A 56613-nucleotide genomic window follows, 5' to 3' on the forward strand; every position below is an offset into this window, starting at 1 on the left:
ATGTCGGCGACGCCGGGGTGGGCCGAGTGGCCCTTGACCACGACGGGGCAGCCCGCTGCCAGCGCCGCCGCCGTGTCGCCACCGGCCGAGGAGAAGGCGAGCGGGAAGTTCGAGGCGCCGAAGACGGCGACGGGGCCGATCGGGCGCTGCATCATCCGCAGCTCGGGGCGCGGCAGCGGCTGGCGCTCGGGCAGCGCCGGATCGTGGCGCAGGTCGAGATGCTTTCCCGCCTCGACATGATCGGCAAAGAGGCCCAGCTGCGCCACGGTGCGGCCGCGCTCGCCGTTGAGCCGCGCCTCGGGCAGGCCGGTCTCGCGCATGCCGATCTCGGTGATCTCGGCCCCGCGCGCCTCGATCTCCTGTCCGATGCGGCGCAAAAACGCCGCGCGCTGCGCGCCGCTGGTGGCGGCATAGCTGGCAAAGGCGGCTTCGGCGGCCCGGCAGGCGCGCTCCACCAGATCGGGGTTGCCGGCCTGAAAACTCTGGGGCGCGCCGTCGATCGGCTGGTTGTCGAAGGTCGCGGTGCCGTCGAGCCAGTCTCCGGCGATCAGGTGCTGTCGTTTGAGCATGAAGTGCTCCTTGTCAGTTGGCGTCGGCGGGCCGTCGCGGGCGCAGTGCGCGGGCGGACGGTATGAGATCGGAGGGGCGAGCGGGCCGCCTTCATGGTTGGTGGCGGCGCTTCGAGCCATGAGAGGAATGGACGGGGCCGCCCTTGAAAGGCGGCCCCGGGGGAGGATCACGAAAACAGCATGCCGCCGTTGATGTCGACATTGGCCCCGGTGATGAAGGCCGCCGCGGGCGAGGCGAGGAACACCGCGAGATCGGCCACCTCCTCGGAGGTGCCTTCGCGCTTCAGCGGCGTGTTGCCCGCCACCATCTTGCGCACCTCGGGCTTGGTGAAGATGTTGTGGAAATCGGTGTCGATCATGCCGGGGCACAGCGCGTTGACGCGGATGTCGGGGGCCAGCTCCTTGGCCATGCCACGGGTCATGGTCATGATCGCGCCCTTGGCCGCGCCATAAGCCAGCGCGCCGCCGCCGCCGCCGTCGCGGCCCGCCTGGGAGGCCATGTTCACGATCGCGCCGCCCTCGGTCATGTGCGGCAGCGCCGCCTGCACCAGCAGCAGCGCCGAGGTGACATTGACGTCCATCACCGCCTGCCAATGCTCGACCGTCAGCTCGGGGATGGTCTTGCGCGCGATGAGCCCGCCGGTGATCGGCATGACCACGTGGATCGCACCGTAAGCCTCGGCAGCGGCGGCGACGAAGGCCTTGACCTGCTCGGGCTCGGTCATGTCGCCCTGCATAGCGAAGGCGCGGCCGCCCATCTCCTCGATCTCGCGGACGGCGGATTGCGCGCCGTCGCCGCTCTTGTAGTAGTTGATCGCCACGTTAGCCCCCGCCTTGGCGAGGCGGATGGCGCAGGCGCGGCCGATGTCGCGGCCCGCGCCGGTGACGATGGCGGTTTTTCCGGTGAGATCCATGTCGTGTTCCTTGGATATGAGTGGGAGGCTACCGCCCGGCGCGCGGGCTAGGCGGCAAGGATGTCAGGTGCGCGCGAGCTTCTTCACCACGCGCTTGAAGGTGCGCTCCTCGGCGTCGGTGAAGTAGAGATCGCAGTCGTAGCCCTGATCGTCGAGGAAGTGGAAGATCCGGCGCGGCGCGTCGAGCCGGTAGGGCACGAGCAGCGTCGCGATCCGGTGGCGCGTGGCCTTGGGAAAGCGCGCCGTCAGGCAGGTGCTCTCGGGCAGGCCCTCGTATTCCTTGGGATCGACGCCCTCGAAGCCGGTCTTCTGCTCCAGCCGCGGCATCCCCGCCTCGGACCAGACGACCTGCCCGTAGAAGCCCGCCTTCTGGCCGGTGTAGCGGAACGAGGCCTGGCCCAGGTCGAAGGGGCCGTTGGCGTGCAAGAGCCAGTCGATCGAGACGGGCGTCTCGGCATCGATGCTGTCGACGATGACGAAATAGCTGTCATGGACGAAATGCACCTCGCGGCTGACGCTGGTCACCTCGGGGCTGAGCGAGCGGTAAGCGGCGGTCGCGTCGCCGTGGATGTAGATATCATCGCCGCGGTCCTCGGCAGTGATGATCCGGCCCGTGGCGGCCATGGCGCGGGCCTTGTCCTTGTCGGCATACTGCCCCTTGCCGTCGATCAGGATCGCGTTCTTGGAGCGCGTCTGCCGCCGCCAGCCCTGATGCATGGTCGAATTGAAGGCGACGTAATGCCCCGACTGGATCGCCAGATCCTCGCCAAAGGCCGAAAGGCAAAAGGCGTTCTGGTCGCCGTGGCTGTGGCTGATCGAGCCGAAGGGCGAGGATTTCATCACGAACTGCAGGTGCCGGTCGGGGTCGTCCATCCGGCTCTGGATCGCGGCCCAGCCGATCCCCTCGAACCAGCGCAGCCGGTCGTTCGGCCCCGGTGCGGCCCCCTCGACCTGCGGCCAGTCGTGGCGATACATCAGGTCGTCGAAGTTGAGATCCCACCAGCCGTAGTTGTAGAACGCTCCCTCGGTGCCCGGATCGTTGCGGCAGATCTCGTCGAAATACCACTGGTAGGCCGGGTTGCCGGTGACACCGGCGTATTGGCGCAGGTTGTAGCCGATCTTGAGGCAGGGCAGATCGCCCATGGTGCTGTCGTCGCCGAAGGTGGCGCGGCGGGTGTCGGGCGCCTTGGTGTAGAGCGGGAAATCCCCGGTCTTCTGGAAGAAGGGCCGCTCGTAGAGGTTCAGCCCCGTGAAGGACTTCAGCAGGTTGGCCGCCTCGACCAGATAGGCCATGCCGGTCATCCAGTAATGCGGCCCTTCGGCCCAGCCGCCCTCCTTGTCGCCCCAGGGCGAATAGACGGTCCAGAGGAACTCGATCGAGTAGTCGAGCCACTCGCGCGCCTCGGGCTCTTCGTCCAAGAGCGCGATGCAGGCGGGCACGAGCACGGCGGAGACCGAGCGCACCGCGTGGCTGTCATAGGGAAAGAGGTGGATATGCGCGTGGCGGATCACGTGATGCGCCACCTCGCGGGTGCGGATCAGCAGCGCCTCGCGCACCCGCGCCTCCTCGTCCTCGTCGAGCACGTCGCGCAGCCAGTCATAGCCCCAGGCCAGTGCCACGGCGACGCGGAAGGCCCATTCGTCGGTATAGCCGCGCGAGGTGGTCCCCGAAGGGTCCCAATCGGCCGCCGAGAGCAGCCATTCCTTGGCGCGGGCGACCATCGCCTCGTCTTCGAGCACCTTGCCCGCGATGGCGAGGTGGCGGATCGCGTAGATCAGCTCCTGGCAGTCGATATAGGTCTGCCGCCAGATCGGCGCGGTGCGGGTGTTGTTCGGATATGGCGCGGGCTCGGCCATGATCTCGCGGTCGAGCCAGGGCTTGACCGACTTGTCGAAGAACTTTTGCCAGTTGCAATGCTCGGGATCGGCGGCGACCGCCTTGCGGAAGGCCTTCAGCTCCTCGGGCCCGAGCCAGAGGCGCGGATGCGCCATGTCGGCGTTCGCGTAGCGCTCGGCCCGGCCCGGCAGCGGCGTCTCGGGCAGCCCCTCGGGCAGATCGAAGCTGCGCGACGCGCTCCAGCGGGTGGCCGGGCGCTTGGCGCCTTCGTCCCACACCGCGTAGGACCAGTGGTAGCGCCCGGGCGCGAGGGCCTTGTCGGGCGTCAGGAAATTGAGCGGCAGATCGGTGAAGAGCTGCGTCGCGCCGTCGGAATATTCCGCATCGGTCGAGAGGCGCAGCACGTAGCGCGCGGCCTCGTCGACCACCGGCAGCCAGGTGAAGCGCGGCGGGTTCTCGGTCAGCGCCGCGCCCTCCTCGGGGGCGTAACGGATGTTGAGCCGGCCGGCGGCGGGTTCGTCGAGATAGGCGGTCTTGGGGTCGGCGGTCATGGTGGCCATGCGCTTGCATCCTTGGTCGAATGTGTCGGGCGGGGCCGCGGGGAGCGATCGTCGCCCCCCGCGGCCGCTTGGCGTCAGCTGTCGTACTGGCGCTCGTAGGCGGTGTTCATCACCTCGAGCACCTCGTTCAGCCCGCGCTTGTCGAGCTGGGCCATGTAGCTGTCCCAGTCTTCCTCGACGTCGCCGGTGCCGAGGATCCAGGCCTGCTGGCGCTCGAGCATGTAGGTCAGGATCGAGGGCCAGTAGCGGTCGTAGACGGCCTGCTCCTCCTCGTTGAGCGTCACGCCGAGGAATTGGTCGATCAGCAGGTCGTTGGCCTCGTAGAGCTCGATCCCCTCGCGGGCGGCCTCCGAGGTCCACTGCCACTCATAGGCATAGTCCATGTAGAAGCCGCGCGGGATCTGCGCGCCGATCTCCCACATCTGGCTGTTGACCGGCTGGTCGTTGTTCAGCACCGCGTCGGTATAGACCGGCTCGCCGTCGACCATCTCGTAGTGCTGGCCCTCGACGCCGAAGTTCGACAGGCGGCGGCCCGCTTCGGTGAACCAGAAGTCGAAATACTTGATCGTCTCGACGGGGTGCTCGTTGGCGTAGCTGATCGCCCAGCCATCGGGCTTGAGCGGCGTGCGGCGATGCTCCTCGATGCGCTGGCCCGAGACGCTCTCTGGCGGTAGCATCGGCGCGAATTCGAAGCCCGGCACCTTCTCCTGCAGCGCGTCGTTGTAACCCGAGGTCGAGGCGAACCAGTCATGCGTCACGCCGCCCAGGTTCTCCGACAGCAGGTATTCGCGCGCGCTGGAGCCACGGGTGAAGATCTCGGGGTCGATCAGCCCTTCGGCATACCACTTGGCGAGGTTGCGGATCCCCTCGCGGTAGCCTTCGGTGGCGTAGGGATGCCTGATCTCGCCATCTTCGACGAAGAAGTCGTGATAGGTGTCCGAGCCCGAGGAGCGGCCGTCCCACAGGGTGACGAAGCGGATGAGCTCCTCCCACTGGCGCTCGAAGATCGGGATCTCATCCTTGACACCGTTGCCGTTGGGGTCCTGATCGCGGAAGGCCACCAGCACCTGGTAGAGCTCCTCGACATTGTCGGGCCGCTCCAGCCCCAGCGCGTCGAGCCAGTCCTGGCGGATGAACCAGGCGCGGCCGAACTTGCCGTCGGGCAGGTAGGGCACGTAGTAGATATTGCCGTCCCACGACGCCATCGCGTCGCGCAGCTCGGGGCGCTCGTCGAGCACGGCCTGAATGTGGGGCGCGTGCTCGGCGATCAGGTCGCCCAGCGGAAGGAAGGCGCCCTCGGGGCCGTACTGGTTGACCTTGTCCTTGATGCGGTTGCCGCCGACGATGTCGGGCAGGTCGCCCTGCGCCAGAAGCAGGTTCATCGCCTCGTTGTGGTCGGGCGTGTTGCGGCCCGCGGTCTCGTCGACGAGGTGGATGCCGGTCATCTCGCGCGCCGCCTGCTCGACGGGGTAGTCCTCCTCGTAGCCCTGGTTGCGCGGCCAGTGGAAGTGGACGCTGAGTTCGAGCGGCTCCTCGACGATCCGGTGATGCTCCTCCGCAAAGCCCGGCTGGGCCAGCATGGTGGTCGCCAGAAGCGCGGCGGACAGTGTCGTTTTACGCATGGTTTTCCTCCCAAATCGCATGTCTGTCTTGCGGGTCATTCCTTCACGCCTCCCAGCAGGATGCCCTTGTTGAAGTACTTCTGGACCCACGGGTAGATCAGCAGGACCGGAATGATGGAGCAGACGATGATCGCCGCCGTAACCGTCTCGACCGAATAGGCGGCGTCGATCAGCGTGCTGGTGAATTCCTCGTCGTCCGACAGCTCGGCGATGAGCTGGCGCAGGTAGACCTGCAGCGGGATCTTGTCCTCGCTCTGCAAGAGCACCATCGCCCAGAAGAAGCCGTTCCAGCGCGCCACGATGCAAAACAGGGTGATCGTGGCGATCGCGGGCTTGGACAGCGGCACATAGACCTTCCACAGCACCTGAAACTCGTTGGCGCCGTCCATCCGCGCCGCCTCCTCGAACGACGACGGAATGGATTCGAAGAAGTTGCGCAGCAGGATGATGTTGAAGGCATTCAGCGCGAAGCCGATGATGATGCCGAAGTAGCTGTCGAGCAGCCCCAGATCGCGCATGTTGAGGAAGAACGGGATGAGCCCTGCGTTGAACCACATGGTGAAGGCCACGAAGAGGTTCCAGAACCGCCGTCCGATCAGCTGCGGACGCGACAGCGCATAGGCGCCGGGGATGATGATCAACAGGCTCACCGCCGTGCCGCCGAAGGTGTAGATGAAGGTGTTGCCGTAGGAGCGCCAGAACTCCGGCTCGCTCAACACCCGCTCATAGGCGGCAAGGGTGAACTCCACCGGGGTCAGCACCACCGTGCCGGCGGCCGCCGCGAAGCCCGAGCTGAAGGAGACCCCGGCGATGTAGAGGAACGGGTAGAGCGTCGCGATCGTGAACAGCCCCACCAGGACCATGTTGGCGATCACGAACCACTTGTCGCCGCGTGAATAGAGATTCATCTTCATGGCTTTGCCCTCCTCACCACAGCGACGTGCGCGACACGCGCTTGGAGATGGTGTTGGCGGTCATCACCAGGACGAAGGCGACGACGGCGTTGAACAGGCCGGCCGCGGCGGCGAGGTCGTATTGCCCCTGCTGCAGGCCCTGGCGGTAGATGAAGGTGTTGATCACATCCGCCGTCTCGTAGGTCGCGGGCTGGTAGAGCAGGATGATCAGCTCGAAGCCCACTTCGAGCAGGTTGCCGATGCGGATGATCAGCATGATGATGATCGTGGGAAGGATCGACGGCAGCGTCACCTTCCACATCATCTGCCAGCGGCTGGCGCCATCGACCACAGCACTCTCGTAGAGCGAGGGGTTCACGCCCGCGATCGCCGCGAGATAGACGATCGACTGGAAGCCCGCCTCCTGCCAGATGCCCGAGCCCACGAAGATCGGCCGGAACCATTCGGGCTTGGTCAGGAAGTAGACCGGGTCCATCCCGAACCATTCGAGCACGGCGTTGACGATGCCCGCCGATGGCGAAAAGGCCGTCATCACGATGCCCGCGATGATCACCGTGGAGATGAAGTGCGGCAGGTAGACGATGGTCTGCGCGGTGCGCTTGTAGGTCTGGTTGAGGATCTCGTTGAACATCAACGCAAGGATGATCGGCGCGGGAAAGCCGAACAGCAGCGTGAAGAAGCTGATGATGACGGTGTTCTTGATCGCCCGCAGGAACTGGTCGTTGCCGAACAGCGTCTGAAAATGCTCGAAGCCGATCCAGGGGCTGCCGTCGATGCCGCGGAAGATCGAGTAATCCTTGAAGGCGATCTGCAGCCCGTACATCGGCTTGTAAAGGAACAGCCCGAACCACAGGATCGTCGGCAGCAGCAGCACGTAGATCTGCCATTCGCGCTTGAAATGATCGCCAAGCCCCGTGGCCCGGCGGCGGACCCGGTCGCGCAGCGCCTCTCGCGCCTCGACGACCAGTTCCTCGGTCGAGGGACCGATATGCTCTTGCTGGCTCATGCCGCCACCCCCATCCGGGCGGCTCCCAGCACCCGGCCGGTCTCGTGGTCAAAGACCTTGATCCGCTCGGGCGCCACGTGAAAGGCATCGACGTCTGCAAGATGCGCGGTGTCGCCGCCGGTCTCGGCCTTGATGACAAAGGGGGTCTCGCCGATCGAGCTGTGCAAGAGCGCCTCGGAGCCCAGCGTCTCGATCAGGTCGAGCTCGACCGGCACGGCGGAGGCGCCGGGCATCGGCTCGATCGAGGCGTGCTCGGGGCGGATGCCGATGATGACGCGGCGGCCTTGCGCGTTGCGCAGGCTGTCGAGCGCCGGCAGCGCGATCCGCGCGCCATTGGCGACGGCGACGGGGCCGCGCTCGCCCATCTCGACCACCGCCTCGAACTGGTTCATCGGCGGCGAGCCGATGAAGCCCGCGACGAAGGTGTTCACGGGGTCGTTGAACAGCTCCATCGGCGTGCCGATCTGCTCGATCCGCCCGTCGCGCATCACCACGATGCGGTCCGCGAGGGTCATCGCCTCGACCTGATCGTGGGTGACATAGACCGAGGTGACGCCGAGCCGCTTGTGCAGCCGCTTGATCTCGGCGCGCATCTGGGTGCGCAGCTTGGCGTCGAGGTTCGACAAGGGCTCGTCGAAGAGGAACACCTCCGGGTGGCGCACGATGGCGCGGCCCATGGCGACGCGCTGGCGCTGGCCGCCCGACAGGTCGGCGGGGCGACGGTCGAGATAGGGGGTCAGCCCGAGGATGCCCGCGACCTCCTCGACCGAGGAGGCGATCTCGGCTTTCGGCGTGCGGCGGATGCGCAGGCCGAAGGCGATGTTGTCGGCGACGCTCAGATGAGGGTAGAGCGCGTAGTTCTGGAACACCATCGCTACGTCGCGGTCCTTCGGGGCCACGCGGTTCACGACCCGGTCGCCGATCCGGCAGGTCCCGTCCGAGATCTCCTCGAGCCCCGCGATCATGCGCAGGGTCGTGGACTTGCCACAGCCCGACGGCCCGACCAGCACGACGAATTCCTTCGGCGCGATCTTGAGGTCGATCCCGTGGACGACTTCGAGCGCGCCGTAGCGTTTGACGATTTTATCGAGACTTACGCCTGACATGGTCCCCTCCCTTTGCACCCCGACGTGGAAGCACTGTCCGATGGGATAGAGGATTCGTAACGACCGATCAATACAAATATTGACAACTAGCGCGTAAACCGGCAATCAACTCTTCACAAGATCGCCTTGGCGGCGGCGGAAACGCTTCGCTGAAGCGCTGCCAGTAGTATGATTTTGATGCGCTTTATTCACCCGAAAGCCCGGCGAGGGCCCTACTGAAACCGGATTTACAACCAGCCACTTCGAACCGGCGACAAGTTCGCAAGATTTGTTCGCCGCCCACCGAAACGTCAGAGGAGACGATGATGCAAGTGAACAGCGACACCCCCGACGCCTGGATGACCTCCGGCCCCGGCGCGCAGCGGCGCATCCTGTGCGAGGACGCCGATCTGATGATGGTCGAATTCCGCTTCGAAAAGGACGGCCGCGGCTTGCCGCACCATCACCTGCATGTGCAGACGACCTATGTGACCTCGGGGCTGTTTCGCTTCACCGTGGCCGGCGTCACCCGCGATCTCGGCCCCGGCGACGCGATGCTGATCCCCTCGAACGCAGAGCATTCCTGCCTGTGCCTCGAAGAGGGCGTGCTGATCGACGCCTTCACCCCGCGCCGCGACGATTTCATGGAAGCGCACGGCCTGCCCAAGGGCTGAACGCGAAAGGCCCCCGCACTGCGGGGGCCATCGGGGCCGCTCTGCAAGGGCGTATCAGGCCTGCCCGATGTCGCCGTCGAAGACCCGCCTGCGGGCGCTTTCGATATGGTTGCGCATCGCGCGGCGCGCCGCCTCGCCGTCACGCGCGGTGATCGCGGCGAAGATCGCGTCATGCTCGGCCTGCACCATCGCAAGCCGCTCCTGCGACTTGGTGAGCGACAGGTTGCGGGTGAGGTTGAGGCCGGTGAGGATGTTGGCCTTCATCGAGTTGCGCGCCGACATGAAGTAATGGTTGTCCGAGGCCGCGCAGACGGCGGCGTGGAACGCCTCGTCGGCATCGACGCCAAGCTCGCCGGTGCGCACGCAGCGGTCGAGCTCCTCCAGCGCCGTCTGGATCTGGCGCAGCTCGCGCTCCGAGCGGCGCTGCGCGGCCAGAAACGCCGCTTCGCCCTCGATCGCGGCGCGGAACTCGAAGGTGCGCTGGATGTCGGCGATCGAGCCGATGGGGGCGAAGTCGAGCACCGCCTCCTCGGGCTTGCGCCGCACGAAGGAGCCCGAGCCCTGCCGCGAGACCACGACCCCGTCCTCGCGCAGCTGCTTGAGCGCCTGGCGCAGCACCGGACGCGACACGCCCATCTCCACGCTCAGCTCGTGTTCGGTGGGAAGCTTCTCGCCCACGGGGAAATCGCCGCGCACGATCCGGGCCAGCACGTTCTCATAGACCGTGTCGGCCAGCGTCCGGTCGCGCGTGTCGCGCGCCGCTCGCGCGGGGGTGGGCGGCGCCGCGCCGTCGGGGCCGCCCGTGGAGGAAAGCTCTATCGCCCGTTTGCCTGTCGCCATGCGCTGTACTTCCCCTTGGTGGCCGGATCGGTCGGCGGATAGAGACCGAAGGTCGAGGCGCCCTTCTGGACCTCCTCCATCACGAAATCCTCGAAGGAGGTCATCTCGACGGCCTCTTCCGCGACTTCATCGGCAATATGCCTCGGAATGCATACAACGCCCTCGTTGTCCCCGACAATGACGTCGCCGGGAAAAACCGACACGCCGCCGCAGGCGATCGCATCGTTGACCGCCACCGCGTGGTGCTTGGTGAGGTTGGTCGGCGCGCTGGGGCGCGAATGATAGGCGGGCATCTCGAGCTGCGCGATCTCGGGCGTGTCGCGAAAGCCGCCGTCGGTGACGATGCCGCGGCAGCCGAGCTGCTGCAGCCGCGTGGCGAGGATGCAGCCCGCCGAGGCCGCCGTCGCGTCGCCGCGCGAGTCGATCACGAAGATCGCGCCCTCGGGGCATTCCTCGACACCCTTGCGCTGCGCGTTGTCGCGGTCGGCAAAGCTTTCGAGCACGTCGAGATCCTCGCGCGCCGGGATGTAGCGCAGCGTATAGGCCAGCCCGACCATGTTGCGCCCCGCCCGAAGCCGCTGCGGCCCCTGCAGGTAGATGTTGCGAAAGCCGCGCTTGAACAGCGCCGTGGTCAGTGTCGCGGTGCTGACCTGCATCAGCCTCGCATGGGTCTGTTCCCCAAGCGCCGTCATCTCCATCGTCTCCTCCTGCCGCCACCGGGCGAACCTCTGCATTGCCCCGTCACCCTAGCCGCCCGGCCTCCATATTGTCAACATTTGTAATTCATGATTTGACAAGATATCGCCGCCCGCTGCCGGCCCCTGCGACTGATTAGCCTGATTTACGGGGATTCACAAGGTCTCCCTGCGTCACGGCAAAGTCCGTTGCAATTTTTTGTAAAAGTCATGACGGGTAATAATTACAACTTCGAGGCAGGACACGAACATGTCCATAAGCCTGTCCTGACCGGCGCCAGTGCCGCAAAGGAATGGCGCAGCTGGAACAGCCCTGTCGAGGATCACCCGCTGAGCCACGGCATGGAGCGCGTCGGCGAGGGCCCGATCGAGACCCCCGAGGACGTCGCCGGCATGAAGCTGCGGTGATGAGCAACGACCTCTTCGTCGGCATGATCGAGGCAATGAGCGACAACGCCAACCCGATGGCCTTCGCAGAGGTCTCGGCCAGTCCCACCCGGCGGTCAACGCGCCGCGCGCCGGCCCATCCGGGCCGCGCGAGGAGTCGCCTCCGGGTGTTTCAGGCTCGCCTCCCTTCGTGCTAGGGGAGGCGAGCCGATTTGTTTGAGTGGGAACGGGGCAGGGCGAGATGGCCGATGAGCGCGAGGCGGAGGGCAGGCAGCCGCCAAAGCAGGAGACCGAGCAGGAAACCGAACAGGGCGCCGAGACCCCATCGCGCCGCGGCTACGCGCTCGACGCGCAGATCGGCTACTTGCTGCGCCGCGCCCAGCAAAGGCATCTGAGCATCTTTCACACCCACATGGCCGAAGGTCTGACCTCGCAGCAATTCGCCGTGCTCGCCAAGCTCAGCGAGGTGGGGGAGATCTCGCAGAACGCCCTCGGCCGCCAGACCTCGATGGACCAGTCGACGATCAACGGCGTGGTGCAGCGCATGGTCAAGCGCGAGCTGGTCAGCAAGAAGAAATCCGCCACCGATGCGCGGATGATCACGCTGGAGCTGACGCGGGAGGGGCGGCGCGTGCTGGCCCGCGTGCTGCCGCTCGCCGCCGAGATCACCCAGCTCACCCTCGCGCCGCTCTCCGACAAGGATCAGGCAAGGCTGCTGAAGCTGCTGCGCAAGATCTGCTGAACGCGCTGCCCCTTTCTCAATGACAAAGGCCCGGCCATATCGTGACCGGGCCCTCGTCCTGCGTGCGCCAGGACCTAGAGCAGCGCCAGGCTGAGCTGCGGGAAGATCGCCAGCAGCACCAGCGCGAGGCCGGTCACGCAGAAGAAGGGCAAGGAGACCTTGATCACCGAAACCGGGCTGATATTGGCCGCGTTGGCCGCGACGTAGAGCCCGATCCCCACCGGCGGCGAAAGCAGGCCGAGGATCAGGTTGACCGAGACCACCACCCCGAAATGCACCGGGTCGATGCCGTAGACGTCGGTGGCGATCGGCAGAAGGATCGGCACCACCATGATCAGCGCCGGGATGCCGTCGATGATCGTGCCGACGAGCAGCAGGACCAGCATCACCAGCAGCATGAAGCTGACCGGGCTCGTCGCCACCGACTGGATCCAGGCCGCCACCGTCTGCGGCACCTGGCCAAAGACCAGCACCCAGGAGAACACCCCCGCCGCCGCGACCAGGAACAGCACCAGCGCCGAGTTGATGCCGGTCCGAAGCAGGATCGGCCCCATGTCAGAAAGCTTCAGCGTCCTGGTGACGAAAAGCCCCAGCAGCGCCGCGCAGAAGGCGCCGAGCGCCGCCGCCTCGGTCGGCGAGCCAAAGCCGCCGGTGATGGTGCCGATGATGATCGCCGGGATCGTCAGCATCGGCAGCGCGCCGCGCACAGCCCGGCCCCGCTCGGCCCAGCTGGGGCTCTTCGAGGGCGGATAGGCATAGCGGCGCCCCAGAAGGGCGATGGTGCCGAGAAACAGCGAGGTCAGGATCAGCCCCGGGATGATCCCCGCGACCAGCATGTCGCGCACCGCCAGCTGCGCCAGCACCGCATAGACCACGAAGACGATCGAGGGCGGGATGATCGGGCCCAGAAGCCCGCCGAAGGCGGTGACGGCGGTGGAGAAGTCGCGCCGATAGCCCTCGCGCTCCATCTCGGGCACCATGACCTGCGTCATCATCGCGATCTGCGCCGTGGCCGAGCCGAGGATCGAGGCGACCATCATGTTGGCCAGCAGGTTCACATAGGCCAGCCCGCCGCGGATGTTGCCGATGAACACCGCCGCGAGGCGGATCAGCCGCTGCGTGATGCCCGAGCCGTTCATCAGCTCGCCGATCAGCACGAAAAGCGGGATCGCCAGCAGGCCGAAGTTGTTGAGCGCGTTGAACATCTGCAACGCGAAGCTGTCGAGCAGGATCGTGTTGCCCGAGGAGACGATGAAGGTCAGCGCGGCCCAGCACAGGATCAGCCCGATCGGCATGCCGACGAAAAGCAGCGAGGCAAGGACGAGCATGGTCATGGCGGGGCCTCCGAAAGCGCCAGTCCGGCAGGGTCGGCGCGGCGTCCGACCAGCCCGAAATCCTCGGCCAGATTGGTCAGCGCATGCACGCTCAGCGTCAGCGCGAACCACGGCATCACGAGGTAGAACCAGTAGGAGGGCACGGCCATGACCGGCGTGGTGTCGGTATAGATGAAGTTGAAGCTCTGCATCTCGAACTCGGCCACGTCGAAGCCTGCCTCCATGAGCCCGGCCGGGTCGAACCAGCGCAGGCAGAGCCAGAAGAGCACCATGCCGAAGGCCGCGGAGCCGGTCGAAACCAGGATGCGCAGCACCCGCGCCACATTTTCGGGCACGACCTCATGCGCCAGCAGCACCGCCGGGTCGATCCGGGCGCGCAGCATGAGAGAGGCGCCGATGAAGCCCGACAGGATCATCGCATGGACCGCCAGCTCGTCGGCCCAGGCGATGGTGATCCCGAAGACGCGCAGGCCGACGTTGAGCAGCACGAAGGTCGCGATGATCAGCACGAGCAGACGCAAGAGCCCGCGCTCGACCCAGGCAAGGCCCGAGGACAGGCGATGGAGAAGAGATCCGATGGTCATCCGATGTCCGATGCGGCGCGAAGAGGCGATGCGGCGGGACCGGCCTCGGGCCGCCCCGCCGCGCGGTTCAGAACGTGGCGACGAGGTCGCGCATCTTCTGCACATAGGGCGTCTGCTCGGCCCATTCGGCGTCCCAGCGCTCGACCACGTCGCCGAAGAAGGCGGGGTCCACATCCTCGGTGATGGTCAGCCCCTCGACCGCCTTGAGCGTCTCGAGCTTGTCGGCCTCCTTGGCGACGAAGCGGTCGATCGTCTGGTCGCAATGCGTCTGCGAGGCCTCCTGCAGCAGCGCCTTGTCCTCGTCCGACAGCTGCGCCCAGACCCGGCCCGAGACCAGCGCGACCATGCCGAACAGGTGGTGGTTGGTCTCCAGCATGTGGCTGGCGTGATCGTGGTAGCCGAAGTTGATGATCGACTCGTAATCCATGTCGATCGCGTCGATCTGGCCGTTGGCGAGCCCGTCATAGACCTGCGTCAGCGGCATCGGCGCGGGCGCGGCCCCGAGCATCTCGAAGAAGGTCTTGATCGGCGGGGCGGGCGTGATCCGGAACCGCATCCCGGCCAGGTCCTCGGCCGTCTCGACCGGCTCCTTGGTCATCAGCTGGCGCATGCCGGTCATGGCGTAGCACAGCCCCACCGTGCCGGTGGCGCGGGGCAGCTTGCCCAGGATCTCGCGCGCCTCGTCCGAGCGCAGCACCTTCGCGGCATCCGCGATGTTGTCGACCAGAAAGGGCGCGTGCAGCGCGCTCATGTCGGGCACGCGGGTGGTCAGTTCGGCCGTGGTCAACCAGGCCATGTCGAGCGCGCCGGTCTGCAGCTGCTGGAGCATCGCGCTTTCCGAGCCGAGCTGGCCCGAGGGAAAGGTCGTCACCGAAAGCCGCCCGTCGGACATCTCCGACAGCGTCTCGCCAAGCCCGCGGGCCTCTTCGTTCCACACGTGAACGGGCGGCGTGATGAGGCCGATGCGAAACGCGCGCTCCTGGGCAATGAGCGTGGCGGGCAGCGCCGCGCAGGCTGCCAGGGTGGTAAGGGCAAGCGCCTTCAAAGACATGTGTGAGCCTCGTTTCCAGTCGGGGACCGCGGTGATCGATCGGGAATACCGTGCATAATTTTGTTCGTATACAAATGAAACAAGCAGTTCCCTTCCAAGTCAATGGCTTTGATGCCCGCACGGCGCGGCCGCGCCCAAGCCGCGTGGATATCATGGCAACTTCACAGCCTCTCCCACCAACCGGAAAGGCAACTTGCCGCGAATCCGGGCAAGCTGCGAACACCATCCCTCCGTCCCGGCCCCTTCAAGCATGACCGGCAATGCCGCATGGGGCGTGACATCTGGCGCGGAAACGTGAATTCCTCTTGCAAGACTCGGCCCGCCCCGTCAATAGTCACGAAGCCGTGTCGCAAAACGTCCGAATCCGTGAGCAATTTCGAGACGGCAGGGCCAAAGACCAATGAATCAAGGTGATGGACGCGACTCGTGCAGCTTCAGAATACCAGAGACGAAGATGAGCTGAACGCCGTCATCCGCGATCATTCCGAGCGGCTGACCGCGCAGCTCCACGCCCAGGCCGAAAGCCTGTTTCCGCCCGACGCCTCCAAGGAAATGCGCCGCTTCACCTCCGGCGAGGCCGCGGTGCTGCTCGGGGTCAACGATTCCTACCTGCGCAAGCTGCATCTCGACGGCAAGGGCCCCTCGCCCATGGTCACGCCCGGCCATCGCAGGCTCTATTCCGCGCAGGACCTGCGCGAACTGCGCGTGCTTCTGGAAAAGACCGCGCGCAAGCGGCGCGGCGATTACCTGCCCGGCCGCCGCGAGGGCGACCATCTTCAGGTCATCGGCGTGATGAACTTCAAGGGCGGCTCGGGCAAGACAACGAGCTCGGCCCATCTCGCGCAGCGGCTGGCGCTCAAGGGCTACCGCGTGCTGGCGATCGACCTCGACCCGCAGGCCTCGCTCACCGCGCTGCACGGGGTGCAGCCCGAGTTCGACCTGCTCGAAGGCGGCACGCTCTACGACGCCATCCGCTACCACAACCCGGTGCCGATCGCCGACGTCATCCGCCCCACCTACATCCCCGGCCTCGACCTCATTCCCGGCAATCTCGAACTGATGGAGTTCGAACACGAAACGCCCCGCGCGCTGGCCCAAGGCGAGGCGGGGCTGTTCTTCTTCCGCGTCAAGGAGGCGCTGTCGCAGATCGAGGATCGCTACGACGTGGTGGTGATCGACTGCCCGCCGCAGCTCGGCTTTCTCACCATGTCGGCGCTGTCGGCGGCGACCGGCGTGCTGGTCACCATCCACCCCGAGATGCTCGACGTGATGTCGATGTCGCAATTCCTGCGCATGACCGCCGATCTGATGGATGTGATCGCCGAAAGCGGCGCCGACATGAAGCACGACTGGATGCGCTACCTGCTCACCCGCTACGAGCCGACCGACGCGCCGCAGAACCGGATCGTCGCCTTTCTGCGCATGATGTATGGGGACAAGGTGCTCAACGCGCCGATGCTGAAATCCACCGCCATCTCGGATGCCGGCCTGACCAAGCAGACGCTCTACGAGGTCGAGCGCAGCGCCTTCACCCGCTCGACCTATGACCGCGCGATGGAAAGCGTCAACGCGGTCAACGACGAGATCGCCGCGCTGATCCAGAAGACATGGGGAAGATGAGGGGAACGCAGGAATGAGCGAGAACCGCAAGAAACGCATGTCCATGCTCGACGGCCTCGCCGCCGCGGGCTCCACCTCGCGCAACACGCCGATGATGTCCTCGAACCGCGCCCTGCGCTCGGCCCGCGACGCGGTCGACAGCCACCGCGTCTGGGAAATCGACCCCGCCCTCGTGGATGACATGCGCACCCGCGACCGGCTCGACCCGGCGGATGTGCTCGACCTGCGCGACGCGATCGAGGCCAATGGCCAGACCGTGCCGATCCTCGTGCGCCGCAACCCCGAGAAGGACGGCCGCTACCTGCTGGTCTACGGTCGCCGCCGTCTCGAGGCGATCCGCGGCTCCGACAAGGTCGACAAGGTCCGCGCGCTCATCGCCTCGCTCGACGAGCGCGACGCCATGACCGCGCAGATCTCCGAGAACATGGCCCGGCGCGATCTCTCCTTCATCGAAAAGGCGCTTTTCGCCCAGGGCCTTGTCGAGAACGGCTTCGGCAACCAGAGCCAGGTGGCCGAGGTGCTGACCGTGTCGAAATCCTCGGTCTCCATGGCGATCTCGGTGGCCGAGATCATCGGCCGCGAGCTCGCCACCGCGATCGGCCCCGCCCATGGCATCGGCCGCCCCCGCTGGGAGACGATGGCCCGCGCGATCGAGGCCAGCGGCGCGGACCGCGCCGCCTTGGCCGATCTGGCCGAAGAGGTCCACACCGCCGCGCAGGTCGCCGAAGTGCGCGGCGAGGCAAGCGACGAAGACGCCTCCGTCGCCGCCTTCGAGGCGGTGCTGAAGCGGCTGTCCCCCGCCCCTGCCCCGCGCCGGGCCACGTCGAATGCGCCCAAGCGCCAGACGTTGCAGATCGAAGGCCGCAACGCCGGCACGCTGCGGCGCACCGCGAAGGGGCTGGATCTGCAGCTGAAGGATCCCGGCTTTGCCGACTGGATCGATGCCGAGGCGCAGGCGATCGTCGAAGAGCTTCACGCCCGCTGGAAGGCGCGCGCCGAAGACTGAACCCCGAACCGAAACCGCAAGAGAAGGAGCACGAGCCAGACAAAGAAAGAGCCCCGTAAAGCTAATAAAGCTCCACGAGACCCCAACTTGATCTTTGCACCCTCAAGTTAGTCTCGCGAGATGTTCTGCGCAAGTCGTTATCGATTCGCGTTGCGGGATTTTTTGTCTTCGTGATCGAAACATGGGCTATCATTCCCTCACGCCTTTCGGGCGAACGGAGCGGACTGTCCGCACCGCGCTCGAAAACCATCGCCCCCGCGCTCAGACCCCCGGCACTCAGGCCCCCTGCCCGATCGACAAGTGGCAGATCCTGCGCGACCTCACCGCGGGCCGGACCCGCTTCGGCCTGTCGGACCGCGACATCACCGTGCTTCAGGCGCTGCTGAGCTGTCACCCCGACACCCGGCTCGACGCCTCCGCCCCGCTCATCGTCCACCCCTCCAACGAGACGATCTGCGCCCGTGCGAACGGCATGGCCTGCTCGACCATGCGCCGCCACCTCGCCAAGCTGGTGGCCGAGGGCTTCCTGCTTCGCCGCGACAGCCCCAACGGCAAGCGCTACGCTCGCCGTATCGCCGGGGCCAAGATCGCCTTCGGCTTCGACCTCTCGCCGCTGCTGCACCGCGCCGCCGAGATCGCCGAGGCCGCCGAGAGCTGCCGGGTCGAGGCCGCCGAACTTGCATCGCGGCGTCAGACCGTCAGCCTGCTGCGCCGCGACCTCTCGGCCCTGGTCGAGCTGGCCGGGCTGGAGGGCATCGACGCCCCTGCCCTGCCCCGTCTGTCCGATCTGTCCCAGGCCGTCGCAGCCCAGCTGCGCCGCAAGCTCAACCTCGAAACCCTTGCCGCGATCGAGCTGTCCCTGCGCGACGCCATCCGCGAAACCGCGCGCCTGCTTGACCTCTCATCAACCATTTCGAGCAACACTGACGCCCGAAATGAGCAGCACCAACAGAAGACAAATAAAGATCTTATTGATCTTGAACCGGCGCAGACATCCGAGCGCATCGAAACACCGCCACCGGCCCGAGAGGCAGCCAACCTCGCACCGGATGCAAAGAAGACCAGCCCGAGCCTGCCACCGCTGCGCCTCGTGCTTCGCGCCTGCACCGAGGTCGGCGTTTATGCGCCAGATCCCATCGCCGACTGGCACGGCTTCATGCGCGCGGCCGACAAGATCCGCCCCATGACCGGCATTTCCCCCGCCGTCTGGGACGAAGCGAAAGGGATTCTGGGCAAAGAACAGGCCGCCACCGTGCTAGGCGCCATGCTGCAAAGGTTCTCGGCGATCCGAAACCCCGGCGGCTATCTCAGAAGCCTCGTGACGAAGGCCAGAGGCGGCGCATTTTCACCAATGCGGATGATCATGGCCCTCCTGCCCGACCCGGTCTGAGTTCACAGTTGTGAACGCCGCGGGAGATTTGAACAGGCAAGGTGAGCGCGAAAAGCCGTCAGCTGATCGCAACGAGATGGTTGTCCCAGGCATTCTCGTGCCGCGACAAGGTGACGAGCCCCTTCGCTCCGGCGGCCATGACACCGCCAAGCCCGTCGGTCGCCAGGAAGCCATTCGAAGCCGGGGCAACACCACAGATGTCGGCACGCGAAAGGCTTTCGACGGAGCCCTCTCGGTCGAAGACATGCAGCCGCCCGCCAAGCGGAGAGGTGATGGCCACGCGCTCACCTGCCCCGTCGAAGGCCACGCTGCCGGCATAGCCCTGCATCGCGATCTGCTCGGCGAGATCGGCCGAAAGCAGGCGCGGGACCGCACCGCGACGATGTAGGCCGAGGAGAGGAACCTCCGCCATCGCGTCGCCCTGCCACTGCATCGCGAAGGCCACCTCGCCCGTGCCGCTGACGCCCAGATGCCTGATCGAGTTCCGGTGCAGATCCGGTTCCAGCTCGATCCCCTCCTGCGGGCCATGGTCGAGATCGACATAGGCAAGGTTCGGGCGCATCGTACCGAGATTGAGCTTCTCGCGGCCTCTTGCGGGATCGGTGCGGATGCCGCCATTGGCAACCACGAGGGTCCGCGTACCAAGTTGGCGCAACTCGTGCGGGCCGATGCCACCCGAGGCGATCTCGCCGATCCGGGCATAGCCCTCTGCGCGCGACCACAGCCCGATCCGCCCCTCTCCGGTCGCGATGTCGTTCTCGGTGGTGCAAAGGATTTCACCGTCTTCGAGGAAAGCGCCGTGGCCGTAGAAATGCCGCCCTTGCGGCGATTGCAGCCGGTGCAGCACCCGGCCAGAAGCGCAGTCGATCACCAGCGCAAAGGTGCCCGGCCTGCGGGCGAAGGCCACAGCCTCGGGGGCGACCGGATGGGCGGCGGCGGCGTGGCCCCGGTCCGGCAAGGGGACCCGGAAGACCGCCTGCCCCCCGGCGGAAAGGCCGAACAGCGCGAAACTGCCATCGGGCGTGCGGGCGGCAGCGAGGTAGGCGGGTGCGCCGGCATCGGCCCAGACCGGGCGCGGCAGAGCCGAGGCGGCGAGCATGGAGGCGAGGAAGCGGCGGCGGCTGGTCATCTCAGTCGCCATCCGTGGCGTTGAACCCCGCCGAGATACCGAGCGGCGCGCCGATCTCGTTGGCGACGGGGCCTGAGATGGCAGTGATGCGCTGCTGCAGGATCTCGATCCTGAGCCGTTCCTGCGGATCCTCGACCCCGGCAAAGACCGCGTCGAGCGCTGTGGTGGCATCGAGCGCGGTCTCGAAGGCGGCTTCGGTCTGCGGGATCGACGTGTCCGCCAGCGCACGGGCAAGGTCGCGCAGGGCGACGAGCGATAGCTTCACATTGCGTAAGGAACGTTCGGCGTAGCGGGCTTCGGCGCGCGCGGGGCGCGGGCGGTCGAAGCTGCCCAGAGGCTGGCCGAGGCGCTGGTCGGCGTTGAAGGCGAGGCCGGTGGTCAGCGCGGTATAGAGCGCCTGCTGCGCCTCGCGCGGGGCGCGGTAGGTCGCATTGTCGGCTTCGATCATCGCGGGGGCATGGTCGGCGCGCCAGTCCTGGGCCAGCTCATCTGCCATGCGCGCCAGATCGACCGAAATGGCGCGGGCAAGGGCGCAGCGGTAATCGTTCTCGACGTAATCGGCCATGCCCGGCTCGAACAGGAGCCGCTCCAGCGCAAAGAGCCCGCGCGCCGCGACCGAGACCTCGGCGAAGGCCTGCGGATCATCGACCGCCCCGTCGGCATCGGCGATCAGCGCATCGGTGCTGCGCGCCACCATGCCGCGGGTGTCGGGCCAGAAGGCGATGGCCAGCGCGCGACCGTCCTCCTCAAACGGGCCGAAACGGAGGTGACCGACGCCAAGCCAGGCGTCGAAGGCCGCGTGATAGGCAGGGCGCAATGCTGCAGCGCGGCAATCGGCGAGAGCCGTCTCGGACAGTGCGGCACTCGCCTCGGCGAAGCGGTCCATGCCGGGCAGGACGTGGTCCTCCACCGCATCGGGCACGCCCGCCGGGGCGGCCCCGGCGGCGGCGATCAGGGCGAGGGCGGCGGCGAGGCGGCGCGTCATCATAGGCTCTCCAGATATCGGATCAGGGCGTCGCGATCGGCTTTCGGCATTTCGGCGACGCGGGTCTTGGCGGGGTCGGCCTCTCCGCCATGCCATAATATGGCTTCGAGAAGCGAGCGGGCGCGTCCGTCGTGCAGGAACTGGGTATGACCATTGACCAGCTCCGTCCGCCCGATGCCCCACAAGGGCGCGGTGCGCCATTCGCGCCCCGAGGCCAACCCCTCGGGGCGGTGGTCGGCCAGACCTTCGCCCATGTCGTGCAGCAGAAGGTCGGTCATCGGCCAGATCAGCTGAAAACTCTGCTCGGGCTGATCGGTGAGCCTGTGGGTCACGTGCTTGGGCGTGTGGCAGGCGGCACAGCCGGTCTCGTGGAAGATCTGCTTGCCGCGCAGCACCTGCGCGTCACCCACGTCCGGGCGCTCGGGCACGGCGAGGTTGCGGCTGTAGAAGGTGACGAGATCGAGCGCCTCGGCGTCGACTTCCGTCTCGCGCGCGTCGCCATCGCCATGCGGGGCGCTGCGGCAGGCGGGCTGGCCCTCGGTGCAGTCACCGAAGGGCGCGTCGAAGATCGGGCTGGAAATGCCGATGTCGCCCGCGAAGGCCGAGGCCGATTGTTCGCGCAGCGTCGGCGCGCCCGCCTTCCAGCCGAAGCGGCCGAGCATCGGGCGGTCGAACTCGAAGGACCAGACGATCTGCGCGCGCCCCGAGATGCCGTCGCCGTCGCGGTCCTCGGGGTCGGCGAGAGCGAGGATGTCCTCGGCCGGGATCGCCTCGAGCAGGCCGAGCCCGATCATCGGCGGGGCGACGCGGGGGCTGAGCATCAGATCGGGGTGGGGGGCGCCGTAGCCCGGATCTTCGATGGCGTAGCTCGGGCGGCGCAGGCGGGCGGTCTCGCCGTCCGAGAGGGTGACCTCGAACTCCTCGTATTCGACCCGCATCTGCCCCTCGGCGGCGTGGCCCTGCACGGCGAAATCCTGCAGCTGACCGCCATATATGGGGTCTGGTCGGGTGCGCGCGCCATCTTCGCCGATCGACAGCAGGAAGGCCTCGATCTCGCTCATTGCCTCTTCGGGGGCGGCGGGGACCGAGAGGCGCAGGAACATTGAGACAGTGTCGTCGTCTGGCCCCTCGGGCGGATGGCCGCGCCCGTCCTTGAGGTGGCAGCGCTGGCAGGAGCGGGCGTTGTAGAGCGGGCCGAGGCCGTCGGAGGCCAGCGTCGAGGCGGGCGAGGAGACCCAGAGCTTCTTGAACAGCCCGTTGCCGATCTTGAAATCGAGCTCGCGCTCGAAGGGGATATTGCCGGAGGGCTGGGAAAAGGCGTCGGGCGTGGTGCGTGCGCGCACGCTGGCCGCGCCGCCGGGCTTGGCCTCGAAGGGTTCGGGCGCGGCGAAATCCGCGGGGGGAGCGGTGACGGCAATGATGCGCGCGCGCTCTTCCGCGCTGCGCGGCAGCACGTCGAGATGCGGCGCGGTGAGATCGGCGGTGCCGGGCCCCGCCAGCGGCGCGGTCAGGGGGAGCGCGGTGGCGCACAGCAGGGTGAGGGTCTTGCGCAGCACGGAAACGCCCCGGTTTTGTCTCTGAATGCCGCGGGCGCGCGAGCGTGGCCGCGCGCCCGCGGGAGGCGGGCTTACTGGAAGACCGCGTCGGGGCTGTCGAGGCTGTCGGAGCCTGCAAAGCCGATCTGGTCGAGGCCGAGTGCGGCGACCGCGCGCTCGATCGAGCGGGTCTGATCGACCAGCGCGTCGACCGCGCCCATGATCAGCGCCTCGCCCTCGGCATTGCCGCGTGCGAGCATCATGTCGTAGCTGAAGCCTGCCTCGGCGGCGGTCTTGATCCGGCCAAGTTCGATCATGGTGGTGTCGATATCGGCGCTCAGCTCGGCCGCGACATCCGCATCGGCGGCGGCGAGAAGATCGGCCAGCGAGGGGCCGGAGACGAGGCGGCCATCGGTGCGCAGGTATTCGCCGTGATAGACGTTCCGCATGCCCAGACCGTCGTAATAGTGACTGTTGTGGGTGTTGTCGGAGAAGCAGTCGTGCTCTTCCTCGGGGTCGTTGAGCATGACGCCGAGCTTCATGCGTTCGCCCGCCTGCTCGCCATAGGAGAGGCTGCCCATGCCGGTCAGCATCACCGCCACGGCGGCCTCGGGGTCGGCCATGAGGGTTTCGCGCGCGGCGCCCGCTTCGGTCCATTGTTGGGCCATCCAGTCGAGATCCGAGACGAGAAGCTCGGTCGCGGCGGCGAGGTAGTCTGCGCGGCGGTCGCAATTGCCGCCGGTGCAGTCCTCACCCGTGGCGTAATCGGTCCAGGGGCGGGCGCCCGCGCCCGGCGCGGTGCCGTTGAGATCCTGGCCCCAGAGCAGGAATTCGATCGCGTGGTAGCCGGTGGCGACATTGGCCTCGACGGCATCGGCCTCGTGCAGGGTCTGCTCAATCAGGGCGGGGGTGATTTCGGTGGCGTCGATCTCCTCGCCCGAAAGGGTGAAGCGCGGGTTGGCGATCACGTTGAGGCCGGCGAGCTGGTTTTCGGCGGAGGGGGTGTCGCCGTCGACGTAGTCGATCAGCCCCTCGTCAAGCGGCCAGGCGTTCACCCGGCCCTCCCAGTCATCGACGATCGGGTTGCCGAAGCGGAAGACCTCGGTCTGCTGGTAGGGCACACGGGCGGCGAGCCATGCGGCTTTCGCCGCCTCGAGCGCCTCGGCGGAGGGGGTTTCGATCAGCGCGCGGGTGGCGTCCTGCAGCGCGCGGGCCTTGAGCAGGCTGTCCTCGTAGCCCGCGGCGGCGATGTCGGCATAGGTGGCGACGACCTCCGCGCGGTCCTGCGCCACGGCGGGAGCGGCGAAGGCCAGCAGCGCCGGGAGCGCGGTAAAGATGCGTGTCATGATGTCCCTCCGGGGGTGTTTTCCGTGCTTCCCAATTTCCTGACCATAATGGTAAACATTGTCAACCGGAGGCGGGGCGGCTTTTGGGTATATCCGAGATCGTCTGTCGGGAATCGTGTGGGCAAGGTGAACTGATGCGCGGCGCGGCGCGTTTGGTGGGCAAGCGGGGCAGGGGGCAAAGCGCCCCTCGCCCGCATCACCAAGGCGAGGAGCACGACATGAGCGAGAGCGAAGACAAGGCCAAGGGCGCCGCGAACAAGACCGTCGGCGCGGCCAAGGACAAGATCGGCGAGGCCACGGACAACAAGGACCTGCAGGACGAGGGCAAGGCCCAGAAGCTCAAGGGTCATGGCCAGAACCTCAAGGGCGAGGCCAAGGGCGCGCTCGACGATTGAGACGTGATCGGCGCGCCCCCCATGGGGCGCGCCTTGTCAGCTCGGGCCGCCGGTGCTGCGGCGGGCCTGGACCTGCGGCTTGAGATCGATGAGTGCGGGGCCGGGATCGCGGCCATCGAGCCTCGCGCGGATCATCCGCGCCGCCCGCACCCCCATCTCGAAGCGGTTGGTACGCACCGAGGTCAGCGCCGGTTCGGCGGCGTGCATCATCTCCAGATCGTTGAAGCCGCAGATCCCAAGCCGTTCTGGTACGGGGAACCCCATGCGCATCGCCTCGAACAGCGCGCCCATGGCGAGGTCATCGTTGTTGCAGAACACCGCGTCGGTTTCGGGCCGCCGGGTCATGAGGGCCCGCAGCAGGGCCGCGCCACCACCGACGCTCGACGGGACCGGGGTGGTTTCGCAGCGCTCGGGGTCGAAGACGCCGCCCGCCTCGGCCTCGGCGCGGAACCCGGCAAAGCGGCGCTGCGTGCGCGGGTCCATCCGCGCGCCGAGAAAGCCGGGGTTGCGGTAGCCCTGCGCGATCAGGTGCCGCGTCGCGGCGGCGGCGGCGTCGTGATGCGAGAAGCCGACCATCATGTCGACCGGGTCGGGGCCGGTCTCCATGACCTGCACCACCGGGCAATCGGCGCGCTCCAACAGGCGGCGCGCGGCGGGCGTCTGGTCGATGCCGGCGACGATCAGCCCGGCGGGGCGCTGGCGCAAAAAGACGCCGAGCAGCTTTTCCTCGGTCGCGGGCTCGTAGCGGGTGATGCCGTATTGCAGGTCGAAGCGGGTCTCAGAAAGCTCGTCGTAAAGCCCGGTCAGCACGTCGGTGAAGACGGCGTTGGTGGCCGAGGGGATCAGCACGCCGATCACGTCGGCGCGGCCGGTGGCCAGCGCCCGGGCCGCGGGGTCGGGCACGTAGCCGAGGGCTGCCACGGCGGCATCGATGCGGGCGCGCGTGTCGGGCTGCACCGTGTCGGGGCGGCGCAGGGCGCGGCTGACCGTGATCGGCGAAACCCCCGCTTGTGCCGCGACCTCGGCCAATGTCACCCGTTTCGCCATTTCGCTCCCCCTTGACGGATGACAGCGCTGTCATCTAATGATAGCGCTGTCATCGTAGCCGTGGAGGCGGGCTGCGACAAGGGAGGCGGCATGGACGACGGACGCAAACCGGTTCTGGTGATGGGTGTGAGCGGCGCGGGCAAGAGCACCGTGGCGCGCGGCCTGGCCGAGCGCCTGGGCGGCGTCTACATCGATGCCGACGACCTGCACCCCGAGGAAAACGTCGCCGCCATGGCGCGCGGCGAGCCGCTGACCGACGCGCTGCGCTGGGGCTGGCTCGATGCGGTGGCCGAGGCGATGGCCACGACCGAACCCTTTGCCGTCGTCGCCTGCTCGGCGCTCAAGCGGGTCTACCGCGACCGGCTGCGCGCGCGGCTCGGCGATTTTCCCATCGTCTATCTCGAAGGCGATCATGCGCTCTTGCGCGACCGCATGGCGCAGCGCGAGGGGCATTACATGCCCGTCTCGCTGCTCGACAGCCAATTCGCGACGCTGGAGCCGCCCGCCCCCGAGGAGGGGGCGATCTGCGTCTCCGTCGCGCCGCCGCCCGACGAGGTGCTGGAAACGGCGCAGAGCGAGCTTTCATCCCGTCTGCAGGGAGGACCCGGAGGGTCCGGGCAGACACACCACTGAGGAGGACTTCATGACCAAGAGCTTCACCATCACCCTCGCCGCCGCGCTGACCCTGTCGGGCGCCGCCGTCGCGCAGGACTACAGCTTCCGCTTCCAGTCCTCGGACCCGGCGGGCAACCCGAACTTCGAGCTGCAAAAGCAGTGGGCCGAGAGCGTCGGCGAGATGACCGATGGCCGCGTCAGCGTCGAGCTGCTGCCGGTGGATTCGATCGTGGCGCATAACGAGACGCAGGACGCGATCGCGGCCGGCATCCTCGACGGGCACATCACCGACACCTCCTATTTCTCGGGCAAGGACCCGGCCTTTGGCCTGATCGCCAACCCGGTCGGCGCCTGGGGCGATCCGCAGCAGATGTTCGACTTCATCGAGCAGGGCGGCGGTCACGAGCTGATGGACGAGCTGCTCTCGCCCTACGGGCTGGAGTTCATCGGCGTCAGCACGCCGGGGCTCGAAGCCTTCGTGTCGAACGTGCCGCTCGACGGGGTCGATGATCTCAAGGGGCTGAAGCTGCGCGCGCCCGAAGGCCTCGTGCAGCAGGTCTTTGCCGCCGCGGGTGCGGCGCCCGTGAACCTGCCCGGTTCGGAGGTCTTCACCTCGCTCGACAAGGGCGTGATCGACGCGGCCGACTACTCGGTCTTTTCGGTCAACCACGCGCAGGGCATGCATGACGTGGCCTCGCACCCGGTCTATCCGGGCTTCCACTCGATGCCGCTGGTCGAGGTCTCGATGAACGAGAGCAAGTGGGAAGAACTGCCCGAGGATCTCCAGCAGATCATGGAAGAGTCGGTCAAGCAGTTTGCCCAGAACCAGATCTCCTCGCTCAAGGCTGCCGATCAGGAAGCCGTCGAGGAGGCCAAGGCCTCTGGCGAGATCACCGTGCATGACTGGTCCGAGGAGGAGCGCGCCAAGTTCCGCCAGATCGCCATGGGCGAGTGGGAGAAGGTCGCCGAACGCTCCGAGAACGCGCAGAAGGTCTATGACACGCTGACCGGCTACCTGACCGAGAACGGCCTGATCGCCGAGTAAGACCGGCGCGGCCCGACCGTGCTTTTCCAGACGCCCGGACCCGCAGGTCCGGGCGTCTTCGCAAGAACCTTATGACGAGGGACAAGGCCCGTGACAGAAGATCACACCGACATCACGCCGCCCCGGGACGAGGGCGGGCCCATTCCAGAGGCGGGCTGGCTCGGCCGCGCCATCGACCGGGTCGGCATCGTCTTTGCGCTTGGCATCATCATTGCCATGCTGATCCTGATCCAGGAGGTGGTGCTGCGCTATTTCTTCAACCGGCCGACGATCTGGGCGCATGAGACGACCGTGTTCCTTTCGGGCGTGGCCTTCGTCTTCGGCGGGCTCTACTGCACCGCGCGCGACAGCCATATCCGGGTGGTGCTGATCTATGACCAGCTCGGGCCCAAGCTGCGCCGCGGCTTCGACGTGGTGATCTCGATCATCTGCGGGCTGGCGGCGGCGATGTTCACTTGGGCCGCCTGGATCATGGTTTCCCGCGCGGCCTTTACGCCGGCGGGCGATTTCCGGCTGGAGCGCTCGGGCAGCGCCTGGGACCCGGTCTATCCCGGCGCGATCAAGGTGTTTCTCATGCTGGTGCTGGGCATCATGACGGTCCAGTTCGCGATCCTGGCCTTCAACTACGCGCGGGGGCGGCGGTGATGGAAATCTTCGGGTCCATTCAAGGGCTGGGGATCGAGGGGGCCACGGGCCTCATGTTCGCCATGCTGCTGGTGCTGCTCGTCACCGGCATTCCGCTGGCCTATGTCACGCTGCTCGTGGCGCTGGTCTTCGCCCTTGGCTGGTTCGGGCCGATGGCGGTGCCGCTGATCACCTCTCGCGTCTATTCCTTCGTCTCCTCCTTCGTCTTCGTCTCCGTGCCGATGTTCGTGCTGATGGCCGCGATCCTCGACCGGTCCGGCATCGCGCGCGACCTGTTCGACGCGATGCGCCTGTTCGGCGGGCGGCTGCGCGGCGGCATCGCGATCCAGACGATCCTGGTGGCGGTCATCCTCGCCGCGATGTCCGGCATCATCGGCGGCGAGGTGGTGCTCCTGGGCCTGATCGCGCTGCCGCAGATGCTCAGGCTCGGCTATGACAAGAACCTCGCCATCGGCGTGGTCTGCGCGGGCGGGGCGCTTGGCACCATGGTGCCGCCCTCGATCGTGCTGATCATCTATGGCCTGACGGCCAACGTCTCGATCGGTGATCTGTTCACCGCGGCCTTCGTGCCGGGGCTGATGCTGGCGGGCTTTTACGTGGCCTATGTGCTGATCCGCGCCTATCTCAACCCGGCCATGGCGCCGGTGGTCGAGGGGCCGCGCGCGACGACGGCCGAGAAGCTGCGGCTGGCCAAGGGTCTGTTCCTGCCGATCCTCGTGGTGATCGGGGTCCTGGGCTCGATCTATGGCGGCATCGCGTCCGTGACCGAGGCCTCGGCCGTGGGCGTGCTTGGCGTGACGCTTTCGACCATGATCCGGGGCGAGTTCACGCTCGGGCTGATGAAGGCGGCGGCGCTGCAGACGCTTCAGACCGTCGGCATGATCGTCTGGATCGGCATCGGGGCGACGGCGCTGGTGGGGGTGTTCAACCTCATGGGGGGCATCAAGTTCGTCTCGGCAATGATCACGGGCATCTCGGACGAGCCGGTGATCGTGCTGCTGTTCATGATGTCGCTCCTGTTCATCCTCGGCATGTTCCTCGACTGGGTCGGAATCGCGCTGCTGACCATGCCGATCTTCGTGCCGATCATCACCTCGATGGGCTATGATCCGGTCTGGTTTGGCGTGGTGTTCTGCATGAACATGCAGATGAGCTTCCTGTCGCCGCCCTTTGGGCCCGCGGCCTTCTACCTCAAGTCGGTTGCGCCGCCGGATATCTCGCTGGGCGACATCTTCCGCTCGCTGCTGCCCTTCATCGGGATGCAGGCGCTGGCCGTGGCGGTGCTGATCCTGTTTCCGGCGATCGCCATCTACTGACAACGCGCAGGGATGGACGTGACGAGGCCCGCCCCCTTCGCTGGGGGCGGGCTCTTTTTGTGCGATAGGTTCAGCGGGGCGGGGGCGTGGTCTCGCGGAGGATCAGCTCGGGCGGGATCTCGATGCGCCTGCGCGAGGCCCGGGCCTTGCCGCTCAGGAGCCCGCCGACGAGGCGCGCGGCCTCGGCGCCGATCTGCTCGGCATGGACGTCGACGGTGGTCAGCCGCGGCGCGCAGATGGCGCCGATCTCGTAATTGCCGAAGCCCGCCAGCGCCAGCGCGAGGAGCAGCATCGCCGCGAGGTGGCCGACCCAGGCCCGGCCGCCCGCCATGCGCGCGGCCCAATCGTCGACCGGGTTCAGCAGGAGCGCGAGGAAGACGGCGAAGGCGATCGGCAGGAAGACCGGCTGCATGACGTGCAGCGCCCAGCCCACGAGCACCAATGTGGCCACGCCGAGCATGCCGAGGGCGGGGTGGGCGATGCGTTGAGGGGCCGCGATCTGGGCTTCGGGATCAGGCGCCTTGTCCGACATTCAGCGAAAGCCCCCCGTCGATGGTAAAGGTCTGGCCGGTGACGTAATCGGCCTCGGGCGAGGCGAGGTAGACCGCGAGATGCGCCACCTCTTCGGGCTGTCCGGCGCGGCGCCACGGGATGTTGCGGACCTGGCGCTCGCGCGCCTCGGGGTCCTCCTGCGCCTCGGCATTCATCGCCGTCATGATCATCCCCGGCGCGATGTTGTTGACCGCGATCCGGTCGGGGGCCAGCTCAAGGCACAGGGTGCGGGTGAGATTGCGCAGCCCCCCCTTGGCCGCGTCATAGGCCGCCGAGCCGATCCGAGGGATCTCCTCGTGCACCGAAGAGATATTGACGATCCGCCCGCCGCCGCCCGCGGCGCGGCGCGCGCGGATGAAGGCGCGGCAGCACAGGAAGGGGCCGAAGAGATCGACCTTCAGCATCTTGTCCCAAGTCTCGTCCGACATTTCCGCCACCTCCTCGCCCGGCGCGTCGAGACCGGCGGAGTTCAGCAGGATGTCGGGCGGGCCGAAGGCGTCCTGCGCGGCAGCAAAGAGCCGCTCCACGTCTTCGGGGCGGGTATGGTCGCATTGCACGGTAACGGCGGCGCGGCCCGCCTCGCGCACCGAGCGGGCGGTGGTCTCGGCGCCATCGGCATCATCGAGAAAACCGAGCACCAGATCGGCCCCCTCGCGGGCAAAGGCCGTGGCGCAGGCCTGGCCAATTCCCGATTCCGCGCCGGTGACGATGGCAACCCGGTCCTGAAGCCTGCCGCTCATAAGGTGTCCTCTCACGCCCATGCTGCACGCGGAGTTAACGGCAGTTGCGCGCGAGGGTTCCTCGGAGTGTCAGAGACGCAAGTCGGAGCTTTCCGGTGCAAAGACCGATTTCAGGTCGAAGAACACATGCCCCTCGCGGCCATAGGCGCGCAACGGCTCGGGCCCGGCCTCGACGAACTCGCGGTGGGCCACGGCGAGCAGCACCGCATCATAGGCACCGGCCTCCGGGCGTTCGACCAGATCGATGCCGTATTCCTCATGCGCCTGCGCCGGATCGGCCCAGGGGTCGTGCACGTCGACGCGCGCGCCGTATTCGGCCAGATCGGTGATCACGTCGATGATCCGGGTGTTGCGCAGATCGGGGCAGTTTTCCTTGAAGGCGAGGCCGAGCACGAGGATACGGGCGCCCTCGATCTGGACGCGCCGCTTGAGCATCGCCTTGATCAATCGACCGGAGACATAGGCCCCCATGCCGTCGTTGAGCCTGCGACCGGCGAGGATGATCTCGGGGTGATAGCCGAGCGCCTGCGCCTTGTGGGTGAGATAATAGGGGTCGACGCCGATGCAGTGCCCGCCGACGAGGCCGGGGCGGAACGGCAGGAAGTTCCACTTGGTGCCAGCGGCCTTGAGCACCGCCTCGGTGTCGATATCCATGCGGTTGAAGATGACCGCGAGTTCGTTGACGAGAGCGATGTTGAGATCGCGCTGGGTGTTCTCGATCACCTTGGCGGCCTCGGCGACCCGGATGCTTTCGGCCCTGTAGGTGCCGGCGGTAATGATCTCGCCGTAGAGCGCATCGACCTGCTCGGCGATCTCGGGCGTCGAGCCGGAGGTCACCTTGCGGATCGAGGGCAGGCGATGCTCCTTGTCGCCGGGGTTGATCCGTTCGGGGCTGTAGCCGACGAAGAAATCCTCGTTGAAGCGCAGCCCCGAGATCTTTTCGAGCACGGGCACGCAGTCTTCTTCGGTGGCGCCGGGGTAGACGGTACTCTCGTAGATCACGACGTCACCGCGCTTGAGCACGCGACCCACGGTTTCGGAGGCCTTGAGGATCGGGGTCAGGTCGGGCTGGCGATGCCGGTCGATGGGCGTCGGCACGGTGACGATGTAGATCCCGCAGTCAGCGATGCCGTCGAGACTGTCGGTAAAGTCCAGCTCGCCTGCCTGCGCCAACTCCTCGGTCGAAACCTCGCGGGTGCCGTCGCGCCCCTCGCGCAGCTCGGCGATCCGTGCGGCATTGATGTCGAAGCCGGTGACGGGACGTTTGCGGCCGAACTCGACCGCGAGCGGCAGCCCGACGTAACCCAGCCCGATCACGGCTATGCGTTTATCGTTCATTTGTGGCACTCGCATGGAGATGTGACAGGGGAGCCTGCCTGCATCGCTGTTGTGGAAAAGGTGTCGGGCTCAGGCATGGCGCTCGAGCGGCGCAATGATGGCCCATGGGGACCAGCAGCGCGCCGGATGCCTCACCCCTTCCGATACTCGACGAACCAGTCGACGAAACGGGAGATGCCATCGTGGAAGTCGGTCTGCGGCCGATAGCCGGTGAGCCGTTGTAACAGGTCGGCGTCGGCCCAGGTGGCGGGCACGTCGCCGGTCTGCATCGGCATGTAGTTGCGCTTGGCCTCGATGCCGAGCTTTTGCTCGATGGCGTCGATGAAATCGAGCAGGCGCACCTTGTCGGAGTTGCCGATGTTGACCACCCGGTAGGGCGCGACGGGCGAGAGGCTGTCGCCCGGCTCGATCGCTTCGGGCGTCTCGGGCCGCACCGGCGGCACGTCGATCAAGAGCCGGATCGCGCGGACCAGATCATCGACATAGGTGAAGTCGCGGTACATGTCGCCATGGTTGTAGATGTCGATCTCCCGGCCGTCGAGCATGGCATCGACGAACTTGTAGAGCGCGAGGTCGGGGCGGCCCCAGGGGCCATAGACCGTGAAGAAGCGGAACATGGTGGTCGGCAGGTCCCACAGATGCGCGTAGGAATGCGCCATGCTCTCGTTGGCCTTCTTGGTGGCGGCATAGATGGTGAGCTGGGTGTCGGCCTTTTCGGTTTCGGTAAAGGGCATCTCGGTGTTGGCGCCGTAAACCGAGGAGGTCGAGGCCATCAGCAGGTGATCGACCCCCAGACGCCGCGCCGCCTCCATGACGTTGAAGGTGCCGATCACGTTGCTGTCTATATAGGCGCGCGGGTTCTCGAGGCTGTAGCGCACACCGGCCTGCGCCGCGAGGTGCACGATCACATCAGGCGCGAAGTCGTCGGCGACACGGTCGAGCAGCTCACGATCCTCGAGCTGCCCCTCGGTGGCCGCGAAGTTCCCGTTCTGCAGCAGCATCGCGTGGCGACGGCGCTTCAGAGCGACGTCGTAATAATCGCTCATCCCATCGTAGCCATGAACGGTGAAGCCTTCGGCCAGGAGCAGCTTGGCGAGGTGGAAGCCGATGAAGCCCGCCGTGCCCGTGATCAAAATCTTCTTCATGTCCCGTTCACTCCTCGTTAACCACGGCACGACCGGCTTGTGGCGCCGGTCGGGGCCTGCGGCCCCTGGCGTGTTATGGGCGGATCAAGCCTCGGGTGCAACGTATGGGCCGGCGGGAATCGCCGCAAGCCTGCGGTGCTGTCGGCCGGTCCGCGGTGCGGGGCTGGGCGAACGCTGCCGTGCCGCAGCGCGCGAAAAAGGCCGCCCGGTTCGGGGCGGCCTCTGGAAGCGGTTTATCGAAACAAATCATCCAGTCTTGCGAAACCGGCGCAGCCCTGCGGTTCCACCGAGCGCCGCGAGAAGCAGCCAGCCCGCGGCGGGGAGCGGGACCGGGTTCGGTGGCGGAGCGTCGTCGCCGCAATTGGCGATGCACTCGGGTTTCAGATTGTAGTCCTTGGTGCTCCCGCCGCCGCCAGTCGGAGGTGCGCCGACGGTCTGAGCACGGATCCCGACCGCACTAAACGTCGTGGTATCCAGATCTACATCTTTGTTGATATAGAAGGAAAAGTCATTGTTCAGACCACTCGCTGACCCAGTGTCTCCAATACGAAGCATGTAATCGAAGACTTGAGCTGCATCGAATTTGCAACCGCCGCCGTTGCCGGTAGGCCCAGTGCCGCATTTTGAAGTATTGGTGAGGAAGTTGGTCACGCCGTCACCGGTGGGGGACGTGAAACCTTGAATATCCGTCGATGCGATGCCCGGGATCGAGGAGCTGAAGCCGAGACCGAGTACATCGCCGGTCGATGGTGTGGTGGGATCCAGAGCTACCTGAAAAAACAGCCGGGTGGCATCGGTCTCATCGTCGATTTTCACGATCCACTTCGGCTGTTCGGTGGCCGCTGTATTATTATAGACCCAGTCACCAGCGCCGAACTGTATCACCGTAGCGCTGGCAGGCGCGGCGAGGCAGATCGCTGCCAGCGCCGAGAAAAAACTGTGCTTCGTCACAACCAAACTCCAACCTTTTGACGACCTCGTACTGTGGTAGGTCCACGCCGACATACCACATGCCTCAAAATCAAAAAAAAATTTGTGAAAGAGGTTGCCCTCTTTCGGATAGTTCTACCCATCCTGCCGCTCGTGGCTGGAAACAAACTGATATTCGCCGACGAGTTTTGGAACAGAATGTCTCTGGGATCGTTTCATCCCAGAGACAGACTAGAAGGAATAGCAGGGAGGATCAGACCAAGTCGTAGACGCCGTTTTGCGCGGTCATCCAGCCGATCGTCTCGTTCGTGTGGACAAGCTCGGCATCGCCAGACTGTTCCTCGTAGAGACGGATGTGAACGTTTCCGCCACTTTGATCGTAGCGCAGATTGACCGTGTCCTGGCCGTTCGACGTCAGCATGTCGGCGAAGAAGGCGTCGTCCAAAGACTGATCGGACAACACGCGCGTGCCATCGTGGTCGGTATCGAGCGTTCCGGTCCGAAACAGGATGCTGTCCGCCGAGCTATCGAGCGCGGCCCAGTCAAAGTTGCCGGAGGTGGCAGAACTTCCCTGGCCCCTCTGGGCTTCCTCAAGATCGAAAAAGAAATCGAAGCTGTCGTTGTCCGCGTTCTCGATCCGGTGCGTCATCGCCCGGCTTTCGGTGTCGCCGGAGACCTGTCCGAAAACCAAGGGGGCATCGGAGAAGCCTGCAAGGGTCACCTGGCCCCCATCGGTGCTTGATACAGCCTTCGAGCCGAAGCTGATCCGGGTACCATCGGTCAGTTGATGATCGCCCGCCGTGCCTGCCATCCAGCTGATGGTCTCGGTCGCATGGACGCCATCGAGATAATCCCATTCGTCGACCTGGAACGAGAAACCTTCGGAGGTGACGTCGCGAACACGTAGTGTCAGCGCGTCCTTACCGTTCCCGCTAGCGGGCCCCATGACAACGGTCGCGGCATCGATCGCATCATCGAATGTCACATGGTGCCACTGCGACGCGTTGTCCTGTGTCACCTGCAGCGTCCCGATCTGCATGCGGCTGCCGTCGATCACGGTGTCGCTGCTGTCGGCGTCATTTCCGGAGTTCTGATCGCTGCGAAGCGCATAACGCCCTTCCTTGGCGGCAAACCAACCTACGCTTTCCTTGGCATGGATCATTTCGCCGTCCTTGGACTGCTCTTCCATGACGTGGATCTTCAGGCGTCCTGACGAGTCGACCTGATAGCGCAGACCGGCGGTATCCTGTCCATTGAAACTTTGCATGTCTGCAAGAATGGCCCGATTACCGACACCCGTGGCGACAGAGCTGGCACTATGGTCGATATCGGCAGTGCCCCCGCGCAGGACAGTGCTGCCGGAAGCGGCTTCTACACCGGCATAGTAGAAGGTGCCCTTGCCCCCGACGTCGCCACCATGACCTTCCTCGGCCTGAACCTTGAAGCCGAAGCCGTCGCGGCCGCTGTCGACGAACCGATGGACCAATGAGTTGGAGCCGTTGTCAGCGGCAAGCTGGCCGAACATGGTCGGGTTGCTGCTGAACCCGTCGAGCGCCACGGATTTGATGTTGCCACCGTTGGCTTGGGTGGCACCGAAGGTCACCTTGCTACCATCATCCATCACATGGCTGCCAATGCTGCCGGCCATCCAGCTCACTGATTCGCTCAGGTGACGGCCATCGAGGTAATCCCACTCGTCGATCTGGAACTCGAACCCGGTCGAAGTGACGTTGCGAACCCGCGTGACCGCGGATTCCACGCCATTGAAAGAGATAGGGCCCATGACCACTGCGGCGTTTTCGATCGCGGCGGAAAACCCGACCCGCTGCCACGTGCTTCCGTTTTCCTGCGAGATCTGCGTGCTGCCGATCTCCATATGGCCGCCGTCGGTGCTGTCCGGCGCCACAGGTTCCGAGGGGGCCACCGGTGCAGGCGCGACATAGGTGCCATCGATCCGCACGCTGACTTGGGCTGTGTCGCGACCGCCATGACCGTCGTCGACCGTGTAGGTGAAGGTTTCGGTGGCCGACTGGCCCTTTGACAGCCCGTCGAATGCCGTGCCCGGATCATATGTCACGGTACCGTCGGAGTTGACCTTCACACTGCCGCGCAGGCCGGAGCCGTCGACGCCCGTGACGGACAGCTTGTCGCCATCGGGGTCAGTGTCGTTGGCGACGACCTTGATGACCACGGCCTTGCTGTTCTTGGTCGTGGCGGCGTCATTCCGGGCGTCGGGCCCTTGGTTCGTCGAGACGGACTGGTCGAGCGAGGCCTTATGGCTTTGCGAACTGCCGGCGGCGATGGCGCCGTACTTGGCCTTCAGTTGACCAAGCAGCGTCGCCATGTCGATCGATGTGTCTCCGAAGTCGAGCTTTTCGATGCTGCTCAGGGTATCGATTGCGCCATTGCCCTGTTGAATGCGCACCGCACCACCGTTCGCGGCGCTGGCGTCGTAATGGATGGAGTAGTCCGAGGATTTGCCATCGAAGACAGCCCGATCGGTGCCTTCGCCGCCGGAGAGACTGTCGGATCCCGCGCCTCCGACAAGGGTGTCGTTGCCATCATTGCCGATGAGGCTGTCGTTGCCGCCGTTGCCGATCAGGATGTTGTTCGCGCTGTTGCCGATGATCTTGTCGTTGCCCGAACCGGTGATCGCATTCTCGATGACCGTGCCACGCGCGATGGCGAGGTTGCCGACCTTGCCATCGATGTTCGAAAAGCGCTCGGTGTTCAGGTCGAGCTTCTGGCTGGCGCTACGCTTGCCGAAGTTGATCGTATCGGTGCCGCCGCTGTCGACGATGGTCGCCGCACGGTCGCCGCGCAGACCCATGCCGAAATCCGTGGTGTTGGTGTCATCGCCGTAGATCGTGTCACCCGTGCGGGTGGTGGTGGGCTGTCCATAGAGGTTCTGGATCGCCAGCACGTCGGCAAGCTGAGGGGTCTGTACATCGACTTTGCTGGCATTGACGTTCGGGTTGGCGCTTTGGTTGAAGTAGGACATCAGCGACATCTGGTAGCTGTCGTTGGCGTAATGCGCCGTGCTGAAGCTGGCGCTGCCATTGTAATTGCCGCCATGCCCGAGACCGAGCGCGTGGCCGATCTCGTGGATGTAGGTCTGCTGATAGTAGGCGCCGTACCTGGACCAGTCCGCGCTGACGTTGACGACCGAGGAGGTAATCGTGCCGCCGCTGGTGTAAGAGGTCGAGAAAGCGCCGCTGTCGTTCTCACGGAAGGTGATATCCGGCGCGCTGTTGGAGCGGCCTTGGGTCACGGTCATGTCGTAGGAGCCGGTTTTGGAGCCGTATCCGCCAGCAGCGACGTAGTAGACACCGTCCTTTTCGGCCGTGAAGCTCAGCGCCGAGCTGCGATCGTCCGGTGAGCGGTCGTCATTCTGGTTCACGAAGCCGCCCGACGAGTCGAACAGCTGCACCACCGTGTCGCTCAGGGAGCCCGTGCCGCCCGTGCCCTTGAGCGAGACCGAATAGGTTTTGCCCGCCTCGACCTCGACCGCGATCCAGTCCTTGTCGCCGGCGGAGCCGACCTTGCCACGGAAAGTCTGGTTGACGGAAATTTTCTGCGCGCCACCGGTATTGGCCCCGGCGTCGCCCGATTCATGGACGAGCGGGTAGTTGGCGGCCGTGGTGTTCGAGGAGGTTTCTTCGAAATTGAGGCCGGAGGCTGCGCTCCAGGCGTTGAGCGCGTTGCGCACCGCGGCCTGGCCGCCCGAACCCAGCCCGCTGAGATCAACCATCAAGGTGTCGCCGGTCGTGACGTCGAAGGCGCGGGCGCTGCGACCCGTATCCTGCCAGTAGCCATCGGTCAGGTAGCTGGCGATCTGGTCGGTGGTATAGGTCGGCAGGCTCGCGCTGAGGCTTCCGGACGAGCTGCCCGATGTTGCCGCGAGCGCATCACCGGGCGTTTCGAGTCCGTGAAAGTCCAGAGTGGTGATCGAGGGGTTCAGAGCTTGGCAGATGGTGCACATCGAATGGATCTCCGTGAGTGGGCGGAAGGAGTCAGCGGCGCGGGAGCGGGAGGCTGGAGGCCTTCAGAAGTGTGAGGGCGTAGTCGGACAGCAGGCGCGCGTTGAGCCGCGCGTCCATGACTGTCAGCTCGAGGCTCTCGCCGCGTCCGGTGCGGCCTTCGGCCGTCTCCCAAACGAGGTGCCCTGCGATTGCGCTGTCGGTGGCGTGCTCTTCGACAAAACGAAGAGTGAGGTCTGCTTCTTCTGAAGCCGGGCCGTCTTCTCGCAGACGGAGCGTGCGACCATCGGCAATATTCTCGATGGCCTCGACGAGGGCAGGACAGAAATCGGGGTGGACGCTCCGACAAATCAGGTCGATGTCCGAATTGGTTTGCGGTTGCGCGCCACCGGCAAGTCCGGCGGTGCCGGACGCCAGAAGCAGCGCCGCCGCGTGGCCGGCTGCGAGTTTCATTATGGTTGACATAACTGTCCCTTTTCGTCGGCGGGTCTTCTGCCCGCACAACGCTTTTTTCGTATTCAACTTCGGATTTTGTGAGACTGGATTGTGGCGCTTTCCCGCTGATCCAATTCAGACTATGGAGGATCTTAGGCCGCGCCTGACCGCCCGAAGGTCGATTGTGAACATGGTTTTTCATGCCGCGGCCAAGGCTGCGGCGCGTCTTTTTGGGATATCTCCTGAGTCACTGCCCGTTCTGTTTTCCCATGTTTGCTTCATGTGCTGGACTTTGCCCACACGAGAGCTAGCGACTGAGCAGAACCTCGCTCGTCGTCACATAAAATGCTGTAGATTCAGACCTCGCCCCGGCTTCGTTAACGGATCGTTCGCACTACCCCCACAACCTCGAGTCGAACCTTTGGGATTCGCTAGGCCAATATTGGGGTATCGACATTGCAATCGGCTTACCGCACCGAGATCGACGGCCTTCGGGCGCTGGCCGTCCTGCCGGTCATCGCCTACCACGCGGCCCTCGGCCCGTTCTCTGGGGGCTTTGTCGGGGTCGATGTGTTCTTCGTCTTGTCAGGCTATCTGATCACGGGGCTAATCGTCGAAGATCTGGAGCAGGACCGGTTCTCGATCGTACAGTTCTATGAGCGACGCGCGCGGCGGCTTCTGCCCGCGCTCTGTCTCGTGCTCGTGGTCTGCCTTCCCCTTGCCTGGGCCTTGATGATTCCCGAACAGCTCGCGGGGTTCGCGCGCAGCCTGCTGGCAACCGGGCTCTTTGCCTCAAACATCCTGTTCTGGCGAGAGAGCGACTATTTTGGCCCCGCGGCAGAGGAGAAGCCCCTGCTGCATACCTGGAGCCTCGGGGTCGAGGAGCAGTTCTATGTCCTGTTTCCCCTTTTGCTCATGGTGGTATGGCGCCATGGCGGGCGATCATGGATCCGCCCCATCCTCGCCGTGGCGGCGCTGGCCAGCCTGCTGCTGAGCGAATGGGGCGCGCGGCATTACCCGGACGCCAACTTCTACCTGCTGCCCAGCCGGGGCTGGGAGCTTCTTGCCGGGGCTTTGTGCGCTCTCATGCCCCCGATGCGAAGCAGATGGGATGGCATCGCGGCGCTGATCGGTATCGGCCTCGTTCTCGGGGCGATGCTGGCCTATGATTCCACCACGCCGTTTCCGTCGATCCATGCGCTCGTTCCCGTCGGAGGGACCGTTCTGATCCTGCGTTTCGCGGTGACCGGGACCATCGTGGCGAAGTTGCTGTCCCTGCGCCCCTTGGTGCTGATCGGCCTGATCAGCTATTCGGCCTACCTGTGGCATCAGCCGCTCATGGCCTTTGCCCGGCTGCAATGGTGGATCCCGCAAGGGCCGGGGCTGATGGCGGGGATGGCGGCGCTTTCGCTGGCGCTCGCCTACCCGACATGGCTCTTCGTGGAAGCCCCGTTCCGAGGAGCGCGCCCGCGTGCACTGCCAACGCGTCGCGCGCTTTTTGCCGCAAGTGGCGGTGTACTGGCCACGATGATCGCCTTGGGAACACTCGGCCATCTGACCGGTGGTTTCCCCTCTCGCCTGCCGGACGGCTTCGAGGAATTCCATGCCGAGGGGCGCTTCGAAGCGATCCGCGCCGGTCGATGTCACTACAATCGGCAGCCGCCTTATGCGACGCTCGATCTGTTCGTCAGCGAATGGGATTGCCGTCCCGAGCGGCAAGAGGCCGACTTGCCGCGACTTGCGGTCTATGGTGACAGCCACGCGGCCGATGTGGCGATGGCATTGCGCGGTGCCGGGCTGAATCCTCTGCAGGTGGGGGGCATGGGGTGCCCTCTTCTCGAGGGCCGGGGCGGGCCACACTGCGACCCTTTGCTGAAGCTCTTTCTGGACGAGGTTCGCCCCGGGGACTGGATCCTGTTGGCCAACCGCTATTCGCGTGACGAGCTCGAAGCCGGGTCTCTGCGTCGCGTGATCGAATTTTGGAGCCACCGTGGGGCCCGGGTTCTGCTGTTCTCTCCTTTGCCGGAGTTTACCCATTATGAGAGGATCAGAGTGATGCGCCAGGCGGAGGGGCTTGCCGGGATGACGCCTGACTTCGGACCTGCGCTACGGTTTGCCGAACGGATGCAGACCCTGGAGATGGGGGAGAGTTGGGCCGTCCTCGACAGTTGGGCGCTGTTTTGCCCCGAAGGACAGGATTGCGGCGCTTATGGTCCTGCGGGGTTCTTGTATTTCAACGCGGATCATCTCGCCCCGGCGGGCGCGGAGCGGTTTGGGGCGAACCTGCGAGACGCCTTGATCGGCATGGGTTATCACGCCACCGCGATGGCCTCATTGCAGTGAGGAAGGTGGCGGGATAGAGCCGAGGCGAACTCAGGGATATTCGCCGTGCGTCTGATATTGCGCCTGCTTTTGACGATTGGTGTGGTGATGATGATCGCGGTCGTCGCCTTGGGCGTTTCGAGGAGCCCAAGAGCCGCGCCGAATGCTGCACCGTCGGGGCAGGACGTGACGCTGGCTCGTGGCCTGCTCCATCAACTGCGCCGCCTGAGCAACGAGACCGGCGGCGGCACGCTGGAGGTGCCGATCGAGGCGCTGCGAGGCAGTCTGCGGATGGGTGGGCAGATCGTGCCGGGCTTTCGAGGCCAGGCTGAGATCCTGAACGGCGATCTCGTGCTCGACGGGGCCATCCCGGTGCCGGGTACGCAAGAGCGGCTCTGGATCAACCTGCGCGCCGAGGTGCCGCCCTTCGAGGGGGCACCGAAGATCGCGGCTTTGCAAATCGGGCGGATCCACTTGCCAGAAAGCTTCGGTTTGGCTCTGCTGCAGACCGGCGCGCGCGCCGTACTCGGGACAGACGCCAGCAGACGGGCCTTCGACGCGGTGCAGGGCCTGTCCATTTCGGATGACACGATCCTCGCCGAGCTCAAGCTCGACAGCGAGGGGCGCGGCAAGATCACGGGTCAGGCACTGGCCGCCCTGCGAGGGAGCGGCATGCCGGACCCCCGTCGGATTGCCCGTGATTACGTGGCGATTCGAGATGCGATCGAAACGGGCGTGCTACCCACCAGCGGAAGCTTCACCCCCTATCTGAAGTTCGCACTGGATCGCGCTAGGCGAGACACCACCGGGGCGACTTTGGCGGACGGATACACCTCGGCCATCTTTGCCTTGGCGAAGGCTTGCGGCGCGAATGACCTTTCCCTCTTTTCCGGGGGGCTGGTCGACCCGGCCGAGGCGCAAGGGCGGGACTGGGCCCGCAGTTGCGACGGCATCACGCTGCGGGGGCGCACCGATACGCGCCGGCATTTCGTGACGGCGGCCGCGCTGCAAGCGGCGAGCAACAGAGGCGTGTCCGTGTCGATCGGTGAGTTCAAGGAACTCTTCGATTCCGTCGAAGAGGCCAACGGTTTCGATTTCACGGACATCGCCGCCAACAATTCGGGCATCCGTTTCTCGCAGCGGGTGATCGCGACACCGACCGCCGGCTGGGCGCAACTCATCGCGGCCTTGGGCGGAGAGGACGACTTCATCGTGATGATCGACGACCTGCCCGGGCGCCTTCCGGCTGCGGAGTTCGCCGCACGTTTCGGTTCGGTCGGCGAGGAGCGTTATGACCAGCAACTTGCCGTCATCGAACACCGCATAGATGCCTTGAAACTACACAAAATCCCTTAAGGTTTTCTAAACCTATCCTTGATCAACTGCTTGACAGCTCACGTTTGCATTAAACTGGGCCGTCGGTTTTTGCTTCGGGGACTTTCATGATCAGTGTTTTTCACAAGGATGTGCCTGGAAAGTCCACGGCGCGGAGCCTGCTTGATACGACCGATGCTGGTGGCGAGGCGATCCGTGACGGGCTGGCAAGCTTCTACAAGAAATATAGCCAGAATCGCAGTGAGATCCTTGCGCCGGATTTTGCCGCGTCGGCTCGAATCGTCGAGGCGATGGCCAAGGCCCCGGCCGAGCCGGAGAACGAAGTGGTCGGCCTGATTGTGGAGACTCGCAAGCACCCGAACCTCGAGATCGTGGTTCAGGAAGCCTGCGAGATGCTGGATGTGCCGGTGCGGCTCATTTGTGGAGCTTCCAACCATGATTTCATTCTGAAAAGCAGGATTGGGCGACTGATCGAAGAAGGCAAAGTCCGCCTTGATGTGCTTCCCGACCTGCGGTTCGATCGGCATGTATACAACGGTCTATTCCTGACACCGGCTTTCTGGGCGTTGTTCGAGAAAATCGACAAGGTCCTCGTATTCCAGACCGATTGCGTCTTTTGCCGCAACAGCGATTACACGCTTAAAGATTTCATGCATTTTGATTATATCGGCTCCATGTGGCGGGCCGAACGCACGGCACAGATATCGTTTGCCGGTGGCAATGGCGGCTTGAGCTTGCGGGACCCGAGGGCCGCGATCAGATGCTTGGAGACCTTTTCTCCTGCGCAATGGCCAGCCTCGGAGGACAAGTATTTCGCGTTCCACCTTGAGTTGATCGGAGCGAGGGTCGCTTCTCACCGCGAGAGCAGCCGCTTCGGCTCCGAACGCTGGTTTTTGCACCGCAGCTTTGGTGCGCACAACGTTGCGGTGATGTATGCGACGCATCTTGCGGATTTCCTGGAGTACTGCCCCAGCGGAGCGCGCATCATGGGGCAGAAGAAACCCAACCTGAGCTTGCGCAAACGCATGCGGATGCGGGCCAACAAGTTGTTGCTGCGAGCCTACCTTCGATTGCGTTGACCGCGTCGCCTGTCGAGCCACTTCGCGCCGAACCAGCCGCCAACCATGCCTCCGACATGCGCCTCCCAGGCAAGTTCGCCGCCGATCAGCCACCACTGTAGCAGATTGAGCGCCAGCAGCGCGGCGAACAACAAAGCCGCGCCCCTTCGTGAGGTGCGCTCCCAATAGACCCAAGCGGCGGCCAGTCCGTAAACCGCCCCCGAGGCGCCGATCATCGGGCGCACGCTCCCCGACAAAAGAACAAAGCCGAGCGCCCCGGTCAGGGACGAGACCCCGGTGATGACGAGAAGACCTGCCCGACCGGCGTGGTGGCCGCTTCGAGGAGCGAAGATCAGCAGGCCGGCAATGTTCCCCAAGAGGTGCGGCAGGCCGGTGTGAACCAGCGCGTAGCTGAAGAACATCGTCAGGGCCTGGCCGGGAAAGTTCGGCTGCCAGTTGCCCAGCAGGCCCCGCCAAAGCGCCGCATAGCTGTAAGTGAGGGGCCGCCACTGCGGGCTCCCGATCAGCTGGGCATCGGCCAGCTGCAAGACGAGTTCCACCACCGCGATTGGCAGGCAGAGCACGAAAAGCGTGAAACCGATCTGGCAAGGCATCCTGCGCAACCGTGTGACGGCAGGGCGGGGCGGCGCACGGTGCTGCAACAGAAACCTCATCCCGATGCCGCATCTTGGGGCGGTGTTGGCAAGGAGGTCAGAATGCACGATCCGTTCGATAAGCACCAGTCGGGGCTGGAAAGCCCGCCCACCCGCCTGTTCCAGATCCAACCCGATGACGCGGCCGATCTGCCGCAGGCGACGCGCGCGCTCAATGCCGCACAGGGCGGCGCGGTGAGGGTCACCTCGGTCGCGGGTGACGTCGCGACGCTGTATGTCGCCGCCGGATGCGCCTTTCCGGTTCGGGTCCGTCGGGTCTGGGCCACCGGCACCACGGCCACCGGTCTCGTGGGGCTCGGCTGATGCGGCTCACGACCGGGCTGGGGCTCGGGCCGAGCGTGGTCGCAGGCAGCCTGAACCTGCCGCGCGCGACTCACGTCTTCCTCATTGCGGGTCAGTCGAACGCGACGGACCTGGGTGCCTGGGACGAGGGGCCGGATTGGCCCGAGGCGGCGTTCCAGCTGCAGCGCTGGTCACCGCTCGATCCGGTCGACCAGCAGCCGGCTGCGAACCTCGTCGCCGTGGGAGAAGCCCGGATCGTCGCGCCCTCGCGCCCGTTGCATCACCATTTCCGCACCAAGCCGGGGCATTATGGCTGGAGTCTGCAGTTCGCGCTCGATTATCTCGCGGATCGCCCGGACGTCGACCTGCTGCTGGTTCCTGCCGCGCGGGGTGGGACCGGTTTTGTCGATGACCGCTGGAATCCCGGCGACGATCTCTACGTCGATGCGGTCTCGAGGGCGAACCGGGCCATGACGCTTGCGCCCCATGCCGTGTTCGCTGGCATCCTGTGGCATCAGGGCGAGGCCGAGACCGGGAGTGCGACCTCGGCCGATGCGCATGCAGGCAAGCTCGATGCGCTGATCGCCGGTCTTCGGCGCGACATTGCCGCGGCCGGGCCGACGACTCCCTTCTTGCTCGGCGGGATGGTTCCGGAATGGGTCGCCGAGGATGCGCTTCGACAGCAGGTGCAGGCGCAGCTCGAAGCCACGCCGGACCGCGTGGCCCATGCGGCCTATGTCGAGACCTCGGCGACGGCCCCGGACCAGGTCGGCGGGGTGCATTTCGACGCGGCGTCCTTGCGGCTTCTGGGCGCACGATATGCCCAGGCGCTTGGCGTGGCGGCGATCAATGTCGCTGCGGCGCCGGGTCAGGTGACCGATCTGCGCCTGACACCCGGCGACGGGCAGATTGCACTGAACTGGTCGCAACCGCCCATGAACCGCAGCGCGATCACGGATTACCTCGTCGAGGTGACGACGGATGGGGGCGAAACATGGTCGGTGCTGTCGGAGGGGGAGGGCCCCGAGGCGGGCCGGGTCCATACGGGCCTCGTCAACGGAACGCGCTACGGCTACCGGGTCACCGCGGTGAACGCGGTTGGACCGGGTCCGGTCAGCGGGATCGAGAGCGCAACACCGACCGCGGCTGCGCCAGAGGCGGCCGAAGCGGATGCCCGGGGCCATTGGCTTTTCGGGGCCGACAACGTCAATGATGCCGATATGCTGACGGGTCAGGTGCTTACTGCCAATGGCGCGCTGCCGCAGCGGGGTTCGAGTTTCCTGACGATCTCGGGGCAGGGGAATGGCCTGCTGTCGTCGGTTTCGGACAATGCGGCGATCACCATGGTGTTCGTGGTGCGCAAGCCCGGCGACGTCAACGCCATCCTCGGCGGCACGTTGAACCCGGGGTCGAGCCCGTCGCCGTCGGGAGCGAGCCCTTACTTTGCCTCAGCCAGCCTTTCCGTGAACAATCATGGGGGGGCGGGCAATGTCTCGCTCGACGCGAATGCACCGGCCAATGCGTGGCTGTTCATCGCAGTGTCGCTGGATCCGGCGGGCACGCGGGTCTATTTCGAAGGCGGAGCGGTCAACCGGGTCAATACGGGCACGACGTCTCGCGGGCCGGTCTCGCCCCGCGCGGTGGCGCTCGGCGACGTGCACTTCGATTCCGCGGCCTTTACCGGCGCGGTCGATTTCGCCGAAATGGCCGTCTGGCACTCGGCCAAGACCCTGAACGAGATCGAGGCGATCTACGACCGGAGCAAGACCCGTCTCGCGACGCGTGGCATCGATCTCGCCTGAGATCACTCCGGTACGAAACGAGGCAGTTTGGGCAGGACGTCTTGCATGATGCCGCGCAGGCGAGCATCGGCATCGGCTTCGCTCTCCTCTTCGCCAATCGGCGTAACGAACCGTACCAGCGCGCCGTCGGTGCGCTGGCGCACCAGCCCGTCATAAAGCACCATGGCCTTGGCGTAGACATCGTTCGTCATGCGCTCTCCGCGCTGCTCGAACCAGTAGTACACCAGCTGTTTCGACAGGCCCTTCTGGATGATCGCGCGGTTCAGCTCGAAGGTCCCATAGGTGGTGTCGGGGAAGGCGACCTCGTGTTTGTCAAAGCTGTAGACCTCCCAACCGCCCACGGGCAGGCAGACCTCGGGCGAATGGATCCCCTCGCCATGCGTCTGGTCATCGTAGAAAGCGCTGAAGAAGTGCACGTATTCCGGCGCGTCGGGGTCGTAATAGCTGATGTTGGCGTAGTCGTCGGCACCGAGCACCTGCTCGACGGCGGGGTCGAGCGGGGTATGCGCGCCGCTCCAGTCGCCGATGGTACGCGGGAACAGGTCGAAGTTGTCGCGCGGCACCATCACCGCTTCGGGGCGCGGTGCCAGAATGAAGGTGAAGCCGACGGTGATGCACAGCAAGGCGGCGGCCATCAGGCCGAGACCCGAACGCAGGTTAGGCAGGCGCGCGAGCATCGGGCCGAGACCGTTGATGTCCAGATCGATCGCCTCGGTGAGGGGCAGGGGATTGCGCTGCGTGCGCTGTAGCACCACAGCCAGCAGGAACAGGATCCCGACGCAGCCGAGGAAGATCACCCAGCCTTCGAAGAAATGCATGAACCCTTCGGCCTGTTCGATGCCGTAGCGGTTCACGAGCACGCCGACGACGCCGATCCGGAAGGAGTTCATCAGCACGGTGAGCGGCGCGGCCGCGATCAACAAGAGCGCTTTGTGCCACAGCGGACCGCGGTAGAGGATCGCGAAAAGGTAGGAAAAGCTCAGGATCGGGAAGAGATAACGCAAGCCCGAACAGGCCTCGGCCACCTGTAGCTTGTAGACGCCGAGATCGATGATGTTGCCTTCGAGATAGACCGGCACGCCGGCGAGGGCCACGAACCATACGCCCAGCTCGGAGCTGACCCCCTGCAGGAAAATGTTCATCTTCCAGTAGATGATCTGCGGCAGCGGCAGCATGAAGACAAGGTGCAGCACCGGCAGCTGGTGGCGTCGGCCACGACTCCAACCCATGCAGGTCAGAACCACGCCGCCGGTCCAGATGATGAAGCCGTAGGTGATGATGTCGGGGATCCGCGCGAGGTTGCCGAAAATGCCGATCATCAGGCCGAACGCCACGACCACGATACCGGGCCAGCGGTTCATGGAGCTATCCGTCTGATGCGGCGTATCTCGCAACTCTCGCAAGAAGAGATAGAGCGAGATGATCGGGATCAGAGGTCCATGGCTGTATTCCGGCGTGCTCCAGGCATAGGCCAGAGACTCCAGCCCGAGCCAGAACACCGGAACGGCCCCGGCCACCAGCAACAGGAACCAGACGAAGCCAAAGCCCTTGCCGCGACTTGCGGAAAGGGTCGGGGCGGTACTGGCGTCTGTCATGGAAGGATCCTCGGGCGAAACACTGTCATCACTGGCATCGGCCGTATCATAACAGCCGACGCAGCGAGCGCAGCTGGTTTCTGACCTGTCTCACGAGCCGCATTCAGAATGGCAGGTCGAAGGCTCGCCCCAGGCTGATGAAGATGCTGCTGTCGTCATTGTCGGCGCCATCGCTGGCGCGGCTGTCGAAGCGGTATCCGGTGTTCACCGCCAGCTTCTCGGTCAGCGCATAGTTCACGCTTGTCGAGAGGCTGGACCGCGAATCGCCGTCCGAGTCCACATAGGCGCCGTTCAGGCCGATCGACAGCGTTTCGGTCAGGGGCCGCGCGTAGCTTGCCGATAGCTGGTTCACGAGCCTCTCTTCCTGATCGACGCCGATTAGCGTGGCGCTGCGCGAGTAGGTAAGCCCGAGTTGGCCAGTCCCGAGCGGACGATTGAGCCCGAGCGTCGCGACCGTGTCGATCTCGCCGGTGTCCTCGGGGCGGGTCACGCCGATCGTGGCATTGAGGCTACCGCCGTTCGCAAGCGAAAGGCTGCGTCCGATCTGCGCGTTGACGCGGGTGCCACTCAACGTGGTGTCTGCCGCGATCGACGCGGAGATCGCGCCATTGGGCCTGTCGATGCCAAGATCGAGGCTGCCGGTCAAACCTTCGATGCGCTCGGTGCCCGCGATGGTTTCGGTCTCGGTGCTCGAAACGCCGATGGACGCCCCCAGACTCAGATCCTCTCGCAGCTTGCGGGTGAGGCCAAAGCTCAACGATTGCCGCAGCCGCTCGGTCTCTTCGATATCCTCGGCTTCGTAGAGCGAAGCCGAGGCCGCGAGATTGCCTTGCATGACGGGCGAGAACCGCAGCCCCACACCCAGATTCGCGCCAATCGTGCGCGAATCGAACAGCGCGTCCGTGTCGACGCCCACATAGTCTCGTCCCGAGAGGTCGAGCCCGAACGATAGCGTCAGCGGGGCTTGCTTGCGCGCGTTGACCTGCACCGAGGCGCTGTAATCGCGTCGCTCGCCGCTGCCCTGAAGCTGGAAGATGTCGTCGGGCAGGAGCAGGTTGCCCTCTTCATCGACGAATATGTCGAGCAGCCGCAGATAGGTTATGTCGTCGCGCCGGAAGCTGGCCGCGACGGCGATGTCGGCATCGGCGGCCCGGCGCGCGTATCGCAATTGCAGGCGTGGCTGATCGAACTCGCTCTCGGCTCCGCCGGAGCCGTCGCCCGCAATGCGAAGCGCCGTGCCCGTGTCGAAGCTCAGGTCGGTGATCGCCGTCTTGAGGCTTGTCTTGAACCCCAAGCTGGTGGTCGACAGCAGGATCGACTCATCAGTGGTGCCGGAGGTGTCGCCGTAGCTGAGGGTTTGCCCGAGCGAGAAGCGCAGCGACCGCGGCAACTCCTGTTCCTGGGCGAGCAGGGGGCCCACCACGGCAAGCGGCAGGACCGAAAGGGCAAGAAGGCCAGCAACGCGGGATTTCATCTGGATCGACCTCCGGCGCAGCACCGCGTCATTCGAACAAGCGGCGCTGCGGCACGACAAGCACGTCACCGTCGAGGATGGTGAAGTTGCTTAACAGCGCCGCGCCGCGCAGCAGGGCGTCGTAGTCGATCAGAATGATCTGCGTGGTGCCATCGGGGTTGGTGCGGCGCAGCTGCAGACGCTTGGTGGCGGCGAAGGGACCGAAATCACCCGCTAGGGCCAGGAACTGCAGCAGCTTGGTGCCTTCGGGCATCGACCGAACGCCGGGGTTGCCGATCTCGCCGGTCACGAAGGCGGTGATGACCGGGTCTACCCGTTCGGGCAGGGGGGGCTCCTCTTCGGGCGTGGCAAGTGCGGCGACGCCGACAAAGACCGTTGGCGGCACGGCAAAGTTCGGCGCCAGCGCGGTCGAAATGTTTCGCTCGATCTGGCTGAGCGACCGCCCGGCGGCCCGTATCGTGCCTGCGAGCGGGACGTTGATCGTCCCATCGGGCAGAACGAAGGTCTGCCGGTTGATCGAAGGATCTTCGAGCACTTCGATGGTGACAGTATCGCCCGGCTTGAGCTGATAGTTCTGCGCTGAAGCGCTGATGGTGGTCAGCAGCAATGCGGCGACCGCGAATAGGATTCTCATGACTCGACCTCAAGCTTCAACTGGCAGGGTTTAACACCCCCTTTGGTTCTGACTAAGCGATAAATGGGTCAGCGCACAGGACAGCCTTGGCCGGAGGGGTTGGACAGCCGGCCGTGTCGCAGCGCTACAACAGGTGCTCCGTGATCTCTCATTGTGCCGAAGTGTCATCCGAAGGCGCATTCTCCGAGGGAGCGGAAGGCGCGGGCGAGCCGGAGGTCTCGAGCCGCTCACGCGCCTCCTCCACAGCCTTTGCGACCGTGCTATCTGCGGGAGCCAGTTCGTGGGCGCGCTCCAGCACCTCGCGCGCTTCGTCCCGCCTTCCGGCTTCGATATAGGCGAGGCCGAGGTGAAGCTGCGTTTCGGGGTGGTCGGGCATGCCGGCGGCGGCGGGTTCGAGGTAAGCCAGGGCCTCTTCGACATCTCCGCGACGCAACGCGATCCAGCCATAGGTGTCTTGCAGAGGCGGAATCTCGGTATCGCGCAGGCGGCGGGCGATGACCTGTGCGCGCTCGAGAGCCTCCGGGCTTTCATCCGTCGTGGAGAGCAGGCTGGCGAGGTTGTTGGCCACGAGCAGGTTCGAGCTGTCCTCGGCGTAGAGCTCTTCGTAGATCTCGATGGCTCCGGCAAGATCGCCGCGCGCTTCGGCGCGATTGGCCTGCATCAGTCGCAGGCTGGGCTCACCGGTGGCCTCGATCCCCGCAGCGATCACGACGTCCGCCTCGTCATCTTTTCCCTGACCGAGCAAGGCCAGCGCAAGGGCCCGGTGGAAGCGGGGCGTCTTCGGAGACGCCTCGATCAGTTCGCGATAGGTAGCGATCGCGGCGGCGTCATTCCCCGTGGCGAGGTCGAGCCCGGCTTGCAGGAACCGGTATTCCAGGCTCTCGGGCTCCCGTTCGAGCTGCGTCTCGAGATAGGCCTTCGCCTCGTCGACCTTGTTCTCGCGCAGCATGTTCTGGATCACCAGCGCAGCGGCCTGAGGTCCGGCCGCGCCTGTGTCGAGCATCTCTTGCAGATAGGCGTTGGTCTCGTCCAGCCGGTTCTGACCTTGCAGCGCGGCGGTGCGCAGCCCAAGGGCGGTCTGCTGCGCCTCCGGGTTCTGGAACTGGGCGAGGCGCGCCGCGATCTCTTCGACACGGCGCCAATCCTGTTCGCGCAGGAAGAGCTGGCCCATTTCGATCAACAGCGGATGGGCGCCCGGGTTCCGCCGCAGCGACGCAGCGAGCACCTGCTCGGCCTGATCGGGTTGATTGCGCTGAACCAGAAAGCGGGCATAATCGATTGCCGTCTCGGGGGTGTAATTCGACGATTCCACCGCAAGCGACAGGCGTTCCCCCGCGAGTTGATAGTTGCCCTCGCGCTCGTGGGCATCGGCCAGGAGCGCGAGCGTTTCGACGTCTCGCGGTTCCTGATCGAGCGCGACGCGCAGCGCGGCGATGGCCTCGCCGGTCTTGTCGGTCTCGATCAGCCAACCGGCGCGCATCTTCAGCGCCCCGACGTTCGACGGATCCTGTGTCAGCACCTCTTCGATCAGCGCACGCGCGCCCACGCGGTCGCCTTGGCTTTCGAGCACCCGTGCCAAGGTGATCCGGATCCTGTCCGTCTGCGGGGAAGGTTCAGCGGTGTCGATGATTTCGCGCAGCAGGGCCACCGCTTCGTCGGTGCGTCCGTCCTGGAGCATAAGACCGGCGCGCAGGCTGCCGAAGAGGGCCTGATTCTCGCCAGCTTCGATCAGCTTGTCGACCTCGGTCATGGCGGCGTCGGGCCCCTGCGTCACGCGCAGGAACTCGACAACCGTGGCCAGCGCCCCATCGCGGTCGGCCGGGTCCGCGCGTTCGGCCTCACCACGCAGGAATGCCTCGGCCTCGTCGAGCTTTCCAGCTTCCAGATACCAGCGGATGAGACGCTCGCGAATGCGCTCGTTCTCGGGAAATTGACGGAAGATCTCTTCGAGGTGGGCGCCGATGTCGTCCGATCGCCCCATCGCGTCGAGCAATGTCAGCTTCAGCTCATGGTAGCTGAGATCATCGGGCTGCAGGGTGATTGCGCGTTCGACCTCACGCAGTGCCGCTACCTCATCTTCTGCACGCAGCAACGCATCGATCCGCACCTGAAGTGGCGGGATCTGCGTGTCGTCCCGGGCCAGAACGATTTCGGCCTGTTTCAGGGCTTCGGCCCGCAGATCGGCGTCGTCATCCTCGATGCCCCGCTGATAGTCGACAGCTGATTTGAGCCCCATCAGGGTCAGGTCGTCGGGGGCGGCCTCCAAAGCGCGCGGCAGGTATTTGCGGGCGTTCGGCCAATCGGTATTGGCGACGGCCAGCGCGCTGAATTCGCTCAGGGCTTCGATATTGTTCGGGAATTGCTGCACCAGCCGCAGATACTGCTTGTAGGCATCGCCACGAGCGGATGTCTGGTTCAGCAGCCGGGCGTAGAGCAGCCGCGCCTCCTCGTGATCCGGGTCGAGCTTGAACACGTTGCGCAATTCGACCATCGCGCGGCTGGGATCGCCTGCCTCGGCAAGCTCGACCCCGGAGGCGTAGTGTCGCGCCGCGCGCTCTTCCGAACTTTCGCAGGCACCGAGGGCCGCCAACAGGGCAAAGGCCAGCATCGGTTTTCTCAGGGAAGCAGAGATGCGCATGATGTTTCAGTCCGGGCTACGAATGAATGCAGTTTGCGCAATCAATGCCACAGGCTCTCGATCGATGCGAGGGTCAATGGTGCGGGGTCAGCAGCCCGTTCTTTTCAGCACCACGCTACAGGTCGCACCGAGGATCGCGATGTCGGTCGTCAGCGACAGTCGTGCGGCGTAATCATTGTCGAAAACCGCGCGGCTCGAAAAGGACGAAGCATTGCGCTCGGAAATTTGCCAGCTGCCGGTGATGCCGGGGCGCAGCGTGTAGTAGGCCTCTCCGCTATAAAGCGTCTTTTGTTCGGGCAGCATCGGCCGGGGACCCACGAGGGACATATCGCCGGTCAACACGTTCAGCAGCTGCGGCAGTTCGTCGAGCGAGCTGGAGCGCAATACCCGGCCAATCGGGGTGATGCGCGGGTCGTTGGAGAGCTTTTGCTTGCTGTTCCATTCTTCGCGGCTTGCCTGATTTTCCGTCAGATGCGCTTGCAGACGCGCCTCGGCGTCGCGCACCATGCTGCGAAGCTTCCACATCGTGAAGATCCGACCCCCGCGACCGACACGACGCTGGCGATAGAAGGGCTTGCCCCCATCCTGAAGGAAGACCGCAAAGGCCAGCAACAGCACCACGGGAAGCACCGCAGGCAGGCTGAGCAGAACCAGTGTCAGGTCGAGTAAACGCTTGGTATATTGAGAGTAGAACTTGCTGCGCTTGGTCGTGGTGCCGAGGTCCGGACGGGATAGTTCAGGAAAATGGACTGTCATTTGCAAAACTCTCACATGCCTGAGCCTGGTGGCCCACCTAATACACTCGCTTCACCGGACCACTTGACCGTCAAAAAGCCGGGTCTCTTCTGGTGCGCCGATAACGACCAACATCTAGTACGGCATACTTAGCCCACGTGCGCCATGGTGGCAACCAAGTCTCGCCACATTTCTGGCCCAATTAGATGCACAAAACCCAGTGAATCCTAGGGATTGTTCCGATGGCGGCGTCAGTGGGGCCACGTGTTTACGTGGCGAGGGGGACAGCATATTGTCACCAAGGTATCCTACCAGCGCCTTGTTGACTTGAAATCTTGCGGCAGGTGCGAAACACCGTGGCACGGACCCGCTCTCGGGGGCGGTAGACGGTCGCATCGGGCGTCCGGTTTGTGTGAATGGGGCTCTCTGCAGGAGTCGTTGAGGTCAGGAGCGCCATGTCCGAGGTTGCCAAAATCTACATGGAAAAATTCGGCCTCGATCAGAGGCCGTTTTCGCTGGTTCCGGATCCGGATTTCCTGTTCTGGTCCCCGGGTCACCGGCGCGCGTACACCATGCTCGAGTACGGTCTGTACACCGGTGCGCCGATCACCTTGATCTCCGGCGACGTCGGGATCGGCAAGACCACGCTGCTGCACCATCTTCTGAAGCAGGTGGGCGAAGATATCACAATCGGATTGATCGCCAACGCACATGGCGGACGCGGCGACCTGCTACGCTGGGTCCTGATGGCGCTGGATCAGACGACCACGCCGGAATCGTCCTATGTCGATCTGTTCAAGCAGTTCCAGACCTTTCTGATCGAAGAGTACGCGGAAGGCCGCAAGGTCGTGCTCATTTTCGACGAAGCACAGAACCTCGACCGTGAGACGCTCGAAGAGCTGCGCATGTTCACCAACATCAATGCCAACAAGGACGAGCTCCTGCAGCTGATCCTCGTGGGCCAGCCCGAATTGCGCACATTGGTCCGTCGCCCCGACCTGACGCAGTTCGCGCAGCGCATCGCTGCCAGCTTTCACCTCTCGGCGATGGACGAGGCGACCGTGACCGAATATATTCACCACCGGATGGAGCGGGCAGGGGCCGAACGTAGGATCTTTACTCCGGAGGCCACCTCTCGCATCTTCGGCGCGACCCAGGGCATTCCCCGCCTCGTGAACCAGCTTGCCGACTTTGCCCTCATCTACGCAAGCAGCGACGATCTCGATGAGGTTGATGGAACGACGATAGAAAATGTTCTGCGGGACGGCGTCTTCTTCGCCGGCGTGCTGCGCTTAGAAAATGCTGTAATATGAAATTTGACCTTCGGTACTACCTCTCGATCTTCTTCCGCCGCATCCACTACTTCTTGCTGGTGGCGATCATCGTTTCTGCGGCCGGCACCAGCATCGCGGTGATGTTGCCGCCGGTCTTCGTGTCACGTGCGGTGCTGCTGATCGAAGGGCCGCAAATCCCCAACGAATTGGCGGCTTCGACCGTCCGGACCGGCCCGGCAGAGCAGGCTCAGATCATCAAGCAGATGCTGATGACCCGAAACACGCTGCTTGAAATTGCCGACGAGCTGCAGATCTATCCCAACCGCAACGGCGTCAATCCGGATGCGATCGTCAGTGACATGCGCCAAAGGGTCGTGATCCAGCCGTCCTTCGGCCGCAACGGCAGCAACACGCTGACCGTCCAGTTTTCGGGGAGCAACCCTCGCAAGGTCGCCGAAGTCGCCAATGACCTGGTGAGCCGCGTTCTTTCGCAGTCGGTGGAAATGCGTGCCGGTCGCGCAACGCAGACCTCGGAGTTCTTCGAGGATGAGGTGAACCGGTTGAGCGCCGAGATCGATCGCAAGAGCAAAGAGATCCTCGAGTTCAAACTGGCCAACCAGAACGCCCTTCCCGAATCCCTTACATATCTTCGCAGCCAGCAGGCATCGCTTCAGGAGCGGTCCTTGCAGCTTCAGCGCGATCGCAATTCACTCGTCGAGCGGCGTGCCAGTCTCGAGGATCTCTACCAGCGCACCGGACGCGTGGCCCCCGTCAACGAAAACCAGAGCCCTGCGCAGCGCGAATTGGCGCAACTTCAGTCCGAGCTCGACAGCGCGCTGCTGGTTTTTTCGAGCCAGAACCCGAAGGTGAAGGTGCTGCAGGCGCGGGTTGCTGCGCTCGAGTCGCGTGTCGCCTCCGATCAGGGGGCGGTACAGGAAGACGAGGGTCCGAGCCTTTACGAAGTCCAGATGGCCGATATCGCGTCGCAGCTTGAGCGGATCGATGAGGAACTTCAGCGCAACGCGGAGGCGGTGAGCTCGATCCAGGAAACGATCGAATCCACGCCCAGCAATTCCATTGCGCTCGAAGAACTCAATCGCAGCTATTCGGCGACCCAACAGCAATATAACGCGGCCATTACCCGTCTTTCCGAGGCGCGTACGGGTGAGCGGATCGAGGTGCTTTCCAAGGGACAGCGCATCACCTTGCTGGAAGAGGCCCGGGTTGCGAGCCGCCCCGAGCGACCCGACCGGCCAATGATCGCCGCTGCGAGCCTCGGAGGCGGTATCGCGCTTGGACTTGCTTTGGTCGTGCTGCTCGAGCTCCTGAACTCTTCTATTCGCCGCCCGGTGGAGATCACGAACAAGCTCGGAATTACCCCGTTGGGAACACTGCCCTATGTCCGGACGCGCCGCGAGACTGCCGTTCGTCGGGGGCTTATTGGCGGAATCCTGCTTTTGCTCCTCATCGGTATTCCGGCTGCCATCTGGGCACTCGACACCTATTACCTGCCTCTTGATCTCATCCTGGACCGGCTTGTGGAACGGTCGGGCCTGAGCGGGTTGTTGGTGAAGCTTAGCGGAGGACCAGGCGCATGAGCCCGGTCCATATCATGAAGGATGATCTCTGATGGAGCGTATCCAATCCGCGCTGGAGCGCGCCCGATCGAAACGCATTGGGGCCCCCAGCCGGAAGCCAGCCGGATCCCGGGTGAAGAAACTGGCGCGGCCTGACGAGGTTCAGGACCGGTGGAATGCGCTGCAGACCTTTGAACCCAATCCAAAGGTCCTGGCCAAGAACCGGATCCACACCCTGGAACGCGGTGAGCTGTCCGTACCATTGGACATGCTGCGCACCAAGGTGCTGCAGCTGATGCGGAACAACGGCTGGAAGCGGCTGGCCATTACCTCTCCGAACAGCTCATGTGGCAAGACCACGACAAGCCTCAATCTGGCATTCGGTATTGCGCGTCAGCTCGAACACGCGCCGATTCTCATCGAGATGGACCTCCGCCGCCCCAACCTCGCATCAACGCTGGGCATGCCCAAAACGGATTTGCAATTTTCGAAGGTGCTTGAAGGCGAGGCACCGATCGCGTCGCAGCTGCGGCGTATTGGGGCCAACCTGGCCGTGGGTGCAAACGCATCACCTGCGCGACACCCATCCGAGCTGCTGCAAAGCGACACGATGAAAGCTGCCCTGGAAGAGATCGAAGCGTCTTACGCACCGAGCCTGCTGATTTTCGACATGCCGCCGATGCTGGTCAGTGACGACATGATCGGCTTCGCGGACAGTGTCGATTGCGTGCTGCTCGTTGCGGCGGCCGAAAGCACCACGATCAAGGAGCTCGACGACTGTGAGCGCGAGTTGGGCGAGCGGACCAACGTGCTCGGGGTCGTGCTCAACAAGTGTCGCTACATGGGCAAGGAATACGGGTACAACTACTATGGTTGAAGTCGCATGAGAGGGGATATGCCAACCCTTTCAAGCCTTTGCTTGACACAGAAAAAGGGCCGCTTTCGCGGCCCTTTTCATATCAGAGGTCAAACAGGTGGACCGGATCAGGCGGTCTTGCGACGACGCTTCACAAGGCCAAGACCACCGAGCGCGCCCAACAGCAGCAGACCACCGGCCGGCAGCGGAACCGGGTTCGGGGCGCTATCGGGATTGTCGAACGAGTAGTCGATCGCTGCGAGTGCATAGTCCCGCGTGTCCGTCGGATTGTCGAACGTACCACCGGCCTTGAACCTCAGCTTCGACACCTGGACGGCAGGGAGAAGCT

The 56613-nt window shown here is 65.1% G+C and carries 50 protein-coding genes (1 of these 50 only partly in view); 19 read left to right on the plus strand and 31 right to left on the minus strand.

The features are described 5' to 3' along the window. The 7 genes from NHG85_RS07365 to NHG85_RS07395 form a co-directional block, all read right to left on the minus strand. On the minus strand, nucleotides 1-569 hold a 569-nt coding region (locus tag NHG85_RS07365), incomplete at its 3' end, for an aldehyde dehydrogenase family protein (RefSeq protein WP_253331164.1). A 167-nt stretch (nucleotides 570-736) separates the two neighbouring features. Then, nucleotides 737-1483, minus strand: coding sequence for an SDR family NAD(P)-dependent oxidoreductase (locus NHG85_RS07370; protein ID WP_253331166.1), 747 nt, complete (start codon nucleotides 1481-1483; stop codon nucleotides 737-739). Between the two features lie 63 nt (nucleotides 1484-1546). Beyond that, entirely contained in the window at nucleotides 1547-3880 is a 2334-nt protein-coding gene (locus NHG85_RS07375; protein WP_253331169.1) for a DUF4962 domain-containing protein, read from the minus strand. A 74-nt stretch (nucleotides 3881-3954) separates the two neighbouring features. Next, entirely contained in the window at nucleotides 3955-5502 is a 1548-nt protein-coding gene (locus tag NHG85_RS07380; protein ID WP_253331171.1) for an extracellular solute-binding protein, read from the minus strand. A 35-nt stretch (nucleotides 5503-5537) separates the two neighbouring features. Next, nucleotides 5538-6416, minus strand: coding sequence for a carbohydrate ABC transporter permease (locus tag NHG85_RS07385; protein WP_253331173.1), 879 nt, complete (start codon nucleotides 6414-6416; stop codon nucleotides 5538-5540). A 13-nt stretch (nucleotides 6417-6429) separates the two neighbouring features. Then, entirely contained in the window at nucleotides 6430-7422 is a 993-nt protein-coding gene (locus NHG85_RS07390) for an ABC transporter permease (protein ID WP_253331175.1), read from the minus strand. Beyond that, nucleotides 7419-8528, minus strand: coding sequence for an ABC transporter ATP-binding protein (locus NHG85_RS07395; RefSeq protein ID WP_253331177.1), 1110 nt, complete (start codon nucleotides 8526-8528; stop codon nucleotides 7419-7421). The genes NHG85_RS07390 and NHG85_RS07395 overlap by 4 nt, the downstream gene beginning before the upstream one ends. Nucleotides 8529-8833: 305 nt before the next feature. On the opposite strand from NHG85_RS07395, the gene NHG85_RS07400 reads away from it, so the two are divergent. Then, nucleotides 8834-9181 carry a cupin domain-containing protein gene (locus tag NHG85_RS07400; RefSeq protein ID WP_253331179.1) on the plus strand — a complete coding sequence of 116 codons (348 nt, stop codon included), beginning with the start codon at nucleotides 8834-8836 and terminating at the stop codon, nucleotides 9179-9181. A 54-nt stretch (nucleotides 9182-9235) separates the two neighbouring features. On the opposite strand, the gene NHG85_RS07405 is transcribed toward NHG85_RS07400, so the two are convergent. After that, nucleotides 9236-10021 (minus strand): FadR/GntR family transcriptional regulator, encoded by a 786-nt coding sequence (locus NHG85_RS07405; RefSeq protein WP_253331181.1) that lies wholly within the window; start codon nucleotides 10019-10021, stop codon nucleotides 9236-9238. Further along, on the minus strand, nucleotides 9997-10755 hold the full coding sequence (locus NHG85_RS07410; protein WP_370362993.1) for a ribonuclease activity regulator RraA: 759 nt from the start codon (nucleotides 10753-10755) through the stop codon (nucleotides 9997-9999). Before NHG85_RS07410 ends, NHG85_RS07405 begins: the two co-directional genes overlap by 25 nt. 171 nt (nucleotides 10756-10926) lie before the next feature. On the opposite strand from NHG85_RS07410, the gene NHG85_RS07415 reads away from it, so the two are divergent. Then, nucleotides 10927-11124: a hypothetical protein gene (locus tag NHG85_RS07415; protein WP_253331183.1), complete on the plus strand. Its 198-nt coding sequence runs from the start codon at nucleotides 10927-10929 to the stop codon at nucleotides 11122-11124. Nucleotides 11125-11344: 220 nt separating this feature from the next. Beyond that, nucleotides 11345-11845 (plus strand): MarR family winged helix-turn-helix transcriptional regulator, encoded by a 501-nt coding sequence (locus NHG85_RS07420; protein ID WP_253331184.1) that lies wholly within the window; start codon nucleotides 11345-11347, stop codon nucleotides 11843-11845. Nucleotides 11846-11919: 74 nt separating this feature from the next. Here NHG85_RS07420 and NHG85_RS07425 read toward each other — a convergent pair whose 3' ends face one another. From NHG85_RS07425 to NHG85_RS07435, 3 genes are all read right to left on the minus strand, one after another. Beyond that, complete coding sequence (locus NHG85_RS07425) at nucleotides 11920-13179, minus strand: TRAP transporter large permease (protein ID WP_253331186.1); 1260 nt, start codon at nucleotides 13177-13179, stop codon at nucleotides 11920-11922. Continuing rightward, complete coding sequence (locus NHG85_RS07430; protein ID WP_253331188.1) at nucleotides 13176-13763, minus strand: TRAP transporter small permease; 588 nt, start codon at nucleotides 13761-13763, stop codon at nucleotides 13176-13178. Before NHG85_RS07430 ends, NHG85_RS07425 begins: the two co-directional genes overlap by 4 nt. A gap of 67 nt (nucleotides 13764-13830) precedes the next feature. Beyond that, nucleotides 13831-14814, minus strand: coding sequence for a TRAP transporter substrate-binding protein (locus NHG85_RS07435; RefSeq protein WP_253331189.1), 984 nt, complete (start codon nucleotides 14812-14814; stop codon nucleotides 13831-13833). Nucleotides 14815-15240: 426 nt separating this feature from the next. Here NHG85_RS07435 and repA point away from each other — a divergent pair, with 426 nt between their 5' ends. The 3 genes from repA to repC all read left to right on the plus strand — a co-directional run bounded on the left by repA (nucleotide 15241) and on the right by repC (nucleotide 18830). Further along, a complete protein-coding gene (gene repA / locus NHG85_RS07440; RefSeq protein WP_253331191.1) occupies nucleotides 15241-16434 on the plus strand; it encodes a plasmid partitioning protein RepA in 1194 nt (397 codons plus the stop codon). 13 nt (nucleotides 16435-16447) lie between these two features. Beyond that, nucleotides 16448-17440, plus strand: coding sequence for a plasmid partitioning protein RepB (gene repB, locus NHG85_RS07445; protein ID WP_253331193.1), 993 nt, complete (start codon nucleotides 16448-16450; stop codon nucleotides 17438-17440). Between the two features lie 181 nt (nucleotides 17441-17621). After that, entirely contained in the window at nucleotides 17622-18830 is a 1209-nt protein-coding gene (gene repC / locus NHG85_RS07450; protein WP_253331195.1) for a plasmid replication protein RepC, read from the plus strand. 58 nt (nucleotides 18831-18888) lie between these two features. Here the strand turns inward: repC and NHG85_RS07455 are convergent, their stop codons facing one another. From NHG85_RS07455 to NHG85_RS07470, 4 genes are all read right to left on the minus strand, one after another. Then, nucleotides 18889-19959 (minus strand): DUF1513 domain-containing protein, encoded by a 1071-nt coding sequence (locus NHG85_RS07455; protein WP_253331197.1) that lies wholly within the window; start codon nucleotides 19957-19959, stop codon nucleotides 18889-18891. Between the two features lies 1 nt (nucleotide 19960). Beyond that, nucleotides 19961-20944 (minus strand): imelysin family protein, encoded by a 984-nt coding sequence (locus tag NHG85_RS07460; protein WP_253331200.1) that lies wholly within the window; start codon nucleotides 20942-20944, stop codon nucleotides 19961-19963. Beyond that, the gene (locus NHG85_RS07465; protein WP_370362994.1) at nucleotides 20944-22497 is read right to left on the minus strand and encodes a di-heme oxidoreductase family protein; all 1554 of its coding nucleotides are present in this window, start codon (nucleotides 22495-22497) and stop codon (nucleotides 20944-20946) included. Before NHG85_RS07465 ends, NHG85_RS07460 begins: the two co-directional genes overlap by 1 nt. A 74-nt stretch (nucleotides 22498-22571) precedes the next feature. After that, nucleotides 22572-23825 (minus strand): imelysin family protein, encoded by a 1254-nt coding sequence (locus NHG85_RS07470; protein WP_253331202.1) that lies wholly within the window; start codon nucleotides 23823-23825, stop codon nucleotides 22572-22574. A 218-nt stretch (nucleotides 23826-24043) separates the two neighbouring features. On the opposite strand from NHG85_RS07470, the gene NHG85_RS07475 reads away from it, so the two are divergent. Next, nucleotides 24044-24220: a CsbD family protein gene (locus NHG85_RS07475; protein WP_253331204.1), complete on the plus strand. Its 177-nt coding sequence runs from the start codon at nucleotides 24044-24046 to the stop codon at nucleotides 24218-24220. A 36-nt stretch (nucleotides 24221-24256) separates the two neighbouring features. Here NHG85_RS07475 and gntR read toward each other — a convergent pair whose 3' ends face one another. After that, complete coding sequence (gntR, locus tag NHG85_RS07480; RefSeq protein ID WP_253331206.1) at nucleotides 24257-25267, minus strand: HTH-type transcriptional regulator GntR; 1011 nt, start codon at nucleotides 25265-25267, stop codon at nucleotides 24257-24259. Nucleotides 25268-25357: 90 nt separating this feature from the next. Here gntR and NHG85_RS07485 point away from each other — a divergent pair, with 90 nt between their 5' ends. The 4 genes from NHG85_RS07485 to NHG85_RS07500 all read left to right on the plus strand — a co-directional run bounded on the left by NHG85_RS07485 (nucleotide 25358) and on the right by NHG85_RS07500 (nucleotide 28888). Further along, the gene (locus NHG85_RS07485; protein WP_253331208.1) at nucleotides 25358-25900 is read left to right on the plus strand and encodes a gluconokinase; all 543 of its coding nucleotides are present in this window, start codon (nucleotides 25358-25360) and stop codon (nucleotides 25898-25900) included. A gap of 10 nt (nucleotides 25901-25910) precedes the next feature. Then, nucleotides 25911-26927 carry a TRAP transporter substrate-binding protein gene (locus NHG85_RS07490; RefSeq protein WP_253331210.1) on the plus strand — a complete coding sequence of 339 codons (1017 nt, stop codon included), beginning with the start codon at nucleotides 25911-25913 and terminating at the stop codon, nucleotides 26925-26927. A 90-nt stretch (nucleotides 26928-27017) separates the two neighbouring features. Beyond that, nucleotides 27018-27572, plus strand: coding sequence for a TRAP transporter small permease subunit (locus NHG85_RS07495; protein ID WP_253331211.1), 555 nt, complete (start codon nucleotides 27018-27020; stop codon nucleotides 27570-27572). Beyond that, the gene (locus tag NHG85_RS07500) at nucleotides 27572-28888 is read left to right on the plus strand and encodes a TRAP transporter large permease (protein ID WP_253331212.1); all 1317 of its coding nucleotides are present in this window, start codon (nucleotides 27572-27574) and stop codon (nucleotides 28886-28888) included. Before NHG85_RS07495 ends, NHG85_RS07500 begins: the two co-directional genes overlap by 1 nt. Nucleotides 28889-28958: 70 nt before the next feature. Here the strand turns inward: NHG85_RS07500 and NHG85_RS07505 are convergent, their stop codons facing one another. The 7 genes from NHG85_RS07505 to NHG85_RS07535 all read right to left on the minus strand — a co-directional run bounded on the left by NHG85_RS07505 (nucleotide 28959) and on the right by NHG85_RS07535 (nucleotide 38026). Next, nucleotides 28959-29420, minus strand: coding sequence for a substrate-binding domain-containing protein (locus NHG85_RS07505; RefSeq protein ID WP_253331213.1), 462 nt, complete (start codon nucleotides 29418-29420; stop codon nucleotides 28959-28961). Further along, complete coding sequence (locus NHG85_RS07510) at nucleotides 29401-30180, minus strand: SDR family NAD(P)-dependent oxidoreductase (RefSeq protein WP_253331214.1); 780 nt, start codon at nucleotides 30178-30180, stop codon at nucleotides 29401-29403. Before NHG85_RS07510 ends, NHG85_RS07505 begins: the two co-directional genes overlap by 20 nt. 69 nt (nucleotides 30181-30249) lie before the next feature. Further along, entirely contained in the window at nucleotides 30250-31518 is a 1269-nt protein-coding gene (gene tviB, locus NHG85_RS07515) for a Vi polysaccharide biosynthesis UDP-N-acetylglucosamine C-6 dehydrogenase TviB (RefSeq protein ID WP_305884596.1), read from the minus strand. A gap of 131 nt (nucleotides 31519-31649) precedes the next feature. Beyond that, the gene (locus NHG85_RS07520; protein WP_253331216.1) at nucleotides 31650-32663 is read right to left on the minus strand and encodes an NAD-dependent epimerase/dehydratase family protein; all 1014 of its coding nucleotides are present in this window, start codon (nucleotides 32661-32663) and stop codon (nucleotides 31650-31652) included. Between the two features lie 246 nt (nucleotides 32664-32909). After that, nucleotides 32910-33614 (minus strand): VPLPA-CTERM sorting domain-containing protein, encoded by a 705-nt coding sequence (locus NHG85_RS07525; RefSeq protein WP_253331218.1) that lies wholly within the window; start codon nucleotides 33612-33614, stop codon nucleotides 32910-32912. Nucleotides 33615-33846: 232 nt separating this feature from the next. After that, nucleotides 33847-37575 (minus strand): cadherin-like domain-containing protein, encoded by a 3729-nt coding sequence (locus NHG85_RS07530; protein ID WP_253331220.1) that lies wholly within the window; start codon nucleotides 37573-37575, stop codon nucleotides 33847-33849. 31 nt (nucleotides 37576-37606) lie between these two features. After that, a complete protein-coding gene (locus tag NHG85_RS07535; RefSeq protein ID WP_253331222.1) occupies nucleotides 37607-38026 on the minus strand; it encodes a hypothetical protein in 420 nt (139 codons plus the stop codon). A gap of 438 nt (nucleotides 38027-38464) precedes the next feature. Here NHG85_RS07535 and NHG85_RS07540 point away from each other — a divergent pair, with 438 nt between their 5' ends. From NHG85_RS07540 to NHG85_RS07550, 3 genes are all read left to right on the plus strand, one after another. Next, the gene (locus NHG85_RS07540) at nucleotides 38465-40351 is read left to right on the plus strand and encodes an acyltransferase family protein (RefSeq protein WP_253331224.1); all 1887 of its coding nucleotides are present in this window, start codon (nucleotides 38465-38467) and stop codon (nucleotides 40349-40351) included. Between the two features lie 45 nt (nucleotides 40352-40396). Next, nucleotides 40397-41686: a YfiM family lipoprotein gene (locus tag NHG85_RS07545; RefSeq protein ID WP_253331226.1), complete on the plus strand. Its 1290-nt coding sequence runs from the start codon at nucleotides 40397-40399 to the stop codon at nucleotides 41684-41686. A gap of 86 nt (nucleotides 41687-41772) precedes the next feature. Further along, on the plus strand, nucleotides 41773-42744 hold the full coding sequence (locus tag NHG85_RS07550; protein ID WP_253331228.1) for a DUF5672 family protein: 972 nt from the start codon (nucleotides 41773-41775) through the stop codon (nucleotides 42742-42744). Here NHG85_RS07550 and NHG85_RS07555 read toward each other — a convergent pair. Next, a complete protein-coding gene (locus NHG85_RS07555) occupies nucleotides 42726-43337 on the minus strand; it encodes a rhomboid family intramembrane serine protease (RefSeq protein ID WP_253331229.1) in 612 nt (203 codons plus the stop codon). The two genes, NHG85_RS07550 and NHG85_RS07555, sit on opposite strands and share 19 nt — an antisense overlap. A gap of 102 nt (nucleotides 43338-43439) precedes the next feature. Between NHG85_RS07555 and NHG85_RS07560 the strand changes: the two genes are divergently transcribed. After that, nucleotides 43440-43700 carry a spike base protein, RCAP_Rcc01079 family gene (locus NHG85_RS07560; RefSeq protein WP_253331231.1) on the plus strand — a complete coding sequence of 87 codons (261 nt, stop codon included), beginning with the start codon at nucleotides 43440-43442 and terminating at the stop codon, nucleotides 43698-43700. Further along, nucleotides 43700-45481 carry a sialate O-acetylesterase gene (locus NHG85_RS07565; protein WP_253331233.1) on the plus strand — a complete coding sequence of 594 codons (1782 nt, stop codon included), beginning with the start codon at nucleotides 43700-43702 and terminating at the stop codon, nucleotides 45479-45481. The genes NHG85_RS07560 and NHG85_RS07565 overlap by 1 nt, the downstream gene beginning before the upstream one ends. A gap of 2 nt (nucleotides 45482-45483) precedes the next feature. Here NHG85_RS07565 and xrtD read toward each other — a convergent pair whose 3' ends face one another. The 5 genes from xrtD to NHG85_RS07590 all read right to left on the minus strand — a co-directional run bounded on the left by xrtD (nucleotide 45484) and on the right by NHG85_RS07590 (nucleotide 52578). Further along, a complete protein-coding gene (gene xrtD / locus NHG85_RS07570) occupies nucleotides 45484-47076 on the minus strand; it encodes a VPLPA-CTERM-specific exosortase XrtD (RefSeq protein WP_253331235.1) in 1593 nt (530 codons plus the stop codon). 103 nt (nucleotides 47077-47179) lie between these two features. Next, complete coding sequence (locus NHG85_RS07575; protein WP_253331238.1) at nucleotides 47180-48550, minus strand: porin family protein; 1371 nt, start codon at nucleotides 48548-48550, stop codon at nucleotides 47180-47182. A gap of 28 nt (nucleotides 48551-48578) precedes the next feature. Further along, nucleotides 48579-49157, minus strand: coding sequence for a polysaccharide biosynthesis/export family protein (locus tag NHG85_RS07580; RefSeq protein ID WP_253331240.1), 579 nt, complete (start codon nucleotides 49155-49157; stop codon nucleotides 48579-48581). Nucleotides 49158-49332: 175 nt separating this feature from the next. Next, entirely contained in the window at nucleotides 49333-51792 is a 2460-nt protein-coding gene (locus NHG85_RS07585) for a tetratricopeptide repeat protein (RefSeq protein ID WP_253331242.1), read from the minus strand. A gap of 117 nt (nucleotides 51793-51909) precedes the next feature. Beyond that, complete coding sequence (locus tag NHG85_RS07590; RefSeq protein ID WP_253331244.1) at nucleotides 51910-52578, minus strand: sugar transferase; 669 nt, start codon at nucleotides 52576-52578, stop codon at nucleotides 51910-51912. Nucleotides 52579-53012: 434 nt separating this feature from the next. Here NHG85_RS07590 and NHG85_RS07595 point away from each other — a divergent pair, with 434 nt between their 5' ends. From NHG85_RS07595 to NHG85_RS07605, 3 genes are read left to right on the plus strand one after another with little or no spacing between them, the layout of a single operon-like run. Further along, nucleotides 53013-53870: an ExeA family protein gene (locus tag NHG85_RS07595; RefSeq protein WP_253331246.1), complete on the plus strand. Its 858-nt coding sequence runs from the start codon at nucleotides 53013-53015 to the stop codon at nucleotides 53868-53870. Beyond that, nucleotides 53867-55429, plus strand: coding sequence for a GumC family protein (locus tag NHG85_RS07600; protein WP_253331248.1), 1563 nt, complete (start codon nucleotides 53867-53869; stop codon nucleotides 55427-55429). The genes NHG85_RS07595 and NHG85_RS07600 overlap by 4 nt, the downstream gene beginning before the upstream one ends. A 31-nt stretch (nucleotides 55430-55460) precedes the next feature. Further along, complete coding sequence (locus NHG85_RS07605; RefSeq protein ID WP_253331250.1) at nucleotides 55461-56285, plus strand: CpsD/CapB family tyrosine-protein kinase; 825 nt, start codon at nucleotides 55461-55463, stop codon at nucleotides 56283-56285. Between the two features lie 107 nt (nucleotides 56286-56392). Here the strand turns inward: NHG85_RS07605 and NHG85_RS07610 are convergent, their stop codons facing one another. Beyond that, nucleotides 56393-56613 carry the 3' end of a VPLPA-CTERM sorting domain-containing protein gene (locus NHG85_RS07610; RefSeq protein WP_253331252.1) on the minus strand. The gene runs 517 nt beyond the window's last position, so only the last 221 of its 738 coding nucleotides appear in the window; its start codon lies beyond the right edge, outside the window; it ends in the stop codon at nucleotides 56393-56395.

It is taken from the genome of Limimaricola litoreus (assembly GCF_024159025.1).
GTDB lineage: Bacteria > Pseudomonadota > Alphaproteobacteria > Rhodobacterales > Rhodobacteraceae > Limimaricola > Limimaricola litoreus.

Excerpts from the sequence above, each read along its gene's own strand:
- NHG85_RS07370 (WP_253331166.1), bottom strand. The coding sequence starts at position 1,483 with ATGGATCTCACCGGAAAAACCGCCATCGTCACCGGCGCGGGCCGCGAC.
- NHG85_RS07375 (WP_253331169.1), bottom strand. The coding sequence starts at position 3,880 with ATGGCCACCATGACCGCCGACCCCAAGACCGCCTATCTCGACGAACCC.
- NHG85_RS07380 (WP_253331171.1), bottom strand. The coding sequence starts at position 5,502 with ATGCGTAAAACGACACTGTCCGCCGCGCTTCTGGCGACCACCATGCTG.
- NHG85_RS07385 (WP_253331173.1), bottom strand. The coding sequence starts at position 6,416 with ATGAAGATGAATCTCTATTCACGCGGCGACAAGTGGTTCGTGATCGCC.
- NHG85_RS07390 (WP_253331175.1), bottom strand. The coding sequence starts at position 7,422 with ATGAGCCAGCAAGAGCATATCGGTCCCTCGACCGAGGAACTGGTCGTC.
- NHG85_RS07395 (WP_253331177.1), bottom strand. The coding sequence starts at position 8,528 with ATGTCAGGCGTAAGTCTCGATAAAATCGTCAAACGCTACGGCGCGCTC.
- NHG85_RS07400 (WP_253331179.1), top strand. The coding sequence starts at position 8,834 with ATGCAAGTGAACAGCGACACCCCCGACGCCTGGATGACCTCCGGCCCC.
- NHG85_RS07405 (WP_253331181.1), bottom strand. The coding sequence starts at position 10,021 with ATGGCGACAGGCAAACGGGCGATAGAGCTTTCCTCCACGGGCGGCCCC.
- NHG85_RS07410 (WP_370362993.1), bottom strand. The coding sequence starts at position 10,755 with ATGCAGAGGTTCGCCCGGTGGCGGCAGGAGGAGACGATGGAGATGACG.
- NHG85_RS07415 (WP_253331183.1), top strand. The coding sequence starts at position 10,927 with ATGACGGGTAATAATTACAACTTCGAGGCAGGACACGAACATGTCCAT.
- NHG85_RS07420 (WP_253331184.1), top strand. The coding sequence starts at position 11,345 with ATGGCCGATGAGCGCGAGGCGGAGGGCAGGCAGCCGCCAAAGCAGGAG.
- NHG85_RS07425 (WP_253331186.1), bottom strand. The coding sequence starts at position 13,179 with ATGACCATGCTCGTCCTTGCCTCGCTGCTTTTCGTCGGCATGCCGATC.
- NHG85_RS07430 (WP_253331188.1), bottom strand. The coding sequence starts at position 13,763 with ATGACCATCGGATCTCTTCTCCATCGCCTGTCCTCGGGCCTTGCCTGG.
- NHG85_RS07435 (WP_253331189.1), bottom strand. The coding sequence starts at position 14,814 with ATGTCTTTGAAGGCGCTTGCCCTTACCACCCTGGCAGCCTGCGCGGCG.
- repB (WP_253331193.1), top strand. The coding sequence starts at position 16,448 with ATGAGCGAGAACCGCAAGAAACGCATGTCCATGCTCGACGGCCTCGCC.
- repC (WP_253331195.1), top strand. The coding sequence starts at position 17,622 with ATGGGCTATCATTCCCTCACGCCTTTCGGGCGAACGGAGCGGACTGTC.
- NHG85_RS07455 (WP_253331197.1), bottom strand. The coding sequence starts at position 19,959 with ATGACCAGCCGCCGCCGCTTCCTCGCCTCCATGCTCGCCGCCTCGGCT.
- NHG85_RS07460 (WP_253331200.1), bottom strand. The coding sequence starts at position 20,944 with ATGACGCGCCGCCTCGCCGCCGCCCTCGCCCTGATCGCCGCCGCCGGG.
- NHG85_RS07470 (WP_253331202.1), bottom strand. The coding sequence starts at position 23,825 with ATGACACGCATCTTTACCGCGCTCCCGGCGCTGCTGGCCTTCGCCGCT.
- NHG85_RS07475 (WP_253331204.1), top strand. The coding sequence starts at position 24,044 with ATGAGCGAGAGCGAAGACAAGGCCAAGGGCGCCGCGAACAAGACCGTC.
- gntR (WP_253331206.1), bottom strand. The coding sequence starts at position 25,267 with ATGGCGAAACGGGTGACATTGGCCGAGGTCGCGGCACAAGCGGGGGTT.
- NHG85_RS07485 (WP_253331208.1), top strand. The coding sequence starts at position 25,358 with ATGGACGACGGACGCAAACCGGTTCTGGTGATGGGTGTGAGCGGCGCG.
- NHG85_RS07490 (WP_253331210.1), top strand. The coding sequence starts at position 25,911 with ATGACCAAGAGCTTCACCATCACCCTCGCCGCCGCGCTGACCCTGTCG.
- NHG85_RS07500 (WP_253331212.1), top strand. The coding sequence starts at position 27,572 with ATGGAAATCTTCGGGTCCATTCAAGGGCTGGGGATCGAGGGGGCCACG.
- NHG85_RS07505 (WP_253331213.1), bottom strand. The coding sequence starts at position 29,420 with ATGTCGGACAAGGCGCCTGATCCCGAAGCCCAGATCGCGGCCCCTCAA.
- NHG85_RS07510 (WP_253331214.1), bottom strand. The coding sequence starts at position 30,180 with ATGAGCGGCAGGCTTCAGGACCGGGTTGCCATCGTCACCGGCGCGGAA.
- tviB (WP_305884596.1), bottom strand. The coding sequence starts at position 31,518 with ATGAACGATAAACGCATAGCCGTGATCGGGCTGGGTTACGTCGGGCTG.
- NHG85_RS07520 (WP_253331216.1), bottom strand. The coding sequence starts at position 32,663 with ATGAAGAAGATTTTGATCACGGGCACGGCGGGCTTCATCGGCTTCCAC.
- NHG85_RS07530 (WP_253331220.1), bottom strand. The coding sequence starts at position 37,575 with ATGTGCACCATCTGCCAAGCTCTGAACCCCTCGATCACCACTCTGGAC.
- NHG85_RS07535 (WP_253331222.1), bottom strand. The coding sequence starts at position 38,026 with ATGAAACTCGCAGCCGGCCACGCGGCGGCGCTGCTTCTGGCGTCCGGC.
- NHG85_RS07550 (WP_253331228.1), top strand. The coding sequence starts at position 41,773 with ATGATCAGTGTTTTTCACAAGGATGTGCCTGGAAAGTCCACGGCGCGG.
- NHG85_RS07555 (WP_253331229.1), bottom strand. The coding sequence starts at position 43,337 with ATGCCTTGCCAGATCGGTTTCACGCTTTTCGTGCTCTGCCTGCCAATC.
- NHG85_RS07560 (WP_253331231.1), top strand. The coding sequence starts at position 43,440 with ATGCACGATCCGTTCGATAAGCACCAGTCGGGGCTGGAAAGCCCGCCC.
- NHG85_RS07565 (WP_253331233.1), top strand. The coding sequence starts at position 43,700 with ATGCGGCTCACGACCGGGCTGGGGCTCGGGCCGAGCGTGGTCGCAGGC.
- xrtD (WP_253331235.1), bottom strand. The coding sequence starts at position 47,076 with ATGACAGACGCCAGTACCGCCCCGACCCTTTCCGCAAGTCGCGGCAAG.
- NHG85_RS07575 (WP_253331238.1), bottom strand. The coding sequence starts at position 48,550 with ATGAAATCCCGCGTTGCTGGCCTTCTTGCCCTTTCGGTCCTGCCGCTT.
- NHG85_RS07585 (WP_253331242.1), bottom strand. The coding sequence starts at position 51,792 with ATGCTGGCCTTTGCCCTGTTGGCGGCCCTCGGTGCCTGCGAAAGTTCG.
- NHG85_RS07590 (WP_253331244.1), bottom strand. The coding sequence starts at position 52,578 with ATGACAGTCCATTTTCCTGAACTATCCCGTCCGGACCTCGGCACCACG.
- NHG85_RS07595 (WP_253331246.1), top strand. The coding sequence starts at position 53,013 with ATGTCCGAGGTTGCCAAAATCTACATGGAAAAATTCGGCCTCGATCAG.
- NHG85_RS07600 (WP_253331248.1), top strand. The coding sequence starts at position 53,867 with ATGAAATTTGACCTTCGGTACTACCTCTCGATCTTCTTCCGCCGCATC.
- NHG85_RS07605 (WP_253331250.1), top strand. The coding sequence starts at position 55,461 with ATGGAGCGTATCCAATCCGCGCTGGAGCGCGCCCGATCGAAACGCATT.